Annotated in this window: 49 protein-coding genes and 1 tRNA gene (1 of these 50 running past the window's edge); 29 read left to right on the top strand and 21 right to left on the bottom strand. The window is 34.8% G+C overall.

Annotated features, from left to right (window positions below; all coding sequences use genetic code 11):
- Window positions 1-28: 28 nt before the first annotated feature.
- The 3 genes from QMO11_RS04350 to QMO11_RS04340 form a co-directional block, all read right to left on the bottom strand.
- Window positions 29-817 (bottom strand): tyrosine-type recombinase/integrase, encoded by a 789-nt coding sequence (locus QMO11_RS04350; protein ID WP_282036188.1) that lies wholly within the window; start codon window positions 815-817, stop codon window positions 29-31.
- A gap of 27 nt (window positions 818-844) precedes the next feature.
- The gene (locus QMO11_RS04345) at window positions 845-1,300 is read right to left on the bottom strand and encodes a DUF6538 domain-containing protein (RefSeq protein WP_345741843.1); all 456 of its coding nucleotides are present in this window, start codon (window positions 1,298-1,300) and stop codon (window positions 845-847) included.
- A 311-nt stretch (window positions 1,301-1,611) separates the two neighbouring features.
- The gene (locus tag QMO11_RS04340; RefSeq protein ID WP_282036186.1) at window positions 1,612-1,809 is read right to left on the bottom strand and encodes a hypothetical protein; all 198 of its coding nucleotides are present in this window, start codon (window positions 1,807-1,809) and stop codon (window positions 1,612-1,614) included.
- Window positions 1,810-1,966: 157 nt separating this feature from the next.
- Here QMO11_RS04340 and QMO11_RS04335 point away from each other — a divergent pair, with 157 nt between their 5' ends.
- A complete protein-coding gene (locus tag QMO11_RS04335; RefSeq protein WP_282036185.1) occupies window positions 1,967-3,289 on the top strand; it encodes a Fic family protein in 1,323 nt (440 codons plus the stop codon).
- 725 nt (window positions 3,290-4,014) lie between these two features.
- Window positions 4,015-5,226, top strand: a complete 1,212-nt coding sequence (locus QMO11_RS04330) for a PIN domain-containing protein (protein WP_282036184.1) — start codon at window positions 4,015-4,017, stop codon at window positions 5,224-5,226.
- Between the two features lie 18 nt (window positions 5,227-5,244).
- Here QMO11_RS04330 and QMO11_RS04325 read toward each other — a convergent pair whose 3' ends face one another.
- Window positions 5,245-6,147, bottom strand: coding sequence for a tyrosine-type recombinase/integrase (locus QMO11_RS04325; protein WP_282036287.1), 903 nt, complete (start codon window positions 6,145-6,147; stop codon window positions 5,245-5,247).
- Between the two features lie 12 nt (window positions 6,148-6,159).
- Window positions 6,160-6,462 (bottom strand): Arm DNA-binding domain-containing protein, encoded by a 303-nt coding sequence (locus tag QMO11_RS04320; RefSeq protein ID WP_282036183.1) that lies wholly within the window; start codon window positions 6,460-6,462, stop codon window positions 6,160-6,162.
- Between the two features lie 385 nt (window positions 6,463-6,847).
- Between QMO11_RS04320 and QMO11_RS04315 the strand changes: the two genes are divergently transcribed.
- The 4 genes from QMO11_RS04315 to QMO11_RS04300 all read left to right on the top strand — a co-directional run bounded on the left by QMO11_RS04315 (window position 6,848) and on the right by QMO11_RS04300 (window position 17,201).
- Complete coding sequence (locus QMO11_RS04315; protein ID WP_075603206.1) at window positions 6,848-7,813, top strand: PLP-dependent cysteine synthase family protein; 966 nt, start codon at window positions 6,848-6,850, stop codon at window positions 7,811-7,813.
- A 196-nt stretch (window positions 7,814-8,009) separates the two neighbouring features.
- Window positions 8,010-13,472 carry an alpha-2-macroglobulin family protein gene (locus QMO11_RS04310; RefSeq protein ID WP_282036182.1) on the top strand — a complete coding sequence of 1,821 codons (5,463 nt, stop codon included), beginning with the start codon at window positions 8,010-8,012 and terminating at the stop codon, window positions 13,470-13,472.
- Window positions 13,453-15,780 carry a penicillin-binding protein 1C gene (pbpC, locus tag QMO11_RS04305; protein ID WP_282036181.1) on the top strand — a complete coding sequence of 776 codons (2,328 nt, stop codon included), beginning with the start codon at window positions 13,453-13,455 and terminating at the stop codon, window positions 15,778-15,780. The genes QMO11_RS04310 and pbpC overlap by 20 nt, the downstream gene beginning before the upstream one ends.
- 149 nt (window positions 15,781-15,929) lie before the next feature.
- A complete protein-coding gene (locus tag QMO11_RS04300; RefSeq protein WP_282036180.1) occupies window positions 15,930-17,201 on the top strand; it encodes an NAD(P)/FAD-dependent oxidoreductase in 1,272 nt (423 codons plus the stop codon).
- A gap of 53 nt (window positions 17,202-17,254) precedes the next feature.
- Here QMO11_RS04300 and clpX read toward each other — a convergent pair whose 3' ends face one another.
- The 6 genes from clpX to tatC form a co-directional block, all read right to left on the bottom strand.
- On the bottom strand, window positions 17,255-18,469 hold the full coding sequence (gene clpX, locus QMO11_RS04295) for an ATP-dependent Clp protease ATP-binding subunit ClpX (protein ID WP_282036179.1): 1,215 nt from the start codon (window positions 18,467-18,469) through the stop codon (window positions 17,255-17,257).
- 72 nt (window positions 18,470-18,541) lie between these two features.
- Complete coding sequence (gene clpP, locus QMO11_RS04290; protein ID WP_075603210.1) at window positions 18,542-19,219, bottom strand: ATP-dependent Clp endopeptidase proteolytic subunit ClpP; 678 nt, start codon at window positions 19,217-19,219, stop codon at window positions 18,542-18,544.
- 150 nt (window positions 19,220-19,369) lie between these two features.
- Window positions 19,370-20,728 (bottom strand): trigger factor, encoded by a 1,359-nt coding sequence (gene tig / locus QMO11_RS04285; RefSeq protein WP_075603211.1) that lies wholly within the window; start codon window positions 20,726-20,728, stop codon window positions 19,370-19,372.
- 177 nt (window positions 20,729-20,905) lie between these two features.
- A tRNA-Leu gene (locus tag QMO11_RS04280) sits at window positions 20,906-20,987 on the bottom strand.
- A gap of 91 nt (window positions 20,988-21,078) precedes the next feature.
- A complete protein-coding gene (gene lptB, locus QMO11_RS04275; RefSeq protein WP_075603212.1) occupies window positions 21,079-21,840 on the bottom strand; it encodes an LPS export ABC transporter ATP-binding protein in 762 nt (253 codons plus the stop codon).
- Between the two features lie 24 nt (window positions 21,841-21,864).
- Window positions 21,865-22,689, bottom strand: coding sequence for a twin-arginine translocase subunit TatC (gene tatC, locus QMO11_RS04270; protein WP_282036178.1), 825 nt, complete (start codon window positions 22,687-22,689; stop codon window positions 21,865-21,867).
- Window positions 22,690-23,018: 329 nt separating this feature from the next.
- On the opposite strand from tatC, the gene recQ reads away from it, so the two are divergent.
- Window positions 23,019-25,199: a DNA helicase RecQ gene (gene recQ, locus QMO11_RS04265; RefSeq protein WP_075603214.1), complete on the top strand. Its 2,181-nt coding sequence runs from the start codon at window positions 23,019-23,021 to the stop codon at window positions 25,197-25,199.
- Here recQ and QMO11_RS04260 read toward each other — a convergent pair.
- From QMO11_RS04260 to purE, 3 genes are all read right to left on the bottom strand, one after another.
- Window positions 25,196-27,226 carry a ComEA family DNA-binding protein gene (locus QMO11_RS04260; protein WP_282036177.1) on the bottom strand — a complete coding sequence of 677 codons (2,031 nt, stop codon included), beginning with the start codon at window positions 27,224-27,226 and terminating at the stop codon, window positions 25,196-25,198. The two genes, recQ and QMO11_RS04260, sit on opposite strands and share 4 nt — an antisense overlap.
- Window positions 27,219-28,043 carry a PorV/PorQ family protein gene (locus QMO11_RS04255; RefSeq protein ID WP_282036176.1) on the bottom strand — a complete coding sequence of 275 codons (825 nt, stop codon included), beginning with the start codon at window positions 28,041-28,043 and terminating at the stop codon, window positions 27,219-27,221. Before QMO11_RS04255 ends, QMO11_RS04260 begins: the two co-directional genes overlap by 8 nt.
- A gap of 109 nt (window positions 28,044-28,152) precedes the next feature.
- Entirely contained in the window at window positions 28,153-28,659 is a 507-nt protein-coding gene (gene purE, locus QMO11_RS04250; protein ID WP_075603217.1) for a 5-(carboxyamino)imidazole ribonucleotide mutase, read from the bottom strand.
- Between the two features lie 120 nt (window positions 28,660-28,779).
- Here purE and hpt point away from each other — a divergent pair, with 120 nt between their 5' ends.
- The 4 genes from hpt to QMO11_RS04230 all read left to right on the top strand — a co-directional run bounded on the left by hpt (window position 28,780) and on the right by QMO11_RS04230 (window position 32,818).
- Window positions 28,780-29,316 (top strand): hypoxanthine phosphoribosyltransferase, encoded by a 537-nt coding sequence (gene hpt, locus QMO11_RS04245; RefSeq protein WP_075603218.1) that lies wholly within the window; start codon window positions 28,780-28,782, stop codon window positions 29,314-29,316.
- Between the two features lie 19 nt (window positions 29,317-29,335).
- The gene (locus QMO11_RS04240; RefSeq protein WP_282036175.1) at window positions 29,336-29,908 is read left to right on the top strand and encodes an adenylate kinase; all 573 of its coding nucleotides are present in this window, start codon (window positions 29,336-29,338) and stop codon (window positions 29,906-29,908) included.
- A gap of 112 nt (window positions 29,909-30,020) precedes the next feature.
- The gene (gene obgE / locus QMO11_RS04235; RefSeq protein WP_075603220.1) at window positions 30,021-31,034 is read left to right on the top strand and encodes a GTPase ObgE; all 1,014 of its coding nucleotides are present in this window, start codon (window positions 30,021-30,023) and stop codon (window positions 31,032-31,034) included.
- Window positions 30,989-32,818, top strand: a complete 1,830-nt coding sequence (locus QMO11_RS04230) for a MutS-related protein (protein ID WP_282036174.1) — start codon at window positions 30,989-30,991, stop codon at window positions 32,816-32,818. Before obgE ends, QMO11_RS04230 begins: the two co-directional genes overlap by 46 nt.
- A 175-nt stretch (window positions 32,819-32,993) precedes the next feature.
- On the opposite strand, the gene QMO11_RS04225 is transcribed toward QMO11_RS04230, so the two are convergent.
- The 4 genes from QMO11_RS04225 to QMO11_RS04210 all read right to left on the bottom strand — a co-directional run bounded on the left by QMO11_RS04225 (window position 32,994) and on the right by QMO11_RS04210 (window position 37,284).
- A complete protein-coding gene (locus tag QMO11_RS04225) occupies window positions 32,994-34,112 on the bottom strand; it encodes a glycosyltransferase (protein WP_282036173.1) in 1,119 nt (372 codons plus the stop codon).
- Between the two features lie 69 nt (window positions 34,113-34,181).
- Complete coding sequence (locus QMO11_RS04220) at window positions 34,182-35,288, bottom strand: SPOR domain-containing protein (protein WP_282036172.1); 1,107 nt, start codon at window positions 35,286-35,288, stop codon at window positions 34,182-34,184.
- A gap of 84 nt (window positions 35,289-35,372) precedes the next feature.
- Window positions 35,373-36,302: a lysylphosphatidylglycerol synthase domain-containing protein gene (locus QMO11_RS04215; protein ID WP_282036171.1), complete on the bottom strand. Its 930-nt coding sequence runs from the start codon at window positions 36,300-36,302 to the stop codon at window positions 35,373-35,375.
- Entirely contained in the window at window positions 36,289-37,284 is a 996-nt protein-coding gene (locus QMO11_RS04210; protein ID WP_075603226.1) for a lysylphosphatidylglycerol synthase transmembrane domain-containing protein, read from the bottom strand. The genes QMO11_RS04215 and QMO11_RS04210 overlap by 14 nt, the downstream gene beginning before the upstream one ends.
- A gap of 155 nt (window positions 37,285-37,439) precedes the next feature.
- Here QMO11_RS04210 and rsmA point away from each other — a divergent pair, with 155 nt between their 5' ends.
- The 7 genes from rsmA to QMO11_RS04175 all read left to right on the top strand — a co-directional run bounded on the left by rsmA (window position 37,440) and on the right by QMO11_RS04175 (window position 44,513).
- On the top strand, window positions 37,440-38,219 hold the full coding sequence (gene rsmA, locus QMO11_RS04205; RefSeq protein ID WP_075603227.1) for a 16S rRNA (adenine(1518)-N(6)/adenine(1519)-N(6))-dimethyltransferase RsmA: 780 nt from the start codon (window positions 37,440-37,442) through the stop codon (window positions 38,217-38,219).
- Window positions 38,220-38,261: 42 nt separating this feature from the next.
- Complete coding sequence (mgtE, locus tag QMO11_RS04200; RefSeq protein WP_282036170.1) at window positions 38,262-39,626, top strand: magnesium transporter; 1,365 nt, start codon at window positions 38,262-38,264, stop codon at window positions 39,624-39,626.
- A 119-nt stretch (window positions 39,627-39,745) separates the two neighbouring features.
- Window positions 39,746-40,531 carry a DUF4382 domain-containing protein gene (locus QMO11_RS04195; RefSeq protein WP_282036169.1) on the top strand — a complete coding sequence of 262 codons (786 nt, stop codon included), beginning with the start codon at window positions 39,746-39,748 and terminating at the stop codon, window positions 40,529-40,531.
- Window positions 40,532-40,846: 315 nt separating this feature from the next.
- A complete protein-coding gene (locus QMO11_RS04190; RefSeq protein ID WP_282036168.1) occupies window positions 40,847-41,590 on the top strand; it encodes a L,D-transpeptidase family protein in 744 nt (247 codons plus the stop codon).
- A gap of 144 nt (window positions 41,591-41,734) precedes the next feature.
- Window positions 41,735-42,301, top strand: coding sequence for an REP-associated tyrosine transposase (locus tag QMO11_RS04185; protein WP_282036167.1), 567 nt, complete (start codon window positions 41,735-41,737; stop codon window positions 42,299-42,301).
- A 162-nt stretch (window positions 42,302-42,463) separates the two neighbouring features.
- A complete protein-coding gene (locus QMO11_RS04180) occupies window positions 42,464-42,814 on the top strand; it encodes a hypothetical protein (RefSeq protein WP_282036166.1) in 351 nt (116 codons plus the stop codon).
- A gap of 985 nt (window positions 42,815-43,799) precedes the next feature.
- On the top strand, window positions 43,800-44,513 hold the full coding sequence (locus QMO11_RS04175) for a DUF6261 family protein (protein ID WP_282036165.1): 714 nt from the start codon (window positions 43,800-43,802) through the stop codon (window positions 44,511-44,513).
- A gap of 57 nt (window positions 44,514-44,570) precedes the next feature.
- On the opposite strand, the gene QMO11_RS04170 is transcribed toward QMO11_RS04175, so the two are convergent.
- Window positions 44,571-46,262 (bottom strand): Na/Pi cotransporter family protein, encoded by a 1,692-nt coding sequence (locus QMO11_RS04170; protein ID WP_282036164.1) that lies wholly within the window; start codon window positions 46,260-46,262, stop codon window positions 44,571-44,573.
- Window positions 46,263-46,586: 324 nt separating this feature from the next.
- Window positions 46,587-46,745, bottom strand: a complete 159-nt coding sequence (locus QMO11_RS04165; RefSeq protein WP_171973215.1) for a hypothetical protein — start codon at window positions 46,743-46,745, stop codon at window positions 46,587-46,589.
- A 77-nt stretch (window positions 46,746-46,822) separates the two neighbouring features.
- Between QMO11_RS04165 and QMO11_RS04160 the strand changes: the two genes are divergently transcribed.
- From QMO11_RS04160 to QMO11_RS04125, 8 genes are all read left to right on the top strand, one after another.
- On the top strand, window positions 46,823-47,422 hold the full coding sequence (locus QMO11_RS04160; RefSeq protein ID WP_075603234.1) for an HD domain-containing protein: 600 nt from the start codon (window positions 46,823-46,825) through the stop codon (window positions 47,420-47,422).
- A 5-nt stretch (window positions 47,423-47,427) separates the two neighbouring features.
- Window positions 47,428-47,760, top strand: coding sequence for a hypothetical protein (locus QMO11_RS04155; protein ID WP_282036163.1), 333 nt, complete (start codon window positions 47,428-47,430; stop codon window positions 47,758-47,760).
- Window position 47,761: 1 nt separating this feature from the next.
- Complete coding sequence (locus QMO11_RS04150) at window positions 47,762-48,673, top strand: NAD(P)-dependent oxidoreductase (RefSeq protein ID WP_282036162.1); 912 nt, start codon at window positions 47,762-47,764, stop codon at window positions 48,671-48,673.
- Window positions 48,674-48,687: 14 nt separating this feature from the next.
- Entirely contained in the window at window positions 48,688-49,554 is an 867-nt protein-coding gene (locus QMO11_RS04145) for a peptidylprolyl isomerase (RefSeq protein WP_282036161.1), read from the top strand.
- Window positions 49,555-49,557: 3 nt separating this feature from the next.
- Complete coding sequence (locus QMO11_RS04140; RefSeq protein ID WP_282036160.1) at window positions 49,558-50,364, top strand: peptidylprolyl isomerase; 807 nt, start codon at window positions 49,558-49,560, stop codon at window positions 50,362-50,364.
- Between the two features lie 6 nt (window positions 50,365-50,370).
- On the top strand, window positions 50,371-51,678 hold the full coding sequence (locus tag QMO11_RS04135; protein ID WP_282036159.1) for a peptidylprolyl isomerase: 1,308 nt from the start codon (window positions 50,371-50,373) through the stop codon (window positions 51,676-51,678).
- 80 nt (window positions 51,679-51,758) lie between these two features.
- Window positions 51,759-52,778: a phenylalanine--tRNA ligase subunit alpha gene (gene pheS, locus QMO11_RS04130; protein ID WP_075603239.1), complete on the top strand. Its 1,020-nt coding sequence runs from the start codon at window positions 51,759-51,761 to the stop codon at window positions 52,776-52,778.
- A 108-nt stretch (window positions 52,779-52,886) separates the two neighbouring features.
- A complete protein-coding gene (locus tag QMO11_RS04125; RefSeq protein ID WP_282036158.1) occupies window positions 52,887-54,488 on the top strand; it encodes a cation:proton antiporter family protein in 1,602 nt (533 codons plus the stop codon).
- Between the two features lie 114 nt (window positions 54,489-54,602).
- On the opposite strand, the gene QMO11_RS04120 is transcribed toward QMO11_RS04125, so the two are convergent.
- Window positions 54,603-55,016 (bottom strand): OsmC family protein, encoded by a 414-nt coding sequence (locus QMO11_RS04120; RefSeq protein WP_282036157.1) that lies wholly within the window; start codon window positions 55,014-55,016, stop codon window positions 54,603-54,605.
- Between the two features lie 236 nt (window positions 55,017-55,252).
- Between QMO11_RS04120 and QMO11_RS04115 the strand changes: the two genes are divergently transcribed.
- The 3 genes from QMO11_RS04115 to QMO11_RS04105 all read left to right on the top strand — a co-directional run.
- Window positions 55,253-55,960: a Crp/Fnr family transcriptional regulator gene (locus tag QMO11_RS04115; RefSeq protein ID WP_075603242.1), complete on the top strand. Its 708-nt coding sequence runs from the start codon at window positions 55,253-55,255 to the stop codon at window positions 55,958-55,960.
- Between the two features lie 126 nt (window positions 55,961-56,086).
- On the top strand, window positions 56,087-57,343 hold the full coding sequence (locus QMO11_RS04110) for a peptidase U32 family protein (protein WP_282036156.1): 1,257 nt from the start codon (window positions 56,087-56,089) through the stop codon (window positions 57,341-57,343).
- A 286-nt stretch (window positions 57,344-57,629) separates the two neighbouring features.
- Window positions 57,630-57,671, top strand: partial view of a DUF2797 domain-containing protein gene (locus tag QMO11_RS04105; RefSeq protein ID WP_282036155.1) — the 5' end (the start) only. Its footprint extends 753 nt past the window's final position; 42 of the gene's 795 nt are visible here — the first part of the coding sequence; the start codon lies at window positions 57,630-57,632; the stop codon falls past the right edge of the window.

The raw sequence follows: 57,671 nt of genomic DNA, 5'->3' as shown, positions 1-57,671 counted from the left end.
AATCTTCTAGCAATTTTTTATTTTATAGTTATAGAGGGGGAGTAAAAGCAATCTTCTGCAACCACATTTGTGCTGTCTCTAACTTATGCCCTCGTCCATATTTAGGTTTATTGGAGCTATGACCCATCATTTGATCAATCACCTCCTCAGGTGCGCCAATATCACGCAGTCTATCTTTAAATGTATGGCGTAACGAATATAATGTATGAAAGCTTGTTGGCTTCAAGTTATTATCCCTTATATGCTTATTCACGATATTAGAAATAGAATCAGCATGTTTATATCTAGTAAAACCATTTGGCATTTTTTGAAATGCATGTAATGCTGTGCCGACTAATGGAATCTTGCGCTCTGAATGTGGTGTTTTAAGCTCCCTCTTTTCCTTTGGTCTAATATAGATATATGGTATCGGCTCATCTAAGAATATATCCTCTGTCTCTAGTCCAACCAACTCTCCTTCTCGTGCCCCTGTATCTGCCATTGCGTATACTAAGTATTTTGCATCATCATTTAGCTTATCTAAACTTGGAATAATTTTATCTTGCACATATTCGGCTTCGAATGGAGGTCTTGAACGTTTGGTTAGTTTGAACCTTGTATCATTGAATAGCTCATTCTCATTAAATGGAATTTCTTTGGCTTTGGAAACGGTTTTGCAAATATCCTTCACATATCGCATTTTCTTATTTGCCGTATCAGCACTCATACCATCAGCAATAGCCTGCATTAAATGCTGATGAAATTTTAAGATATCCGCACGCTCAACTTCCTTTAATCCCTTATTACCGATAAGCTTGACAAATTCCTTATGAGCCAAGTTTCGTGGATTTTTATACTTTTTAATTTAGTGTTCAGACTTATTGGCAAATCTATCGCTGCATTGTGTCCAGAATAAATCAATTGATTTTTTTAATGATATTGATGAAGTCTTCGCAACACCAAGTAAAGCTTTACTAACCTCTGGTTTACCCAAATGTTTAAATGCTATATCAAGACGTTTTGTTAATTCTGTAATTGGTGATGATATAGAAAGCTCTTCACAGCTTTTATAAGAAAATCCATGATTGCGAGCTATAGCTGTTGCCTTAGAATGAAATTCTAGCATATTACCATGAGCTTTTTTAAACTGAGCCCATACTTGCAATAGCTCTTCTTCAATAGCTACAGCCTTTTTCATTGCTTCAAATTTATTTTTAGTTTTAAGAGAAAATCTAATAGCTTTTTTATTTTCGTATTTCTCCATATACGGAGGTACACGTTTGACAAAATAATAATAGCCTTTTCTAATAGTAAGTCCCATATGCTGTTACCCAATTTGTTGTACAAAATGTTGTACAAATTCTAGCAATATGAGGGCACCACGCATTACGCACATAAAAAAATAACCCACAAACACTTGAATTTGCTAGGCTTTATGATTTTGACTGTATAGATACACCATTAAAAAATGGTGCTCCGGGGCGGTCATATGGAAATAAAATAAACATCGTAAATAGTTGTAATTACAGTATTATTTTCAAATTGCCCATAAATAATGTTGTACATTTTTTGACCTTAGTCTGCTCATAAAGCTATAAATGAGACTAGCACAAATAGGTAAAAAAGTAAAGTTTATTGGTTAAGGATTTTGCTCAACAAATCTTCTTGTTTTTGACGTTGTGAAATTTCACGCTCAAGACGTTCATATATAGGCAGTAACTTTTTCTGATTATCATTACTGGCACGTTTAATAATTTCAGCACATTGCATCTTTGCTGTTTCCAGCTTTTCAACTTCAATAAAATTATCATTCTTAAATTCTCTGTACATATCAATACCTCGACTAATGACTTAATAGTACACTCAAGAATAATACATTTCTGATAAATAAATACGCACAGAATTAATGATAATCATACTTGCAGTATCACTGTAATATATATAATATTGCTACTATATATTTCCAGATAACAAAAAGCCAAATCATATGCAAGAATCAAATAGAGTTGAATTAAAAGAAAAACTAACCGATGGACTTGAAAAAGAAGTTGTTGCTTTCTTGAATTACCGTGAAGGAGGTATGATATATATTGGCATTGCTGATGATGGAACATCAGTTGGCGTTGACTCTGCCGATGGCGAGATGTTGAAAATTAAAGACCGCCTAAAGAATAATATTTCACCATCATGTATGGGGCTATTTGATATTGTTCGAGAAACTGTTGATGGTAAAGATGTCATTAAACTAATTATAGCTAGTGGTTCAGACAAGCCTTATTATCTAAAGAAAAATGGTATGAGTGAAAAAGGCTGCTTTATACGTATTGGAACAGCATCAGAACCAATGACTATCGCAATGATAGAAACTTTATTTTCATCTCGAACAAGACATTCTATCGGTAAGATGAAATCTAATAAGCAAAAGTTAGCATTTGAACAATTACGAATTTACTATGACTCTGTGGGTAAAACCCTGAATGATAAGTTTGCTGATAATTTAGAATTAAAACTTGAAGATGATAGTTATAACTATGTAGCTTACTTACTTTCTGATGAAAATGGCAACTCAATCAAAGTTGCTAAATATAAGGGAACTAATAAAGTCGAATTAATTGAGAGAAATGAATATGGGCATTGCTCTCTAATCAAAGCCACTAAAAGCGTATTAGATAAGCTTGAGCTTGAAAATAAAACAATCACCAAAATAACTTCAAAAGAACGTCAAGAACAGCGTTTGTGGAATCCTATCGCCCTACGTGAAGCGGTGATTAACGCAATTATTCACAATGACTATTCAAATGAAGCATCTCCTCAATTTGAAATATATGATGATAGGTTGGAAATAACTTCTGCTGGTGGCTTGGTATCAGGATTATCAAAGGATGAATTCTTTGAGGGCTACTCACTTCCAAGAAATAAGGAATTAATGCGAGTATTTAAAGACCTCGATATGGTTGAGCAATTGGGTTCAGGTATACCGAGGATATTAGAGACATATCCAAAGGATAACTTTAAATTTTCGGATAATTTCCTGCGCATGACATTCAAAAAATCACAAGTTGAAGAAAATACCCAGCAAGTGACCCAGCAAGTGACCCAGCAAGTGACCCAGCAAGTCCAAGATGTATTAAATATCATGGATGGAGAAATCTCTCGTGCTGAAATTCAAGAAAAACTAGGCCTAAAAGACAGAAATAATTTCACAAATAACTATCTAAAACCAGCACTTGAGGCAGGCGTTATTGAGATGACTATCCCTGATAAGCCAAACAGCCAAAACCAAAAGTATAGAGCTAAATCAAGCCAATAAAAAATACTATGCGAAGGTAGGCGCAGTTTTAACTAGTCAAGGTCGAGCCCTTTGGGTTTTGGTGAAAAATTTTTCTCTCTCACAAAAAAAAGGAGAGAAAATTTTTAACTCAAAAACCTATGACAAGCAAAAACAGCTTTGCCTAACAAAAAGCATCGTTCTTTTTTCTTTTTGTCCTTTTTCTTTCTTCTTTAAAAATATGAGAAAAAAATATTAAGGATATGACGCACAAATGTGTAAATTATTATTCTGCATAACCCAGAATATTTACCAGAATTATTTGATTAGTGTTAGTGAAGTTTACTCTTAAAATATTGATTTTTTAAATCCATTTTTGCTCTGTTGAAAGTTTGTCCTAAGCAGTGCTTTTGCAATCTGAAATCTTGTCCTAAGCAGTGCTTTTTAGAATTAATTTTTATCTACAGACATCTTCCCTAAGCAGTGCTTTTAGTCTTCGAAATCCTCAGACGCACATTTGTGCGAAACAATGTTTGCACAGCCCATTAATAATTGAGTAATTTTCGATGATTTTTTTATATTTGATACCCTTCATTAGTCAGAAATTATAACTTTACCCAAGAACAGCTTTTTATAGGAAAATTGTCGTTTTATTACATTTTATTATGAAGAAACACAGATCTTATTCTGATATAGTCAGTCTATAGAAGTTAAACAATGCTTTACCTGTCTTGAAGTAATATCAACTTCTACTTAAGGGGGAAAGCATGAAAAAAAGTTTTATAGAATATCATATTGGTGAACATGAAGAGAACATATATAATAACGCCTTAATAGTACTTGATACAAATTCATTACTAAACCTTTATAGGTATAGTAAAGATCCAAGAGCAAAATATCTAGAAATACTCTCTCATGTTAACGATCGATTGTTTTTAACCCATCAGATTGGGGCTGAGTTTTATAAAAATAGACATGCTCTGATTACCGATCGTTCTTCATTTAAATCTAATCTCAAAAAGTTCATAGACAAGCAACATGACTTTCTTTTGAATAGTATTGAAAGTTCAGCTGAATGTTCTTCTTTACGTATACTTAGGCATGAAGAAGATCTGAGGAAAGAGATAGAAAATGACATAATAGATGTTCGCACAAAAATATCTGCTCGTATAGATAAGTTTATGGACGATGTTGATATCAATTATATTTATAGAGATGATCCAATTCTAAAGGAAATTACTGATCTGTATAGTGATAAAATCACTGCTGAACTGTCCTTAGATGATAAAAAAGCAATTTTTAAGGAAGGAGATGAACGTTTTTTAAATAAAATCCCACCAGGGTATAAAGACGAAAAGAAACCAAGTCCGTTTAAATATGGTGACTTAATTATATGGAAAGAACTCATGCGTTTAGCAAGTGAAAAGAAAACAGACATATTGTTCATATCTGATGATCGAAAAGAAGATTGGGTTATAGAGTTAAATGGAAAAGATCTTGGCGCACGCAAAGAGTTAATTAAAGAGTTTTATAGTGAAACAGGACAGTTGTTTAGTTCAATAACAACTAAAAGCTTTATTCAAATGATGTCAGATAAGTTTCATGTAGATGCAACTGATGATCTTAAAAATGAAACAGATCAAATAAAAATAGATTTAATTAATAAAGAAAGAAGTGAGCCATATCATACAACAAAATATAAAAATCGATTGTCAAATTTCTTATTAGATAACAAATACAAGAACTCCCTAGGTGATCTTGGGAGAGCGCTTAATATTAACGATAGTACTTTTAATGAAAGCCAAGAAGTTATCAGTCAATTAAAAAACAGTCTGAGTGAAGTTCTTAAGTATAGAAGCCTCAAGGATTTACAGTTAAATAATGAATTAAAAGACAGCCTAAATGATGCTTTTGAATACAAGAAACTTAGAGATGTATTATTAGAGAATGAATTAAAAATAAGTGAGGATAGAAAATAGTGATGAATAATAAAAACATCACCCTCCAATAATCTTAGCATTGTAATCATCTATAATCTCTTTATTCAAACTGGCTAAATATGTTTGAGTAGTGGTTAATTTTTGATGACCTAGCATTTCAGATATTGCGGTGACTGGCACAGCCATATTGTTGGCTATGCTGGCAAATGAATGCCTAGACACATAACTGGTTAAATGTTCGTCTATTTCGGCATCCTTGGCAATTCTACGCAGTTGTTTATTATATAATCTACGTTGAGACATGATATCTCGATATTGCTCATCTAAACTATCTCGTTTGATAATTGGTAGTAAATAATCGTCCTTGTCCTTATTTGTTTTGTAATAATCAATTATCTCTGAGAGGTTTTCAGTGATCTTAATATCATAAAACTTGCCTGTCTTTTGTCGCTTATATTGCACGCGACCATCAATAATATTACTAACCTTTAAATGGGCTAAATCAGAATATGGTGCACCCATAAGATAGAAACTCATCAAGAAAATATTGCGAGTTCTAAATAACACATTCTCTGGCTCGTATTTTAATGCTACGATTTTTTGAATAGCATCCATTGAAATAGCGCGCTTTTTAGTTGGTTCTGACTTGATCGTATAATTAGCAAATGGATATGTCTCTAGTGATGCAATTGATTGTTTTATTGCCTTGTTATAAATCGCGCGAATGGTCCGCATATAAACCGCCAAACCATTAAGGCTATTGCCCTTTCTTAAATAGTAGGTTTCAAATTTTTCTAAAAAACTATAATTCAATTCATTGAAACTCAAATCACGTTTATTGCGGAATACTTTCATCTCACGCAGGCAATTCTCATAACTCCTAGCATTGCCAATTCGGTTTTGCTGTTTAAGTTCAACTATAATTTTAGCAGTATAATTAAAAACGCTCTGATCAGTAATTTTATGAGTTAGTCATTCTTTCAATTCAATGACAGATAGCTGATTGAGTTCATTTTTCTCAGCAAGCTGGGTAATATCATCAATATATTTTGCCTTAGTTTTCTCAAGTAAATTATTAGCACGCGTAGTGTTATCAATAGATTTATAGCTAGATTTAATTTTACGTTTTTTCTCATCCCACCCAATTTTATGTATGTGATAACCAGATGGAATTACAGTTGTGCGTCTATTATGACCTAGTCTAAAATCTATCTGCATAGTGCCATCTTTTTTCTGGCGACGCTTGTCGAGTGACAGAACAATATTAGTATTCATAACAAAGCACATATTTAAATTGTGCACACTATGTGCACATGGATTTAACATTTATATGCTATCAAAGTTAGTAATAAAATACATAACTACTTAAGTATCAATACATATCAAACCGAATGAAACCATATTAAACCAAAATTTTCATGTCTCATAATCAGGTGGGCCCTGGTTCGAGCCCAGGTGGGCCCACTGGAAATAAAGCACTTACAATTAGTTTTGTAAGTGCTTTTTTATTTTGTTCATATTTTCTTACACTCCTTTTGTTTACTTGTCACAACAACATGTTGTTCCTCATGGCTTTAAGTATAACCCAAGTAAATGTCATAAGTTCTAATTTATATTATTGTACTTTTGCGGACTATTATAAAAAAGAGAATGAATTGTTATGTCAAAAATTGAAGCATTAGGCCTGATCGGGAAAACGAATATGGTGCATTTAAAAACACTTGATCCAAAACCAGGTGTGGAGATATATGCAAAATTGGAGTATATGAATCCTACGGGCAGTACTAAAGATCGTATTATTGCTTACATGGTTCAAAAAGGGATTGAAGAAGGCAAAATTAATAAAAATACTACGCTTGTTGAGGGAAGTTCAGGCAATACAGGTGCTTCTGTAGCAATGATTGCCTCTAGTATGGGATTGAAATCAATTATTTTTGTTCCGGATAAATGTAGTGAAGAAAAGATTGCAATAATAAGATCATATGGTGCCGAAGTTATTGTTAAGCCTGAATTGACATACGGAAAATTCCCAGCTCTTAAGGCGGCTGAAAGTCCAGACTACTATCACGTCGATCAATATAACAACATTAATAACCCAGAGGCCCATTACATGAGCTTAGGAAAGGAAATATGGGATGATATGGATGGGAATATTGATGCTTTCGTAGCTTCTGCTTCAACGGGTGGAACCATATCAGGAGTTGCAAAACGATTAAAAGAAAACAATCCGAATATAAACGTTGTTTTGGCCGATCCGGAAGGCTCTGTTTACAAACCATACTTTGAGGGTAAAGAGGATTACTTGTCGTATATAACTCCATTTCATGTTGAAGGAGCTGGTAAAACTAAAATCTGTGCAACCATGGATTTTAACTTGGTAGACGAAGCCATTGCTTTTAATGATGAGAAAGCCATTTCTATGGTACAGCGACTTGCTCGTGAAGAAGGCCTGATGGTAGGAGGATCAAGCGGCGGTAATGTATGGGCGGCTCTAGAAGTTGCCAAAAGAATGGAAGGCCCTGCTAAAATTGTAACTGTACTGCCCGATAGTGGTTTTAAATACCTGAGTAAAATCTTTAATCCAACGTGGTTGAAGGAAAAAGGTTTTGGACATTTGGTTAATTAATTTAGCATAACTAAATTTTATACTACCTGATGTATCAATGTAGACTCACAGGATAAAAGCACTTACAATTAAGTTTGTAGGTGCTTTTTTTATACCTATAATTTTCTTTCTATTCTAATTTCTTAATCATCATAATTATATAATAATATTAGTTATTTTTGTCAAATTATCTCAAACAAATATTCCCATAACAGTTATGATTAAGAATTCATTAAGAAGTTGGAGTTTATTATTATTAATAAGCCTTATAGTATCAGCATGTAACCACAAAAAAGGAACAAAAGATAAGCCTGATGTTGCAGTAACATACTCAGAAGAACAAGCCAAAGAAGTAAGCTTTGTAACTAGTGGAGATATTCATTTTGACGAAAGTATTATGGTTATTTTTAATAATGCAATTGTTGATGATAGCCAGGTTGGTAAGGCAGTAAAGGAAGCCATTAGTTTTTCCCCTTCAATTCAAGGGCAAGCCATTTGGAAAAGCAACTCTGTTCTTCAGTTTGTTCCAGAGAAACCTTTGGCATTGCTTACCAATTATCTCGGTACATTGCATTTTAAAAAGTTATCAGAAAAGTATAAAACAAAAGAAGTAGATGACTTAGACTTTGCATTTAATATTTTGGGAAGAGATATTAGTTCTTTCAATGGATCTTTAGAATTGAAAAATAATAATAGTCCTAAGGAGTTAGTATATAGAGGGAAAATAGTATTCTCTGAGAAAACGAAACTAGAAGCTATTGAAAAAGCTGCTAAAATAAAAGGAGGTAAGGCAACAATTGTATGGAGCCAAGTTGATGATTATAACTTTCAGTTTACTACTAGTGAGATTATACGTTCCGATAAAAGTCAGGATTTTAAATTTGAAATACGCAAAGAAGCGCTAGAGCTAGAGCACGATTATACTGAATCATTTGTAGTTTCTCCCTTAAAAAGTATGGAAGCAAATAGCTTCAAGGTTGATGAAGACGGTCGCAACCCAAGAGTAAGGGTTGTATTTTCTGATGACTTAAATATGGAGCAAAACATTGAAGGTTTAATTTCAGTTAAGCCATCACTTGAGTTTAGTGTTAAAAAGCTTGGGAAGACTGCTATTTTAGATGGTAACTTTAAGTTCGGAACAAAGTATACCATTACCATAAATAAAGGAATTAGTAGCAGGTGGGGCACTAAAACACAAGATAAAGTAGTAAAAGAAGTAGCTTTTAAAGATATTCCACCTCAACTTGAATTTGCTTCAAACGGAATTATCCTTCCAAGCTCTAATAATAAGAAAATACAGTTCTACACTAGTAATATTAGCCGCGTTCACCTTCAGGTAAAAAAAGTATTTACCGATAGGGTTTCTGACTTTGCAAGGTCGCAACAATTACAAAGTTCACGTACTCGTAATAATGGTTTTACAAATAATTACGAGAGTAATGTAGGGGTAATTGTTAAAAGTAAAACCATTGAAATAGGCGCAACGCAAAACGAATGGCTATTAAATGAGTTTGATTTAACAGAGCTGTTTGAGAAGTATGATGACGGATTATTTCTAATCCGAATTAATTATACACCCGAAGATATGATGAAAACCCCTGAAGAGGATTTGTTGCATTATGTTTCGCAAAAAGGTCAGATTTATAAACCAGTTTTCTTAAGTGATTTGGGTATGACAGTTAAACATACCGAAAACGGAGCCAAGGTGTTTGTAACTGATATTATCACGGGTAAACCTTTATCGGGTGTGCGTGTATCACTGCTTAATTGGAGCGGAAGGGTTGAAACAAGTGCTACCACGAATAGCTCAGGAGTGGCTTCTTTTAGCAATAATAATTACTATTATTATGTAAAAGCTGAATACAAGAATCAATTAACCTTTTTGAATAAAAGCGAAATGGCTTGGAGTAACTCTGGCTTTAATATCGGAGGCGTGCATTCAAGCAGAAATAATACCAAAGGTTTCATTTATATGGAGCGCGGTGTTTACCGACCTGGTGATTCAATTAATATATCTTTTATCGCTAAAAATAACGATTTCACTTTCCCACGTAATCATCCCGTTAGCATTACAATTCGTGACCCACAATACAATACTGTTTTTGAACATACCGAAATAAATGGAGTGGATGGTATGTATGTTTTTAATTTTAAAACCGAAGATAATGCACCAACAGGGTCGTACAATGTTAGGATTAATGCTGGCGGTTCAAATTTTCATAAAGAACTAAAGATTGAAACTGTAGTTGCTGAGCAGCTAAAGGTTTCTGTTGAGCCTAGTAAGCGACAGTTTATATGGACTGATAAACTGATTGATTTTGATATACGAGCCAAATACCTTTTTGGTGCGCCTGCCTCTAATTTAAAAGCAGAGGCAACAATTGAAGTATTGCCTTACGAAATGAAATTTCCTAAGTATAAAGAGTTTTCGTTTACACGTGAAGATGCAGATTTTAATGCCAGTACACATAGCGTATTAAAATCAGAATTAGATGCTGAAGGAAACCTGAATACTTCATGGTTTGTGCCACCACTAGGGCAAGTTCCATCAGCTTTAAAGCTAAAAATATCTGCAAAAGTATTAGAGAAAGGCGGGCAACCTAACGAAGGGTGGAATTTTGCCAAAATGCATGTATATCCCAATTATGTTGGGATAAAAGATCCTAGCGGTTACGGTTATTATAAAACCGGAGCAACGGTAAAATTTCCAGTTGTTTTGCTTAATATAAAAGGGGAACCTGTTGAAGGAAAAGCCCTCCAATACAAAGTTTATCGAAACGATAAGCGTTGGTGGTATCAGTATGATAGTCGTAACAGTTATCGATTAAAATATAAAGAGGATAACCAAACTTACCTTGAAACAGAGGGTGCAGTTACATCTGAGGATGGAGTGGCTTACATTAATTTTGAGCCTTCAGAAAATGGTGAGTATTTAATTGAGGTGAGCGATGGTGGTAACGGACATTCAGCAGCGATGTTCTTTAGTGCTTATCGATATGGAAGTTCGGGTAGCAGCGATAGTAACGAAGGTTCCTTAGCTTTAAAAGCTGATAAGGATAAATACAGCCCCAACGAAACGGCCAAAATTAAACTGCCTAATCCAAAGCGAGGTAACATATTAGTTACCTTAGAACAGGGCAATAAAATGTTAGATTGGTTTTGGGTTGATCCTTCAAAAACGAGCGATGATAATTTGATTATTGATATACCGCTTAACAATAATATGCTGCCAAATGTATATGTAACAGTTTCTGTTCTGCAGCCGCATGATCAAACCATTAATGATAGACCAATACGTATGTTTGGTATAATCCCCTTGTATGTTGAGGATGAGAATACCAAGTTAAATTATTTGATTAAAACAAAGGAAAACCTAGTGCCAAATGAGGATTTCACAATTGATATAAGTACAGAAAACGGAAAGCAATCGCAGTTTACAATTGCCGTTGTTGATGAGGGATTATTGAGTTTAACCCAATTCCGAACGCCGAGTCCTTGGCGAGAGTTTTATAAAAAGATTGGTCTTTTTGTGCAGAGTTACGATATCTTCTCGCAAGTAATCAGTGCTAATAAAGCCGATGTATTCCAAACTTTTTCAATTGGTGGTGCCGAAGAATTGGATTACCGCGAGTCGCAGGTTGACCCGATTGATGGTAAAAAACGTTTTGAACCAGTTAGTATGTTCAAGGGGCCAATAAAGACTGATAGTAATGGTAAGGCAAGAGTTTCTTTTCATATGCCAAATTATAACGGAGCGGTTCGTGTAATGGTTGTGGGTTCGCAGAATAGTAGTTTTGGTAGTGCCGATAAAACCATTCCGGTTCGATCTGATATTATTATGCAGCCAAGTATTCCACGAGTTCTTAATCCGGGCGATGAATTTATTTTGCCGGTGGCCTTATTCAATATGAATAAGAAAATAACTCAAGCTGATTTTACAATTACAACAGAAGGACCGCTAGAAATAATCGGTAGTAATAAATATACTACTGATTTCTCGCAAGCTTCAGAAGCTGATATTGAGTTTAAAGTACGTGTAAAAAAGGCTGTTGGTCAAGCTAAAATTTTAATTAAAGGTCAATCCGGAACAATTCAGGTTGAGAGTGAAACTAATATTAAGGTTGTACCAAGTGCCACTCGCATCTACGATAAGGAAACACATAAAATTACCAAGGGCAGTCAGGTTGAATTTAACGTACCTAAAGTTGGTATGGAAGGAACTAATAATGCCTCATTAGACTTAAGCGTTTTTCCTAATATGGATTTTAACCATCGATTGAAGTGGCTAATTCGTTATCCTTACGGATGTGTAGAACAAACAACTTCTGCCGTATTCCCGCAGCTAATGCTAAAGTCGATGGGATATTTCAATGCAGATGAGATGAAAGATATAGACACCAACATAAATGAAGGTATCAATCGTCTTCAAAGCTTTAGTCTTTCTAACGGAGGATTTTCGTATTGGCCAGGAGGAACATCGATTTCATTTTGGGGAACCAATTATGTTACTCACTTTTTGGTAGAGGCCAAGAAGATGGGTTATGCAGTACCGAACCATTTATATAATAGTGGAGTAGAGAGTCTGCAAAAATATGCTAAACGCCATACCGGTAATTTAATGACTCGTGTTAATCGCGTATTCATCTTGGCTTTAGCCGATAAAACGGTGATGTCTGAAATGAATCTTCTTATGGAAAATGAGCTCAGCAAAATGACTCGAACTCAAAAGTGGATGTTAGCTACGGCATATCATTTATATGGAAATAAGGATATTCCTCAGCAAATTTTAGCTAGTGCAGATGATGTATTAGAAGTTTATAAACCGAACTCATATAGTTATGGATCACAGCATCGTGATGACGCCATTATTTTGTATTGTGCTACACTGATGAATAAAATGAATGATGCCGAATTGGTAGCTAAAACTATCACGAAAAAGTTATCAACATTAGATTATTTGAGCACGCAAAGTTCGGGTTACATGTTACTGTCTTTAGGTAAGTATTTTAAGGCTGTAGGTATCGATGCAGGTAATGGGCAGATATTAAAAGGAAGTATTACATTGGCAAATGGAAAGGAGATGAGCTTTAGTAAAGCTGGAAGTTACTCTGTAAAAATACCTGATAACTTCGGGAAACCTTTGAAAGTGGAGTTAGCCGATGGTTCCGAACTTGATCAGGCTTATGCTTCCTTATCATGGAATGGAGTTCCGTTTGAGGACGAAATAATTGCCAGTGCAAAGAACCTTAAACTTGAGGTGAAATGGTATAATGAAAATGGTGCTGAAATCAATCCTCAAAAACTAAAACAAGGAGCTGTGTTTTATGGCCGTTTTAGTGTTCAAAATACCAGTGCTGTTAGCTCGGTAAATGAGTTGGCCTTAGTGCAATTAATTCCTTCGGGATGGGCTATTGAAAATAACCGATTGAATGGTACTTTATTACCATCTTGGGTTCGTAATTGGAATATAAATAAAGAAGATTACTTGGACATAAGAGACGATAGAGTGATGTGGTTTTTCGATTTAAAAGATAAAAAGACGCTCGATTTTGTGGTTAAGTTAAATTGTATTCATGCAGGTGAGTTTGCATTGCCGGCCACATTAACAGAAGCGATGTATAATAATGATTTTAAAGCAACAACTGAAGGTGTTAAAGTGCATGTTGAATCATTTAAATAGACGATTAATAATAAGGTGGTTGGGTGTTTTATGCCCAACTATCTTTTTTTTATACCTATTGATACCATTCTCTTCATCCATATTTAAAGAGGAGTATAGTACCGCTGTTAAAGCGGAAGATGGTAGCCTTTTACATGTTTTTATTAATGATAATGAGCAGTGGTATTTTCCGCCGGATACCATGCTTGTTCCTGAAAAATTAAAAGCAGCTGTTATTGCTTTTGAGGATGAGGATTTCTACACGCATTGGGGAATTAATGTTGGTGCTATTTTACGGGCCACCTGGCAAAACATAAAAAGCGGAAGAGTTATTAGTGGAGCTAGTACTATACCAATGCAAATAGCTCGTATGTCGAGGCCAAAGAAGCGGACATACCTTAATAAAGTGTATGAAATATTATTTGCCATAAAGCTTAATCTACACTTTTCAAAACAAGAACTTTTAAAGATGTACCTTGATCATGCGCCCTATGGTGGCAATGTTATTGGGTACCGAACTGCAGCATTTAAGTTTTATGATAAAGATGCTGATATGCTAACATGGGGACAGGCAGCTACATTGGCAGTGCTGCCCAATGCACCCGGTATTATTTATCCTTCAAGTACTGACCAATCCTTACGCAATAAGCGCAATCGCCTATTAAAAAAGATGTTTGATAAGGAATACATTACCGAGCAAAACTATAATTTGGCACTCTTAGAGGAGGTGCCAGATCGTTTTATTCCTTTTCAATCTCACGCTCCTCACCTAGCCCGTCAATTAAAATCCGACCATCCTAATAAATGGATTTTAAGTACTACTATTGATGCAAAAATTCAAAAGCAATGCAATCAGTTGGCCACAAGGTATAAGCAGATTTATGCTTCTTACGATGTAAATAACCTTTCTATTTTAGTTGCCGATACCAAAACTGGTGCAATAAAAGCTTATGTTGGTTCACCTGATTTTTTCGATTACCAACACAATGGTCAGGTAGATGGAGTTATTGCACCACGATCTTCAGGATCAATATTAAAGCCTTTTTTGTATGCGCTTAGTATTGATGAGGGAATTATATTACCGCAAAGCTATATACGCGATTTGCCCACTTATTTCGATGGCTTCTCTCCCAGAAATGCCAATCGCGAATATCAAGGTGTGGCAACAGCGCATGAATCACTTGTAAAGTCCTTAAATATTCCTGCCGTACGCTTACTCAATTATTATGGGGTATATCAATTTTATAGCTTCCTTAAGTTGGCGGGTGTAAGTACTTTATTTCGTTCTTCTGATGAATATGGCTTGCCTATTATTCTTGGAGGAGCTGAAGTTAAAATGTGGGATATGGTTGCCTTATATCGTGGTTTAGCAAATAATGGTGTGTTTACTGAGAATTATATGTTGCAAGGTCAGCAAGCAGAACAATCCAGTGCGCAACTCATTAGTAATGGTAGTTGCAGCTTAACGTTAGATATGCTTAAGGATTTAAAACGTCCTGGAAGTGAGTATTTCTGGAAACGCTTTAATAGTTCTCGACCAATTGCTTGGAAAACAGGGACTAGTTTTGGTCATAAAGATGCTTGGGCAGTTGGTCTTACACCAGATTATACTATTGCAGTTTGGTGCGGTAATTTTAATGGCGATGGAAATAAGAATATCGGTGGAGCCCAAACAGCCGGACCTATTCTATTTGATGTTTTACAAGCTTTACCATACAAATCGTCAGAAAAATGGTTTGAGAAAAATGAGATGGATTACAAGCTTATGCGTGTTTGTGCCTTATCAGGTTTCCGTGCCACAGAGGCATGCACAGAGGTGGATACGCTCTTTGTTCCTGAAGAAATGAAACCTTTAAGAACCTGCGATTATCACCAGTTTAAATATTTTTCAGAGGATAAAAAGTATCAATGTTGTTCTCATTGCTGGGATAAAGTAGGTAGTTTGCGAGTAGCCACAACTAATTACCCTCCAGATATTGCTTATTATCTGCGAAAAAAGGGAAAATATATTCCGCCTCACGTAAGTCATTATCCAAAATGTTCAGCCTACTCTACAGAACAGTCATTAAAGTTTATTTATCCAAACCTTAATGCGAAGCTATTTTTACCAAGAGACTTTAATGGTGAAATGCAATCAGTGGTCTGTAAAGCCGTGCATAGTAATCAGAATGTAAAAATATATTGGTATTTGAACGAGCACTATTTAGGTGAAACCCATGGCGATCATAAAATGGCTGTTCGCTTTAACAATGGCTGGAATACAATTACCATTATTGACGAGTACGGTTCTAAAGAGAATCAGAAGGTATTTACCACACTAAAAAATTAATGTTAAGTGGGATGTTAATATCTGGTTTTTAGGGTCAATTACTTTAAAAATTCTTAAAATAAAGAGTTTGTAATTTAATTAACGAACAATTTCTTTAATTGGAGGTTTTATTGTTTTTATCGGGAATTATTGACCTATTATTACTAAGGATGGAGAACACATTTAACTTACCAAAAAATGGTAAAGAACGTATCATTATTATTGGAGCAGGGTTTGCTGGATTAAAATTAGCCAGAAAATTATCAGCCTCTAAATATCAAGTTGTTGTTATTGATAAACGAAATTTTCATCAGTTTCAACCATTGTTTTACCAAGTTGCTACTTCAGGCCTTGAGCCGAGTAACATTTCCTTTCCCGTTCGAAAAGTATTTCAAGACCACTCTAATCTTCACTTTAGATCAACGGAACTTTTAGAGATTAAGCACGAAGAAAAAGTAATAGTTACAAAATCGGGCGTTTTAAGCTATGATAGATTAGTAATTGCAACGGGAGTTGATACCAATTATTTTGGCAATAAAAATATTGAGGAGCATAGTATTTCAATGAAAACTACAGCTCAAGCCATTAATCTTAGAAATAGGATTCTCGAAAGTTTTGAGGCCGCTATTTTAACGGATGATAAAAAAGAGCAATCGAAATTACTTTCTGTAGTTGTAGTTGGTGGCGGCCCCACTGGCGTAGAGTTATCAGGTGCCATTGCTGAGATCAAAAATTTTGTTTTACAAAAAGATTATCCTGAATTAGATTTCAGTAGAATGAAAATCCGTTTGTACGAAGCGGCCCCTCGCCTATTGCATGTAATGAGTGAAAAGGCTTCTGCAGATGCTTTAAGATTCCTTGAAAAGATGGGTGTAGAGGTCCATTTAAATACCATGATAAAAGATTATGATGGTGATGATATGACCTTGGCTGATGGGACTACTTTTAAAGTTCAAAATTTAGTGTGGACTGCTGGTGTTGGTGGTAAAAAATTAGTGGGTTTGCCTGAAGAAGTTTATGTAAGAGGTACACGACTTAAAGTAGATCGTAATAATCAGATAATTGGTCTTAAGGATATATATGCCGTTGGGGATATCTGTTCTATGGAAACAGAAAAATGGCCTAATGGACATCCTCAGGTCGCACAAGTAGCTATACAGCAGGCTATGTTATTAGCAAAAAATCTTATAAAAGAACAAGATACTCCTTTCGAATATAAGGATAAAGGATCAATGGCTACAATTGGACGAAATATGGCCGTTGTTGATTTGCCTGGTTTCAGCTTTTCAGGAACTATCGCTTGGTTTCTGTGGTTGGTAGTTCACCTTATGGCCATTGTTGGGGTGAAAAACCGATTGTTTATTTTTATTAATTGGGCACAGGGCTATTTTAGTCGAGATCAGTCTTTAAGAATATTAATTCGACCTTTTAAAAAGGGATAAATTATTAACAAAAAAGGGAGCCAATTGAGCTCCCTTTTTTTATTTTGGATGTTTTAGACCGCTTTTAAACGAGCTAAACTTTCTTTGTCAATTCTCTCTTTCGCATAATCTAGCGAAATTATAATTTCCTTATTGTCTTTCGATGGCGCTTCAAACATCATGTCCATCATAATAGTTTCGCAAATAGAGCGTAAACCACGAGCACCTAGCTTAAACTCAACGGCTTTATCAACAATGTAATCTAATGTTTCATCATCGAAATTTAATGTAATACCATCTATATCAAAAAGCTTCTCGTACTGTTTGATAATTGAGTTTTTAGGCTCTCTTAAAATTCTGCGAAGAATCTCTTTATTAAGAGGATTCAAATAAGTAAGAACAGGTAAACGACCAATAATTTCAGGTATTAAACCAAAAGATTTTAAATCTTGAGGAGCAACATATTGTAATAAATTAGTCTGATCTACTTTATCTTTAGCTTTACTTGCACCATAACCAACAACTTGAGTATTTAAGCGATGACCAATTTTACGTTCAATACCATCAAAAGCACCTCCACAAACAAAAAGGATATTCTTAGTGTCAACCGGAATCATTTTCTGATCAGGATGCTTTCTTCCTCCTTGAGGTGGAACATTAACTATAGAACCTTCTAATAGCTTTAAAAGCCCTTGCTGAACACCTTCTCCTGATACATCACGTGTGATACTTGGATTATCTCCTTTACGAGCAATTTTATCTATCTCATCAATAAATACAATTCCTTTTTCAGCAGCTTCAACATTGTAATCAGCAGCTTGTAAAAGGCGTGTTAAAATACTTTCAATATCTTCACCAACATAACCCGCTTCAGTTAAAACTGTTGCATCAACAATGGTAAACGGAACGTGTAACATACGAGCAATTGTTTTTGCCAATAATGTTTTTCCAGTACCAGTTTCTCCAACTAAAATGATATTTGATTTTTCAATTTCGATATCATCTTTGGTTGATCTTTGTTGTAATCGTTTATAGTGATTGTATACAGCAACCGAAAGAAACTTTTTAGCTTCATCCTGACCAATTATATATTGATCGAGAAACTTTTTAATTTCAATTGGTTTTAATAATGTAATTTCATCAACACTGAACTCTCCTTTTTTCTTGAGTTCTTCATCAAGTATACCTGTGGCTTGCTCAACGCAACTATCGCAAATATGACCAGAGATACCTGCAATTAATAAATTGGTATCTTTTCTCTCTCTACCACAAAATGAACACTTATCCATATTTCTAATCTTGCTAAAAAAGCAGAGTGAGAATAATCACACCCTGCTTTCTGTATTTTGTAGAAAACTAAATTATTTAGCTCCTCTTGTTAATACTTCATCAATCATGCCATACTCTTTAGCTTCAGCAGCTGTCATCCAGTAATCACGATCTGAATCTTTTTCAACCTTTTTAAGCGTAGTTCCCGAATGGCTTGAAATAATAGTATATAATTCTTTCTTCAATTTTTGAATTTCTCGAGCTGTAATTTCAATATCAGAAGCCTGACCTTGTGCTCCACCCATTGGTTGGTGAATCATTACACGCGAGTGTTTTAAGGCAGATCTTTTACCCTCAGCACCGGCAGTTAATAAAACTGCAGCCATTGAAGCAGCCATTCCTGTACACATTGTAGCAACATCTGAAGAGATGTACTGCATAGTATCGTAGATACCTAAACCAGCATAAACACTTCCGCCCGGAGAGTTAAGGTAAATTGAAATATCCTTTGAAGGATCTGCCGACTCAAGATATAATAACTGCGCCTGAATAATATTAGCTACATAATCATCGATAGGAAGACCTAAAAATATGATTCTATCCATCATTAAACGAGAGAATACATCCATTGATGCTACGTTTAACTGACGCTCTTCAATAATAGTTGGTGAAATGTAACTGCTCGAAATAGAAGTATATTTATCAAGTGCTAAACTGTTTATGCCCATGTGTTTTGTGGCATACTTCTGAAAATCTTTTGGGTCTATCATAATTTTATATTTTTTCAAATAATGTTCTGAAAAAGCTAAATTATAAAATATTACTCTTGAACGACACTTTTCTAAACATTTATTAATAAAAAAGAGCCTCAAATGTTATTTGAGACTCTCATTATCAAAAAGGTATATGTAGAATTTCTACTAGTTTTCGAAGAATTTGTTGAATTCTTCTCTGCTAACTTCTTTGTCTTCTGTTTTAACAGCTTCTTTAATAAAAGCCATCACTTTTTCTTGAACTGCAGTTTCAGTCATGTTTCTGCGTTGTTCTTCTTGCTTTAACATGTCTTTTGCATAGCTCTCAACGTGCTCATCAGGAATATTAGAAAGACCATATTGCATGAATTGCATTTTAGCTGATTTTTTAGCTACCTCAACAACGTCATCTTCTTCAATTTTGATTTCGTTAACTTTAACGATCTCATTTTTGATTAATTGCCATTTTAAATCTTCAAGATATTTTGGCATATCTTCGTCAATTGTTTCGGCTTTAAATTGGTCGTTGTCAGCGTTAATAGTTAAAATCCATCTTTTAAGGAATGCCTCAGGAAGAGAGATTTCAATTTTATCCATTAATTTATCTTTAGCATCGATAGAGAATTTGTAATCACTCTCGAAGCTTAATGATTTTTGTAAATCTTCTTTAATTTTAGCTTTAAACTCCTCTTCGTTAGTAGCTACATCTTTACCTAAAACTTGGTCGAATAACTCTTGGTTTAATTCTGGCTCTTGGTAATTTGTAATTTCTTTAACTGTGAATTGGAATTCACCTTTGATTTTCTCAGCTTCTGCTTTTTCTATTTTTAATAAGAAAGCAACATCATCAGCAGAGTTTAAAGATGTTTTTGGGTTGAATACTAAAACGTCATCAACTTTAGAACCAGTAAAGATTCCTTTCGCTTTTTTAGTTTTCAAGTTATCAACAGAAACGATTGTATCTTCAGCTTTAACACCTTCTTCAAGAACATTTCCATCAGCATCTAACTGAATGATATCTCCTTTAACTAATGATTTTTCATCAGCAGCATCAATTTGCTCACTTGTAGCAAAACGACCTGTTGCATTTTTTACTTGTGCTTCTAAAACTTCATCAGTTACAGCAATAGTGTAATATGGTAACTTTTCTTTTTTAGATAGTTTAACTTCAAACTCAGGAGCTAAAGCAACATCAAAAGCAAAAGTGAAAGCTTCTTGAGTAGCAAAATCAATAGTTTCTTGTGCTTCACTTGGAAGTGGCTCACCTAAAACGTTTAATTTGCTTTCGTATAAATATTTTGAAATCTCTTCTGAAACAATTTTATTTACCTGCTCAGCTAATACATGGTTACCATACATCTTTTTAACCATACCCATAGGTACTTTTCCTGGACGGAAACCTGGAACAGATGCTTTTTTACGGTAATCTTTAAGTACGTCGTTTACACGGTTCTCGTAATCTTCTTTCTCAACAGTAAGTTTTACTACTGCATTTAAATCGTCAATGTTTTCTTTTGAGATATTCATGTTTTCAATGATTTTTTAAACTACCAAAAGTAATTAAAAGCCTTAACTATTTGTATGGCTTTGTTTTAAACAATTATATTAAACTAATAGCAACAAATTACAAACTAGTTTAATTTAAAAAAACCGTCAAACTATCGAACGAATCGTAAGTAAGACGGTTTTTATATTTTGTTTGTGTGCGGATGAAGGGACTCGAACCCCCACGCCTCTCGGCACTAGATCCTAAGTCTAGCGCGGCTACCAATTACGCCACATCCGCGATAATTTTGCGATGCAAAGATAGCTCATTTTATTTTTAATTTCCAAACGTAAAACAAAAAAAAATGATATTTTTTTTAATATGCTTTTTATTAACCACTTACGTCAAAGGTTCTTCTTTTCAACTCAAAATCGTCACCTAAATACAGTCTTCTTACTTCCGGATCTTCGGCCAATTCATACGCTGTTCCAGATCTAAATAAGGCACCTTCAATTTGTAAATAAGCTCTATCTGTAATTGAAAGTGTTTCGTGTACGTTGTGATCAGTTATAAGAATTCCGATGTTTTTATACTTTAGCTTCGCAACAATTTCTTGTATATCGGCAACAGCAATTGGATCAACCCCAGCAAAGGGTTCATCTAAAAGAATAAACTTGGGATTAATGGCTAGAGCTCTTGCAATCTCTGTTCTTCTTCTTTCTCCACCTGATAGTTGTATACCTAATGATTTTCTAATTTTTTGTAAGCCAAATTCATTTAGGAGTTCCTCTAAACGCTCCTTTTGGTATTCTTTTTCAAACTTGGTCATTTCAAGAACGGCTTTAATGTTATCCTCAACACTAAGTTGTCGGAAAACCGAAGCTTCTTGAGCTAAGTAGCCTATACCGCGCTGTGCTCTTTTGTAAACGGGTTCTTTGGTTATATCTATATCATTTAAATATATATTTCCAGAGTTTGGAGTAACTAAGCCTACAACCATATAAAAACTAGTTGTCTTACCAGCACCATTGGGTCCCAATAAGCCCACAATCTCTCCCTGCTCAACTCTAATTGTAGTACCTTTAACTACTGTACGGTTTTTATATTTTTTAACCAGTTTATCGGTATGTAGAACTAACTTTTCTTCTGACATAAGTAACTAATTTGTGCTTAGTGTTTATTTATAAACTTCAAGTTCTGCTTTTGCGCGCTTTTTTTCAATACGTTTGGCAATTATTATGCCTGCTTCGTATAAAATGATTAAAGGCACACAAACTAATATCTGACTTATTACATCAGGCGGTGTTATTATCGCAGCTAAAAGTAAACTAGCAATAATTGAATGTTTACGGTATTTCTTTAGTGAGGTAGAAGTTACTATTCCTACTCTAGCTAAGAAATATATAAGTATAGGTAACTCAAATATAACTCCACCGGCTAAAACTATTGAACTGATGGTAGAGATGTAGGATCCTAAGTTTAGAATATTGTCTACCTTATCACTAACTTGATAATTAGATAGGAATTGAATGGATAGCGGACAAATAATATAGTATGCAAATAAAATACCCACCGAAAATAAAATTGAAGCAAAAAAGATAGCTCCCCTAGAGTGTTTTTGCTCTTCTTGTAAAAGAGCGGGTTTTATAAAACGCCAAAACTCCCAAAATACATATGGAAATGCCGCAACTAATCCTGCAATAAAGGATACTTTAATGTGAGTTGTAAACTGACCTGACATTAAAATATTCTGAAAAGAGATTTTACTCTGATTAATACAAAGTGCTGGTAAATTATATAAATCAGCAGCTTTGCATAATAATCGATTGGTAAAAAAGTCGGGATTACTTGGACCAAAAATGATGGTGTCAAATAGTATATCTTTGTATAAGAATGCAGCAACACCAACTACCGCAATTGCAATAAATGAACGTACAATATGCCATCTTAACTCTTCTAAATGTTCAAGAAAAGACATTTCATTAGTTTCTTGTTCTGCCATTTTAAAAAATCCTTAATGTAGTTTTTTGTTATTTGTTAATCTTTTTAGCGTATTTTTATGTTGTGCGAATATAGCACTGATATTTTATAATCCCAATAATTGGATTATTAGCGGTTTGATCGAATCAAATTTCTAAAAAAGTGTTTATTTATTGGAGCTTTATAGTTGACAAAAGTCCTTAATTAATCTACAAATACGCTTAATTTACTGATAAATCTTGCTTTGTAGGTAAAAAAAATTATTTTTGTTAGCCTTGATTATTTTGAGGGTTATTACGTAACGTTTTTCTTGTTATACGTAAAAATAAGAGAAGCCTTATAATTGAAGTTATGGGAAAGAAAATAGATCTTTCGGCTCACCTAAAAAGGTATTTTGGATTTGATACTTTTAAGGGGAACCAAGAAGAAGTTATAGAAAATGTGTTGAAGGGTAATGATACTTTTGTATTGATGCCAACTGGTGGAGGTAAATCTTTATGTTATCAATTGCCATCGTTAATATTGTCGGGAACAGCTATTATTATATCTCCCCTTATTGCCTTGATGAAGAATCAAGTAGATGCAATTAGAAATATTAGTGGTGATGATTCTGTTGCACACTACTTAAACTCGTCATTAACAAAAACGGCAATAACAAAAGTAAAGGAAGACATTGTAGATGGTAAAACAAAGCTGCTATATGTTGCACCTGAATCTTTAACAAAAGAAGAAAACATTGAGTTTCTAAAGAGTGTTGAGATTTCATTTTATGCTGTTGATGAAGCGCACTGTATTTCTGAATGGGGACACGATTTCAGACCAGAATATAGAAGAATAAGACCAATAATTGAAGAAATTGGTACAAAACCTCTAATGGCTTTAACGGCTACAGCAACGCCTAAAGTACAAAGTGATATTCAAAAGAGTCTTGGGATGGTAAAAAGTATGGTTTTTAAATCATCTTTTAATCGACCGAACTTATATTATGACGTAAGAGCGAAGAAAGATGCTACTAAGCAAATCATCAAGATATTAAAAGAGAATGTAGGTAAATCGGGTATTATTTACTGTTTGAGTAGGAAGAAGGTTGAGGAATTGGCCGAGGTTCTGCAGGTAAATGGTATTAAGGCGCGTCCTTACCATGCAGGAATGGATGCAGCTACAAGAGCAGGCAACCAGGACGCTTTTTTAATGGAAGATTGTGATGTTATTGTTGCAACAATTGCTTTTGGGATGGGAATTGATAAACCAGATGTTCGTTTGGTGATGCATTACGATATTCCCAAAAGTTTAGAGGGCTATTATCAAGAAACTGGTCGTGCTGGTAGAGATGGTGGTGAAGGCAGGTGTATAACTTTTTATAGTTATAAGGATATACAAAAGCTTGAAAAGTTCATGCAAGGGAAGCCTATTGCTGAGCAGGAAATTGGTAAGCAGTTGTTATTAGAAACGGTATCTTACGCAGAATCTTCAATTTGTAGAAGGAAAATACTACTTCATTATTTTGGAGAGAAACATGATGAAGATTGTTGTGACACGTGTGATAATTGTGTACATCCTAAAGAGCAGCACGAGGGACAAGATAATGTTGCATTGATGATAAAAACGATTCTTGAACTGAAAGAGCGTTTTAAAGCGGACTATATTTCTCCATTCTTAGCTGGTAAATCTAACTCTGTTATTAAAACTTATAAGCACGATGAGCATGAGCTTTTTGGAGCAGGAAAAGAAAAAGATGAGAAGTATTGGAATGCAGTAATTCGTCAATTACTAGTTCCAGGATTATTGGTTAAGGAAATAGAGAATTACGGAATTTTAAAAGTAAGTGATTTAGGAAAAGAGTTTTTAGCAAAACCGCGTTCTTTTTTCATTACGCAAGAGCATGATTTTGAATCAGTAGATATTGAGGAAAAATCGGGCGGAGGCACTGCATCTGTAGATCCTCAACTTTTAAGCATGTTAAAAGATTTACGTAAAAAAATATCAAAACGTAAGAATTTACCTCCATTTGTAATCTTTCAAGATCCATCACTTGAGGCAATGGCAATACATTATCCAATATCATTGGAGGAGCTTAATAATATACCAGGTGTAGGTTCAGGTAAAGCCAAACGTTTTGGGAAAGAGTTTGTTGATCTTATTAAGAAACATGTTGATGATAATGAGATTGAACGTCCTGTTGATTTGGTTGTTAAGTCGGTGGCTAATAAATCCAAGAATAAAATCTCAATTATTCAAAGTATAGATCGTCAAATCAACCTTACTGATATAGCCAGTTCTCAGGGTATTGATATGGAGGAGTTCATCACAGAATTGGAATCTATTGTTTATTCAGGAACCAGGGTTAATATTGATTATTATATCGATCAGGTAATGGATGAAGATACTAAAGATGATATTTTTGATTACTTTAAAGAAGATGCAGAATCTGATGATATAGGAAGTGCTCTGGAGGAGCTTGGCGAAGAATACTATTCGGAGGAGAATGTTAGATTAGTTAGAATTAAATTCCTATCAGAAGTAGGAAACTAAAATATATACTGTAATTGAATTTTTAAATTGGTTCTGGAATTGCCTTCAATGGTATTATCTCCAGAGCCAATTTCATTTTTATGGCTATACCATGTTTTGCTATATTTTAGCCAAATCCTTAATGGAGGGATTACTTTCCATCTTAATTGAGTATAAATACGAGTTCCTTCGTTTTGAAATGCGGGTGTATAGAAGTTATATAATAAGTCGTTTTCGTAGGTATATATTCTTGAGTAATAATCATCCGTATCAAAAACAGTATATCTTAGCCACAAACTTATTTTATCTTCAATCCACGAATGTTTATAATCGATATAGGATAAATAGCCTGAACTAACATCATTATTCTCATAAAATGAGTTCTCAAATCGAAACTGAATTCTCGATACCTTGGAACTATTGTAAGTCGCATGTAATCTTATCTTTTTTTGGTTGGTGTTGTGGATAGTGAAAGTTGGATTGTCATCTATTCTATTATTTTTAGCTTTCTCTTTTTCTTTATAGCGCACGTATATACTAAATTGCCTAGTAAATTGGTAATTTATATTTATCATATAGTCATACCCGTTTGAAGGGGCGCTAGTCTGATATTCAAGCCACTCACTCTTGAAAAAATCAAAATATCCTGATAGTTCAATGTTTTTAAACGGGTAAGTAACCATACCTAAATATATACCACTTTCTCCTGCAGGAGTGCTATATTCACTAAACGAATTTATATAAAGTGAATAATACTTCTTACTTATGTGCCGATGAAGTAGAGATAATGAGATATTATTTTGAGGTGAAAATATTAAGCCATTCGACAACGCTACATTATATTCAGAGGTACTAGCAACCTCACCAAATAGCAGCAGTTTATTCACACTATATTTATAGTTAAGCCAATAATTACTCATTTTAACTTTCGGCGTTGTAAAAAGTTTGTAAGCGTTGTTTTGTATGATTGTATCAGCATCAAACTCGTTGTAATAGCCACCTATACCAATATTCAAGGCCTTGTAATAATAGTTTACATTTGCTCCGATTGTTTTTTGGAGTAGGTTATTTCTTTTTGATAACTCACTATCCGTTCTGTGATAACCAGTTTCAGGCATTGAGTTAATTATTTTATTACCGTCAGGGTCTAACTCGATATTAGCATCTCTATTCTTGTAATTTGAGAAAATGGTAAGTTCAAAATCGCTAATAGAGAATGTAGCTGCCGCTCCTCTAAAAAAACTATATTCGTTTGCTGAAGTATATTTTGAAATGGTTTTACCTCTCTTATTAATATTTAAAGGTTCAGCACTTTTACCCATTGCAGTGCTTGTCCATAATGCTAAGCCTTGACCTATATTTGCACTGTAGTCGCCAACGATAAAAGTTTTTAGCCATTTCTTGCCTGAGTAAAGTAAATGCCCTGAATAAAAGTCAATATAATTAGGGTGTGATTTAAATATTCCTTCTCCAGGATCCTTATCTAAAGTTATACCAGCATACCAATTCGTACCATATTGTAACTGTAGGCGCGAGTATAAATGGTGTTTGTCACCCAAGTATTTACTTGCAATACTATCATTACCATATGCTGATGCATTATCTAAATCAAACATATCTCTCATGATGAGTTGTCCCTTAAGGTACTTTTGGGAGGAATATTGACTTTCATCTTCTTCAAACCGAATGAAATTTTGCAACACTTTTAAGGTTTCTATTGGCATATCCTTAACTCCCTGAAGTTGATATATACTTTTTATAGAGCCTTGATTCTGTGCGAAATCAAATAAGTTCTGAACTTGTAAGGGACTTAAAAAGATAAGTTGATCAAGATCTTCTTTGCTAGCACTGTTGATTTGAATAGGGTTGTGAATAATATCGAGCAAATCCTCGAACGCCTGATTGTTAGGCCCAATTAGTTCACTATTCTGTGATTTTGATTCAAGTAAATCTGAAACAATCTGCTCAGGATTTCTCTGAGATTGAGAGAAAGAATAGCTAACAAGTAGTATGTTAAATAGTAAGAGGCAAAATATTTTTTTACTCATCTTTATGCCAATTAAAAGTTAAGCCAATACTAGATGTCATTCCTAAAGCCTCATGAAAACTAGCCGCATAATCAACAATAAATTGTTTTAGTTTAAGCCCTAAGCCAAAACTGTATAAAATTGGTTTGCCTGATATTCCTCCTCTAAACCATAAAAAGTTTTGATAGTTATATTCTAATCCAAATTTCGATATTACCCTATAATCACTTTGTTTATCAAACTCATAACTTAATGAAAATTGGTCTGAGGCAAGCCAACTTATACCTAAAGCATAATAGGATGGAATATGAACTTCTTCAGTATTGATTGTTAGGCTTGCTTGTTCAGGATTTGTAATTGAGGCTCCTATTTTAAGTTGCTTTATTGGTTGGAATTGTAGTCCAATTGATGAGTAAAGCTGGCCGCCATTCCCTGATTGTGAACTGAGGTAGTTTGCATAATTCAATTGAAAACCTGCAGCTACTTTCTCGGTTATTAATTTCGAATAGCTTAAGCTTATATTTTGTTCTTTATATAAACTAAATCCAAACGATTGATAAGAGGCTCCAATGTTTCCAATTTTAGTAGGTAAAGTACTCGCAATTTTTTGCGAGCTTAATTCTTTAATCCCATAGGGCATAGAATAGGAAATACCTGAACTAACTTTGTTAAAGTTTGCATTTCCTGCTGGATTCTGAAATGCGCTCCATACATCAGAGCGTGTTGAATAAATGCCAGCTAGAGCATTTGATACAGGAGAATTATGTAAGCTATTTTGGCAAAATGTATTGCACGAGTATAGCAATACTATTATAATAGCAGCTAGGTTTTTGGACATAAAAAGAGGTATTCTTAAGGTTAATTACACCTTAAAATACCTCTTTTAAATCTATTTACAAAATATTCAGAGTAACTCTAAGTATTTTGGAACATCGTAAAATTACCGACTAGTTTGTTTTGAAGTCGTATTTAACAGTACTTAGCTCTTGGTTAGCTTTAACAATTTTTGTTTTAAGCTCTTCTTTAAAACCAGCTAATCTTTCAGCTAATTCACGATCAGCTAATGAAATCATTTGAGCAGCTAAAATACCTGCATTTTGAGCACCATTAATACCTACTGTTGCAACCGGAATTCCTGGAGGCATCTGTACAATTGCTAATAAGGCATCTAAACCATCTAAAGAAGCTTTTATTGGCACACCAATAATTGGAAGTTTAGTCATTGAAGCTATAACTCCAGGTAAGTGTGCTGCCATACCAGCTGCTGCAATAATTACTTTAATACCTCTCTCTTCTGCACCTTTTGCAAATGTTTCAACAGCTTCAGGTGTTCTGTGTGCTGAAAGCGCATTGATTTCAAAAGGAATTTTTAAATCATTTAGTACTTGTGCTGCCTTTTCCATAACTGGAAGATCAGAAGTACTTCCCATAATAATACTAACTACTGCTTGCATTCTTATAAAAAATTAAAAATTAGTTTAAACTGACGCAAAATTAACAAGTTATAGAACTAAATTGTTTTATCAGAGGTATTTTTTTGTACTTTTGCGCCACAATAATAAAATAGCCGTTTGATGGAGACTATTAAGATATTAGATAGGGAGTTTAAAAAGTCGATTCCGTTTGAGACGATTGATAAGGCAATTGATAAGATTGCCAAGGGGTTAAATGAAGATGTAGCGGATAAAGATCCATTGCTAATTTGCATATTAAATGGTTCATTTATGTTTGCAGCTGATGTGATGAAAAAGTTGAGTTTTCCTTGTCAGATTAGTTTTGTTAAAATGGCCTCGTATGAAGGTACTGGTTCTACAGGTAAAATTAAGGAGTTAATTGGTTTAACCGAAAATTTAGAAGGCCGCACGGTTGTAATACTTGAAGATATTATTGACACAGGTTTTACTATTGAAAAGGTGCAGAAGCAAATGCTTTCTCATGGTGTAGCCGATTTAAAAATAGCTACATTATTATATAAGCCAGAGGCATGTAAAGTTGATGTAAAAATTGATTATACAGGTCTTGAAATACCAAATGATTTTATCGTAGGTTATGGTTTAGATTATGATGGATATGGTAGAAACCTTGCTGATATTTATACTGTAGTAGAATAAAAAATAAATACTAACTAATATGTTGAATGTTGTAATTTTTGGCCCTCCAGGGTCAGGTAAAGGGACTCAGAGTGAGAATATTATTGAAAAGTTTAATTTAGCACACATCTCTACCGGAGATTTATTAAGAGCTGAAATAAGCGGTCATACACAACTTGGGACTATTGCAAAAAGTTTTATCGATAAAGGTGAGTTAGTACCTGATGAAACAATTATTGGAATGATTGATAATAAAATTGAATCTTTAGTGGGTGCTAAAGGTGTTATTTTCGACGGTTTTCCTCGTACAGTTGCTCAAGCAGAAGCTCTTGAAGAGTTATTAGCAGAGCACAATTCTAAGGTTTCAGTAATGGTTAACCTTGAGGTACCAAAAGAAGAATTGGTAGAGCGTTTATTAAAGCGTGGAGAAACTTCAGGTCGTTCTGATGATAATTTAGAGACTATTGAGAAGCGTATTTCAGTTTATGAATCACAAACTTCTCCAGTTATCGACTTTTATAAAGCTAAAAAAGTTTACAAAGCAATCCAAGGTGTTGGTTCTGTTGATGGAATATTTGAATCTATCTCAGTTGCAATCGAAGGAGCTAAGTAATAAAGATATTTTTGATTTTAAGCCACGGGTAGTGTAACTTACCGTGGCTTTTTGTATTTAATACTTCATGGTTATTTATATATTCACATAAGTAACCTATAAAATAATAATTATGGCCAGTAGTAATTTTGTTGATTACGTAAAAATCTTTTGTCGTTCAGGTAAAGGTGGTGCAGGATCTATGCACATGCGTCGCGAGAAGTTTGAACCTAAAGGTGGACCTGATGGTGGTGATGGTGGACGTGGTGGCCATGTTATTATCCGTGGAAGTAGAAACCATTGGACACTTCTTCACTTAAAATATAAACGACATGTATTTGCAGGACATGGTATGAGTGGCGGTGGCCAAGGAAGTTCTGGTTCGCAAGGAGAAGATAGGGTAATTTATGTTCCGTTTGGGACTATTGCCAAAGATGCTGAAACAGGCGAACAAATCTGCGAAATTACCAATGATGAGCAAGAATTTATTCTTGTAAAAGGTGGCTTAGGCGGAAGAGGAAATATGCATTTTAAAACCTCAACCAATCAAACACCTAGATATGCGCAACCGGGTCAGGATTTAACTGAAGTAGCAGTTGTTTTAGAGCTTAAGGTATTGGCCGATGTTGGTTTGGTAGGATTCCCAAATGCGGGTAAATCAACCTTATTGTCTGTTGTGTCAGCTGCTAAGCCCGAAATTGCAGATTATGCTTTTACCACTCTTGTGCCTAATTTAGGTATTGTTGGCTATCGCGATAATAAATCGTTTGCTATGGCCGATATCCCTGGTATTATTGAGGGAGCTAGTGAAGGAAAAGGATTAGGTTTAAGATTCTTACGTCATATTGAGCGAAATTCGATATTACTATTTATGGTTCCTGCGGATGCAGACGATATTCAAAAGGAATACCAGATTCTATTGAATGAATTAAAGTGCTATAATCCTGAATTGTTGGATAAAGAACGTTTGTTAGCTATTTCAAAGTGCGATATGCTTGATGATGAGCTAATGGAAGAAATTAAAACTGATTTACCTGACATTCCATATACTTTTATATCTTCGGTCGCCAATATTGGTATTACTGAACTAAAAGACATGGTATGGAAAGCACTAGAAGAGTCGAATCAAGATTTGATGAACTCATAGTCCTATACAAAAGTAAGGCACAAGAATACACAAATAAGCTGTCAAAAATAAAAACTAGCCTAGGCCAAATTGCATGGCTTAGGTTACTTACCTTCATTTTATTAATTGCAGCTCCTATCCTACTTTTTCCAATTTCAGCTTGGGCAGGAGGTTTATCAATAGTTATTTGTATTTCGTTATTCGTACTATTGATAAAGAAATTTAATGCTTTAAAAACTCGCAAAAGTGAGTGCGAAGCCATTAAAGAATTAAACGAGAATGAAATAAAAGCCCAACAATACAACTGGGATTGTTTTAATGATGGGAAACAATTCTTAGATCCAGAGCACAATTATTCCTATGATATTGATTTGTTTGGGAAGGGATCTTTTTTCCAATATATTAATAGAACCGTTACAATTGGCGGAGAAGAGTATTTAGCGAAACACATTTCCACTGAAGAATTAGATGCTTCAGAAATAAGCCAAAATCAGAATAACTTTAGCGAATTAGCAAAAAAGTTCGATTTCCGTCAGGCTTTCTACGGAAAGGGAAAAATTGTTGATGAGAAAGTAAAGGATGCTTCTGTCATAAAAGATTTAAAAGCTTATAAGAATCTATTTTTAGATAAATCGAGTTTATTTAAGTCTCTCATCTATATTCTACCGGCTTTATTATTTGCATCGATAATTGCCTCATTTTATGAGGCGAAGTTTGTATCACTTATAAGCATTTTGCTATTGGTTAATCTATCCATAGTAGGGTTTTACTTTAAAAAAGTGAATTACTTGCATAACAAGTTCTCTGTTTTATGTGTACAATTAAATAAGTATGGAATTTTAGCTCAATTAATCCAGAGTGAGAAATTTGAAACGGAGAGTTTGCTTAATATTCAAAATCAACTTTTTAAGGATGGTAAAAATGCAGCTGAAGTAATTCAGATTTTCACGAAAGATTTATCACAATTTGATCAACGATCTGGTATGATTGGTGGCTTCATTTTAAATGGATTGCTTTTATGGGATTTAAAATACGTACTTAAAATTGAGAAATGGATACAGCAATACCATTTGTCCTTAGATGAATGGTTAGAGGTAATATATAAAATTGATGCCTACAATTCTATGGCTGGTTTTGTGTATAATCATCCTGGCTTTATATTTCCTGAAATGAGTTCGAGTAAAGTCTTTGAGGTTGAAGAACTAGGTCATCCGCTTATCGATAGAAAAGAGCGAGTAGATAATAATTATGCATTTAACAACTCTATTTTTGCACTTATCACTGGAGCAAATATGTCGGGCAAAAGTACTTTTTTAAGAACGGTGGCTTTAAATAGGGTAATTGCCCAATCGGGTATGACAGTTTGTGCTAAGAAAATGGTTTTTAAACCAATGCTCCTTATCACAAACATGCGAACTTCAGACAATCTCATGAAGCACGAATCGTACTTCTTTGCTGAGTTAAAACGTCTCAAGTTTATTATAGATGCCTTATATGCAGGCAATGAAATTTTTGTAATTCTAGATGAGATTTTAAAGGGAACCAACTCGAAGGATAAAACCTACGGATCGATGGAATTAATAAGACATCTATTGAAATTAAATGTGCATGGTATGATTGCCACTCACGATTTGGAATTAGGTATTTTAGAAGAGGAAAGTAAAGGAAAGGTTAACAATATTTGTTTTGAGGTTGAGAATACTAATAATAAATTAAAGTTCGATTATAAACTATACAAAGGGGTAACCCAAAATCATAATGCTACCTTTTTAATGAAACAAATGAAGATTATCGTAAATGACTGATAATTTGTAAAATAATAGACCCAAGAATTTGTTTTAATAATAATTTTCCTTTTTTTTGAGGATAGATAATTCTACATGCCCTACTATCAGTGGGTATTAGAACTATTTTACCGTTATTTATGTATTCACGGTTCACAAAATTTGCAGAAAGCGGATTCATTTCATGAGTTCGCTTTTATTTTACGCTTCTCCCTCGCCAATTTGTATGGCCAAAAGCTGCCCAAACAACTGTTGCCCCAATATATAGCGGATAAATTAGAAATGTTAAGAGGAAATACATACTCTTATTTTTCAGCTTAAAAAAACGCAGCCCTTTTGATACTATATTTGCATCTACCAATACTTTCAAGCCCCAAGCAAAAAGAATGCACTTAGAATAGGCTGGATAAACACTGATTAATAGTACTGAGCTTATTACTGCTAGGTTAGAAAGGAATACAAGCCACGCGGTTATTAGGGTAAAATAATCGGTGTATCCTTTACTTTTTGATGCCCAACGTACTCTTTGGTTTAAAAACGATAGTGTGTTTTTTTCAGGCTCAGTTTGTACCACTGCCTTATCATCTTTTAGGAAAGTTACTTTCCCTCCTTCACCCTTTATTGCGTGTAGTAGAAATACATCGTCACCAGATAAAAATTCTTCTTTTAGTTTATCCTTTACTTTAAGATATGCTTCCTTTTTGTATGCTAAATTAGCTCCGTTACACATGATTGGCCGGTTTATCCCAATCGCACCAGCTGTACTCGTTATTAGGCTAATAAAATCTACACTTTGAAAGTAAGAGAGCAATGAACTTTGGTCTTTGATAAAGACAGGGGCGACAATCATATCTGGTTTCTCTGTAAAAAAGCATGATCCTATGCTTAATAACCAGTTTTCATGCGGTGTACAGTCGGCGTCAGTGAGTACAATGTTCTCATATTTAGCCAAAGAAATACCTTTAGCAATGGCAGCTTTTTTGCCTCTTCCCTCATTAGAAGTGAGCGATAGGTTGTAATTGAAATCCTTTTTTAAATTTTGTATTTCGTTATATGTGTTATCCGTAGAGTGATCATCTATTAAAATGAATTCGATTTTATTTTGCGGGTAATCTAATTGGTTCAGGTTTATGAACAATTTATTTACATTGTTTTCCTCGTTTCTTAAGGCTATAATACACGTTAAATTAGGTAGATCTTGCCTATTACAAACAGGCGTTGCTGTGCACTTATTCCAGCCTCTTGTAAATGCAAGTATAAGTGAGCAATAGAATATAATTACTATTAAGCCTATTATAGTGAGTATAAATTCCATTAAAAATGCGTTAACATAAAAAATCCCAAACTAATTAGCTTGGGATTGGAAATATTATTTTAGTAATCTTTATTTCATTTTAAAAATCCAGCAACTCATTTGTTCCTTATCCATCACAGTTTGTTGCGTTTTTTCCATCGCTCCATACTTCTTACTGTTGTCGATACTTACAAAATATTTGCCCTTGTAATCAAAATATTGTGCATTATCATAACCCTTGTTATGCAGAGATATTACCATATTTTCAGCATTTTTTTCAACTTTAAAACTACCAACAATCAGGTGGTATTTATTTGAAATTGAAAGCTTCTCTTCTTCAACTCGTCTAAGGGAATCAGCAACAAAAGCTTCCCGCTCCTTTTGCAATCGTATAGCCTCTTGTTGTTTAATTTTTGCCGAATCTACTTTTTGTACTATTGGTTTTTTAGTAGGTTCTATGGTTTGTTTTGGTTTTGATTGAAATAAGAAAAAGGCAATAACTGCTAATGCCACTACTCCTGCTATTATTAAAAAGGTCTTTCTTTCCTTACGTTTCTTTTCTTTCATCGCTAATATAACCGATGAATTAGCACTGCTTTCTTTTTTCGGACTAGCCTTTTGTGTTGCCTTAATGGGTGGTGTTGTAACAACTTTGCTTTCTTTCTTAACAGGAGGTTTTTCTTCTTTTATTTCTTCTTCAGAATCATCAATAGTGAGAACCGGCTCTTTAACCACCACTTCTTCTTTTACTTCTTCCTCTATTTTGCTAGAAACTTCTGTATTCTCGTTTTCAACAGGTTCATTGTCCTTTTGAATATCTAACAAGTTCGTATTATCGTTATCAACAGAAGTTTCGTCCTTAATTTCATTATTTAGCGAAGCATTTGTTTCTTGTTGAAAACGCAATATTCCAGAATCATCCTTTTTAAAGGTACCCAACTTATCAAAAGTAAATACCCCTTTATCGTCAAGTTCTTTTTTTACTTTATTTACGTAATCATAAACCTGATCAGTGGCTGTAATTGTATCAATTCCCTTTTTTTCAGCAATAAAATTAACAAGGAGTCCATCGTTGAAGCTTAGGAAATTGTTGAACAAAATATTAACACCATTATCTCTGGATATAATAAAAGCACCAAAATTAGGAATGATAACTCTGTTGTTGTCTTCGATTAAATCTAAAATGTAATTTTCCATTTTATATGAAAAGGATTTGAGAATATTAAAAGTGGCAATAAATATAAGTAGTTTTCTATTAACATTTTAATTCTGTTCAGAATATTACATTGATTGGGTTCTTTTGTGGATGTTTATATAATATCTTCTTACTAGTGTGGCAGTTCCTATTAGTGTTGGTAGTGCCTGATTTATAATCCATACTAGAAACACAGCCATTAAAATATCAGGATTGAAAATATTATTGCTAAATACAAATATTGCCACAGAACCTCTAATACCCATATCAACCAATAAGTGCGATGGGAATAATGTTATTAGTAGATAGTAAATGAATATTTGGCTAAAGTTAATATCAGTGCATCCGAATAAATACAAACACATGTAAAGCTGAAAACAAAATGTAAAATACCTGAGGCATCCATACCCAAAGGCCTTTAAAGTATTTGATACCGATAGCTTTGTAATGCTTTGTTTTATTTGAAATAAAAAGTCTTTAAACCTACTACTTTTTGAGAGTGCTTTGGTGAGAATGTAAATCACCAATAAGGTAATAGGTATTAATGTGTATACCCATTTATTCTGGATGCCTAGATTTAGAAGTTTAGAGTGTGAAAGTAATCCTATAATGCCACATAAAAGAATGGTAATGTTCTGCAGCAAACTGCCAAAGTAGCTCATTATAATGGCATCCTTACGATAAGGTTTATCAAGGAAGGCAATTTTACCAAACGGTTCGCCTGCCTTAAAGGGAGTTACTATACCTGAGGTGAACCCGGCAAAAACCATTTTTAAGGCATCACCATGTTTTACAAGCGTGATGGGTTTTAGAAGCGTTTGCCATTTCTTTGCTTCAAAAAATAGGTTAAGCACTAATAGCAGCAGAAGAATGCTGATATTTAAGATTAACTGATTTGAATTTATTGTAACTGAATGCCAGTTATCAAACACATAAAGTTTGTAGGCTATGTACGAATAAGAGCTTATTAATAATAAAATGAGTGCTAATCTCTTGAGCCAATTAGGCACTTGCATTTTCTCTTTTACGATTAATTATCGGAAGTACAATTAACGAAACAATACCAAGTATCACAATCATAGCATTAAGCGAGCTCCAAACAATTAGTGCAAATGCTCCGCCTTCAACCTTGGCAACGCCATACATTTGCAGACTAGCAATTACCATAAAATGCCACGGACCCATACCACCCTGAACAGGTGCTACCATGCCCAAACTGCCTAAAACAAAAACGGATAATCCGGCAAGTGGTGTTAAATGAGAAGTGAAATCGAAGGCATAAAAGTTTAAGTAAATCATAAAGAAATACATAACCCATATAAAAACAGAGTGGGCAATAAAACGACCTTTATTCTTAATGTTTTTAATAGCCATGAAACCTTCTGCAAATTTACTCCAAAGGCCTTTTAATTTCTGATAAGGACTAGTTTGTGCAAACCATTTTCTGAATACTCTGAATAAAAGAACTATGGTTAAAAGGATAACATAGGTCCATATTGAAGCAAATATATTTGCAAAGCCAGATAAATCGGTATTTCTAGATAGAAAGTCAGTAACAATATTAAACTGAAGCGCTAACACCAATACCAAACAAACCAAAAGTGATATTACATCAATCAGTCTTTCTACCACAACAGTACCAACTAATTTACTCATCGATATTTTCTCGTAACGGGCTAATACCCCACATCGAGATATCTCTCCCATTCTTGGTATCAGTAGGTTGGCAAAGTAGCCAATCATTACAGCAATAAATGTATTGGTAGTATCTGTTCGTTTGGCAATGGGTTCAATAATCATTTGCCAACGTATTGTACGACTAATGTGACTAAGTAAACCTGCAAAAAGAGCTATTACCAACCACCATACTTTTATGCCGCCGCTTAGTGCATCTTTAATCTCTTGCATATCGTAACTGCGATATACAAACCACATTAAAAAACCACCAATGGCAAAATAAATGGCAAACTTTAAAATATTTATAAGAGTCTTCTTCAATTTTCTATTATCTTAAAAAGGTCAACTTCGCATCTAGTATAAAGGTAAATGTGAATTTAATATTTACCTTTGCGCTGAATTTGCGGGTGCAATGTTACAAAGATATTAGCGTTTGTGCAAAATCAATTGAAGTTGTATAGGTTAAAGCGGGTTAAATGAAGAATGTAAAGGCAAAAAAGCATCTTGGACAGCACTTTTTGAATGATGAAAAAATTGCACTCAACATTGTTGAAGGATTAAATTCATCTGTTAAAAAGGTAGTGGAGATTGGCCCAGGCATGGGGGTTTTAACCAAGTATCTTATTCAAAACAAGGATATTGATCTTAGTGTTATTGAAATTGATACCGAATCGGTAGCCTACTTAAACGAAAATTACCCTCAATTAGCCGGAAAAATTATTTCAGGAGATTTTCTTAAAATGGACTTCTCAGAGTTTAATGGAGAAGCATTCAATATCATTGGTAATTTCCCCTATAATATATCTAGCCAAATCTTTTTTAAGGTACTCGAACACCGCGATCAGGTTCCACAAATAGTCGGAATGTTACAAAAAGAGGTTGCTGAGCGTTTGGCATCTCCTCCGGGAAGTAAAGTGTACGGAATTTTAAGCGTATTTTTGCAAGCCTATTACGATGTAGAATACCTTTTCACAGTTAACGAGGATGTATTTACGCCTCCCCCTAAAGTAAAATCTGGTGTAATCCGTGTAACTCGCAATAATGTTGACAAGCTTAATTGCGATGAAAAATTGTTTTTTAAAGTGGTAAAGGCTTCCTTTAACCAACGCCGAAAAACAATTAGCAACTCTCTTAAAGCTATTCCTTTTAATCGCGATCATATTAAAGAATTAGATTTGTTTACAAAAAGGCCTGAACAATTGTCGGTAGAACAATTTGTTGAGTTAACTAATTTTGTAGAGAAATATAGAGTATAAAACCATCAGAAACCATTGGGTTTCGCTCCAAAAGAGTAAAACATGGCTAAGTTTGAATTAACCAGAGAGTATGTTACTAACATACGTAAGCTTATTGAAAATAAAGACGAGAAAGAAACCTTTGAGTTAATTCAAGATCTTTACCCCGTTGATATAGCAGAACTATTTGATGAGCTAAGCATTGAAGAAGCAAAGTTTATCTATCTCTTGGTTGATGATGAAACAGCAGCCGATGTTCTTACCGAACTTGAAGAAGACGACCGTCGTCGCTTCTTAGCAGCTTTGCCCAGTGAGGTTATTGCCAAGCGATTCATTGAAAAAATGGACTCCGATGATGCAGCCGATGTCATTGGTGAAATGGATGACGATCGCCAGCAAGAAGTACTATCGCACATTGCCGATGTAAAATCAGCCGGTGATATTGTTGACCTGCTGAACTACGACGAAGATAGTGCCGGTGGTTTAATGGCCAAGGAGTACATTAAGGTAAAAGAAAGCTGGAGCCTTTCAACATGCCTGCGTAGTATGCGCCGCCAAGGCGAAGAAATTGATGAAGTATATTATGTATACGTAGTTGATAACGATGGCGTTTTAAAAGGAACACTCTCCTTAAAACGACTTTTATTAAGTCCTGTTGATAAACTAGTAAAAGACATTTATAACCACGATGCCATATCTGTGAAAACAGAAGTACCTGCCGAAGAGGTGAGTCAGATAATGGAAAAGTATGATTTGGTGGCACTACCTGTTGTTGATAGTATCGATAGGCTTGTGGGTCGCATCACCATCGATGATGTTGTAGACCGAATTAGAGACGAGGCCGAAAAAGATTACCAATTAGCATCCGGTATTACCGACGATGTTGAATCATCCGATAGCGTTTGGATGCACACCCGTGCACGTATGCCTTGGTTATTAATTGGTATGTTTGGTGGTATATTAGGTTCGCGCGTTGTAGGTGGCTTCGTGGGCATTCTCGACGAACATCCACAGTTATCCTTCTTTATGGGATTAATTGCCGCAATGGGTGGTAATATAGGTATGCAATCATCAGCAATTATTGTACAATCCTTGGCAAGTGGTAACATGGGCCTCGAAACTACCTGGGGCAAACTACTTAAAGAATTGGCCATTGCCTTTTTAAATGCCTCGGTATTAGCAGCCCTAATATTCACATATAATTATCTAATAGGAGCCCACATAGCACTTACTTACACTGTTTCAATTGCCATGTTCTCAGTAGTTATATTTGCATCGCTCTTTGGAACCTTTATTCCATTGGCCATGAACCGCATAAAAATTGATCCGGCCGTTGCCACAGGACCCTTTGTAACAACACTCAACGATATTATTGGCATGTTCCTATACCTTACTATAGGTACCCTATGTTTTTCAATATTTGGTTAAATAATTCCTATATTAATTTTTATGTATTGATGTTACTAATATGTTTTTGTAACTTTTAATATACCCTTTGCTAATATATGTTTTGGGATTATAATTTTAATATTAAATACATAATAGTTATGAAAATTAGATTTGGAGTATTTGCTTTAGTGCTTGGTTTACTAGTAACTTGCTGGTCGTGTAAAGACGATGATAAAGGAGAAGGAACTCTTTCCGTTCGATTAACAGATTCACCAGCCGATTATGAAGAAGTCCTTATTGATATTCAGGAAATTAGGATTAATGCCTCAAGTAGTGATGAAGGTGGTTGGACTTCACTTGAAGATATTAACACAGGTGTATATAACCTACTTGAGTTTACAAATGGAGTTGATACTTTATTAGCCGATAATACTTTACCAACGGGTAAAATATCGCAAATGAGATTGATTTTAGGGGATAACAATCAAGTTAAAATTGGGGGCGTATATTATAATTTAGATACACCATCTTCTCAACAATCGGGATTAAAGTTTCAGATAAATGCTACAATTGAAGATGGAATAACCTATAAAATTTGGATTGATTTTGATGCGGCACGTTCAATTGTTGAAAAAGGTAATGGAGGTTATTCACTAAAACCAGTTATTCGTACATTCACAGAAGCTACAAGTGGTGCTATTGAAGGTAATATAACTCCAATAGAAGCAAGTCCTTTAATCTACGCAATAACATCAGATATGGATACCTTCTCTACCTATGCTGATAAAGAAGATGGGTATTTTATGATTAGGGCTTTACCTAGTAATCAATATGATGTTAAGATTATTCCTCAAGACGGTTATCTTGAGAAAATTATAACAGATATTGATGTTACTAACGGCAGTGTGGAGTCATTGGGTGAAATTCAAATACAAAGTAATTAAGCTACTGGCGAATATTTATTACATGATAGTTTAAAAGAGAATATACATAGCTCTAAATATAATAAGGCCAATATCAATTACGGATATTGGCCTTATTATATTTAGAGGAAGCACCTCAGAGGCAATAATGGCTAAATCGTCATCCTTCTCACGTATCGATTATTAATGCTGATCACTCATAAATTGTATTTTGGTTCTGTAAACGGTTTCTAAAGGTTTATTTTTTTAGGTGGTTGTGGGTCTATATATATTGTTTTTATATTTGGCTTAGAGTCGTATGCGATATATATGATATAATAAGTTAGAAACCATTTTATGAATAAGTTAGCACTAATCTTAACAGCCTTACTTTTCTTGTCTTTGATGCCAGGAAAGTTTAAAGAAAATCAAAAGCGATATTCTAGGGTAAGAACTGCTTATGCAGAAAAGGAGGCTGGAGTAATTAAGCTTCTTACAGAAAAGTTAGTTGAAATAGAAAAGCTAGAGATTTATTTGCGAGCGTTTAAGTATGAGAAGAAGATAGAGTTATGGGCAAGAAATAAAGGAGAAAAGAAGTTTAAACTAATTAAGATCTATGATGTATGTAGAACTTCCGGGAGGCTTGGCCCTAAGCGCAAGGAAGGAGATTTTCAAATTCCAGAGGGTTTCTACCATATAGACGCATTTAATCCAGCCAGTTCATATTATCTTTCAATGCGAATTAATTATCCAAACAAATCAGATCGTATACTTGGTTATAAACAGAAATTAGGAGGAAATATTTGTATTCATGGAGATTGTGTAACTATAGGATGTTTGCCGATAACTGATAATGAAATAAAGGAATTGTATTTGTTTTGTATAGAAGCGAAAGATTGTGGCCAGAGTAAAATTCCAGTTACAGTGTATCCAGCTAGACTGACAGATAATAATTATAAAAATTTAGTTGAGAAGTATAATTCTGAGAAAGATAAAGTAAATCTATGGACAGATTTAAAAGCGGCATATGACAAGTTTAACGAATCAAAAAGTTTACCAACTGTGACTTTTTTACAGAGTGGAAGACATGAAATAAAATAAGAATGGTTTGTAAGCAATTGGAATAATCAATCATGCTATCCTCCCCGCTCAGCGTAGCACCAAAGTAACAATATTCACGTTCGGCATAGCGTCTCGCTATGTCGTATGCCACAAGGCTTATAGCCTGTATAATAAATATTAAGAATGAGTACAGGATATCAAATTAAAGAACAGGATGGACTTTATTATTTAACCATACAAATAGTAGGGTGGGTAGATTTATTTAGTCGGCAAGATTATAGAGATATAGTAATTGATAATTTAAAGTATTGTCAGCAACACAAAGGTTTAGTAGTATATGCTTATGTAATAATGAGTAACCACATTCATATAATTGCACAAGCTGAGGATAATAATTTAAGTGCCGTACTGCGCGACTTTAAAAGCTACACAAGCAAGTGTATTTTGAACCGCATAACAGAAGGAGCAGAAAGTAGGCGCGAATGGTTACTATACTTATTTAAACAAGCTGCAATAAAGCACAAGCGTAATAGTCAATATCAAGTATTTACGCATGAGAATCACGCCATTCATTTGTATTCCGATAAGTTCATAGATCAGAAGTTAGAATATATCCATGATAATCCTGTAAGAGCTGGCATAGTAAAAGAGCCCGAAGATTATTTATATAGCAGTGCAAGTAATTATGCATTAGAACAACCAATTCTATTAGATGTATCAATAATTACTACCACATGGAAGACTATATAGTAAATCGGCCAGAGGCCTGAGAAGAACAACGAAGCGAGACGCTTCGCTGAGCGTGGTGTTCATAGTACTTGGTATGTTGGTTTTGTAATCTTTTCTAAATGCATCACAATAGTTTTATATTTGGAGCATAGAAGTGTTGACAACATAAAAACAACTAAAAATATGGCTAATAGGTGGGGAATACCAAAAGAAGTAGAAGAGTATGTTGTAAATAGAGATTTGATATGTGTTTATTGTGGTGTTGATTTTTCTAAAAATCACGACTCAAGAAAGACAAAACCATCATGGGAACATATCGTTAATGATATTCGTATTTCAACCATAGATAATATTGCATTGTGTTGTATCTCATGTAATGCTAGTAAGGGGGCAAAGTTGCTTGTGGATTGGCTCGACGGAAAATATTGTAAAACAAAAGGTATAAATAAAGAGACGGTAGCACAAGTGGTAAAAGATGCACTTAAGAAGCCGCCTACCCATGCTAGTCCCCCGCTCAGCGTAGCACCAAAGTAACAATATTCATGTTCGGCATAGCGTTTCGCTATGTCTTATGCCACAAGGCTTCTATCCTTTGTTTTGTACAAAACTTATATTTTAGCATTTTTATTTAGTTGGCCAGAGGCCTGCGAAGAACAACGAAGCGAGACACTTCGCTGAGCACGCATTTAAAACCGTGCAATAAGCAAGCAGTAAAGTTTAGCCTTGCATAAGACGGTTTGTAACCAGCTATTTAAAAGTTAAAACAACAGAGTATTGGCACCTTTCCATAAAGTATCTACAATAAAAGTCCTATTACTCTTATTGCATCATGGCAACAATGTAAAATATTCCTTTAAACAACTTCAATAATAAACACCTATCAACAAGTGTATTAAACAAAAATTATTATATTAGATGTAGTAAAACTTTAACAAATCCCTTATGAAACGTATCCAAGGCCCAATGCCCAAACTAAGCCCCCAAAACCCAAAATCCATTGTTATATTCTGTAGCAATACCATCATCAAACAAAAAACATAGTTGTATAAACTATCCTGCACAGTGCACTTATCACCATAGTACTTTATACGAATCGGATTATTGAATTTTAGGCTTATCGCATATGGGCGAAAGTCCAATGTATTGCCCGAAGCCATAATCTAAATAGATTATTGGCCAAATTCTCGCCGGAAGTGCTTTGCGTATATAGATTATAGGCAAAATTCTTTCCTGAAGCGCTTTGCGTATATACGATAATGCTAAAAGTTGTGCTGGAAGCCAATATCCCATATGGGCGAAGGCTATTTGCTTCGCCGGTAGCCATAATCTATATGGGATATGCCCAAAACTGTAGAAGGTTAAAATGTATTTAGGAGTTGGTTCATTATCAGTAACTTACCGTGTGGGGTTGTTTTTTGTAAAATCATAATTCCTTAACAAAGAGCCATTTTACCGATGCTATTACCCATTGAATGATAGAAATAATAATCCTCTTAATAAATAATCTAAATTAAAATTTATGGAAAAAATTCAGAAGATAAGAACAGATATTCGGGTTGCCGAACTAGCTGGTTTAGGTCAAATTTGCTTAGGCGAGTTTAGTGCAGAACTTATTGAAAGTGATGCCAACTTAGCTAATATAGTATCAAAGGCATCGCCCATAGTGGATGCCATAGTTGATGCCATGAATAAGGATGAGGTGTCCTTAAGTTTACAGGATAAAGACTCTGGTAGAGACAGTACCTACAAGTCTATTGTTTACCTAGTGCGCGGTTATTTGCATCATCCTGATGCCAATGTAGCTGCGGCGGCCCAAAAGGTGGATGCCGTTATTAAGAAATATGGTTTTGAGCTTATTGAGGTAGGTTATGTTCCGCAGTCGGCATTAATAAAGTCGTTTTTAGCGGATATGAATGCGGCTCAACTGAAGGCTGCAATAGATATATTAGTGGGTGTTGGTGCCTTGCTTATCACGCTAGATACGCAGGAAACGGAGTTTCTAGCCTTTCAGAAAGAGAATGCGACTCAACTAAACGCCAAGCTTGAGAGTGCCAATGCATCGGAGCTAAAGCAAGAATTAATAAAACTGTTGAACGGAAAGCTAATTGTTTACCTACGCGGTATGCAAGCCATTCAGTTAGCAAATTACAAAGTACCCTGTGCAAATATTGCCAAGTACATTAACGATGCCAACGAAGTGGTGCGTCAGCGCCGATTAAGTAAAGTAGCTTAAAACTGTACAAAGAGGATTACTGAGCCAGTTCGTTTTTACGTACTGGCTTTCTTATTTCTACTTATTCATGTTGTTTAGTGCTTCAGATACATTAATGGCGTAATCACCAATTTTTTCACACTCCGTAATTAAATCGGTAAAAATTGTGCCAGCCTCATAGGTGTATTCTTTTTCATTCAAATACTCAAGGTGTTCCGTTTTAAGCTGGTAGTAGTACTGATTTATTTCAGTTTCAATCTTTTCAGCTTTCTCTATTCTTACTTTTTTCTCATCAATGCTCAAGTTATGCTGCATCACTAAAAGTGCTTCTTCAGCTTTGTGCAACATCTGATCAACACGTTCCATAATAAGAGGCGAGAAATGTATTTTATTCTTGTGCATTCGGTTAATGATGCGCGCTATATTAAAGCTGCTATCTCCAATACTTTCTAGGTCGCTTACTAATTTAAGCATTGAGCGGATGCGTTTTCGGCTTAATTCACTCAGTTTACCCTGCGATACTTTAGCTAAATAATTGGCAATTTCAACTTCAACATCATCACTAATCGATTCGTATTTGGCAATACTATTAAACAGTTTGCTATGTTTCTTTTCGTTCTCTTCAGCAAATAAGCGTCGGTTAAAGCCCAACATTTTATTGGTATGTTTTGCATAAAACTGAAGCTCTTTTTTAGCCTGCAATATCGATAGTTCCGAAGTAGAGAGCATTCCGGTGGTAATATATCTTAGCTTAAACTCCTCTCCTTCTTCACCCTTGTGCTGCACAATATCAATTACCAAGCGCGATACCAAGGGCACAAAACCAATAAATAAAATAAGATTGATCAGGTTAAAGGTTGTATGAAAAAGTGCCAAGCTAAAAGGAATTAAAGCTTGCGGATTTTTAGTTTCAATGCGACTGTTATTGGCTATAATACCTTCAATAAACTCTGTAAACGGTGTAAATATGCAAAGCATCCATGCCACCCCAACTAAGTTAAATAATAAGTGAAATCGGGCTGTTCTTTTTGCCGATACATTGGCAATGGTTGCGGCAATATTTGGTGTGATGGTGGTTCCAATGTTTTCGCCTAAAATCATGGCAGCACCCAACTCGTAGCTAATCCAACCCTGATTACACATTACAAAAGTAATGGCCATGGTAACACCCGATGACTGAATAATTACAGTAATAATACAGCCTATGAGTAAAAACACCAAAACAGAACCAAAACCTAAATTGGTATAATCTGATAAAAACTGAAGTATACTCGGGTTTTCATTAATATCGGGTACCGAATTCTGAATAAAGCTTAAACTCACAAATAATATTGAGAACCCAATAATGGCTTCTCCCCATGAGCGATGACGAGGTCTTTTAGAAAAAACCAAAGGGAATCCTACCGCCATTAACGGCAAGGCATACTCGGCAAAATTAAACCTGAAGCCCACCAGCGAAATTAACCAACCCGTTACTGTGGTACCTACATTGGCACCCATAACCACTCCAATAGATTCAACCAGTGAAACCAAGCCAGCGTTTACAAAGCTTACTACCATTAAAACGGTAGCACTAGATGATTGAATGGTTGCTGAAACAACAAAACCCGTTAATACACCTAAAAAACGATTGGATGTCATTGCAGCAAAAATGCTTCGCATCTTTGATCCAGCTACTTTTTGAACTGCTTCACTCATTAACTTCATTCCGTAAAGGAATAAACCAATGGCTCCAATAAACTTCAGTAAATCTAATAAAGAATACTCCATGAGGGTTTCAATAGTGTTTTTTAAAACTTATTCAATCGTATTGAAACACAAAAATAGAAACATTTTTTATCCTTAAGCTAGGCAATGTGTTAATATTCCTATTTTATTCTTTAAAAGCACCTAAAGCAATGATGCACGATTAAATTAAAGCAATTAGAATGCTTTCTGAATGCGAATTATTATTCTGCTACACTGTTGAATATACGGAAGTATCGTTGGCTTAAAATGAGGAGTGCTATTCTGGGGCGAAGAAGAAAGTCAGCAGAGCTTGGGGTGCTTGCAAAGGGCTAACTTATTCGAGCTTTGTTTGTTGGGGGTGTGATATTAGTTTTTGCCTATTAGCAAGTCAGTAGCAAGTGGATGCATCGATCGGGTAATATCTGACCACATAATCGCAACATACAATTCATCCATAGAAAATATGGGATGCCATTGTAATTCCGGACTTAATGAGTCTTCTAGTATTTTTGCTAAGCTATCCATTTCAATCAAATTTAGTTTCAATTTGTATTTCACAGAGTTATAACCAATATTTGTGCCAAAGGATAAATATTTTGAGCATGGAAGATTCAACATCAGTTCGTTTAATGAAGCAACTACAATTTATTGCTGAAATTGATAAGGTAAAGCAAATAATAAGGCAAACATTATTATTAGATAAAAGCAGGCAAGAGAATGATGCTGAGCACTCTTGGCATATGGCTATGGCCGTATTTATTTTACATGAACATGCCAATGAAACGGACATTGATTTAGTGAAGTCAGTTAAGATGGCGTTGATACACGATATTGTTGAGATTGATGCTGGCGATGTTTTTGCTTATGATACTGCCGGGCATCACAATAAGTTTGAAAACGAGTTAAAAGCTTCGGAACGTATTTTTGGCTTATTGCCCGATGATCAGGCTGCAGAATACAAACAATTATGGCTCGAGTTTGAGAAAGGTGAAACAAACGAGGCTAAATTTGTAGGTGCAATTGATAAGTTTATGCCTATTTATCACAATTATTTAACCGAAGGACAACAATGGCATAAGCATGGTGTTACTTCTGAAATGGTTCTTAAAAGAAATCAACCCTTGCAGCAAGGGTCAGATATATTATGGGCCAGGGTAAATGAGTTTATTGAAGAGTGTAAAGAAAAAGGAATTTTAGAATAAAAATCATGAGCGATAAAAGTAACGAGTGGGAAGAACTTCTTATAAAAGTAAGTAAGCGTTTTAATGTATTGGCCGATTTTGATTTTCTGCTATTTATAATTGGTATTCAGGAGCGTGGACAAGGGTTTCAGAAATATGAGAAGCAAGACAAAATGGATATGATTAATTTGGCGCGCTGTGTACTTTTTGAACAATGTGGTTATTACAAACAAAAAGGGGTTGACGAAGAAGGTTGGCCTGAGTTTGAGGTATTGAAAAAGGTAGAAGATATTGCCCCATCAGAAAGAGAGGCAATGTTGAAAAAGGCTATGATCGATTATTTAAACGATAAATTATAAGATGTTTAATAAAATTGTAGTAGTTGATAAGGCAGGTCTTCACCAATGGGCAATAGATGAGCTGCAGGAGCTAAGCGTAAATCCGATTGTACAGTTTGAGGATGATCCGGGTAAGGATGAAATCACTTTAGAGAGAATTAAAGATGCCGACTGCGTTTTTGTATCGTGGCGAACACCCATAAGAGAAAATGTACTTAAACAGTGTAGCAACATCAAGTATATTGGGATGTGTTGCAGCTTATACGATAGTAAATCGGCCAATGTCGATGTGCATTATGCCAATCAGAATAACATTGTAGTTAAGGGAATTCGTGATTATGGCGATGAGGGCGTTATTGAATTTATAATATCAGAAACCATTCAGCTCATTAAAGGTCTTGGTAAAAACATGTGGCGTAATGAGCCTGTGGAATTAACACGCCGTAAAATTGGCATTATCGGAATGGGCACAACCGGCCTGATGCTTGCCAATCGCTTTGCTGCCTTTGGTGCTGAAATATTCTATTATTCGCGCCGAAGAAATAGGGAAGCTGATAGCTTAGGTTATCAATTTCTGCCTTTAAACGAGTTGCTGCATACAGCAGAGATTGTATCTACCCATCTTCCTAAAAAAACATCTCTTATGGGAGAGCAAGAGTTTAAGCACTTTGGGAATGGAAAGATTTTAATAAACACATCATTAGGTTTAACTTTTGAGAAGAATGCTTTTGAACAGTGGATTGAGAAAGAAGGTAATTTTGCTATTTTTGACGGCGAAGGAATAAAGCCGCATGCCAATTCTTTCTCTAAATATGATAATATTATTGCATCAAGCTTAACAACCGGATTCACTAAGGAAGCCAAAGTTAGGTTAACCAAGAAGGTATTAGAAAACGTAAAATCTTATATTTCAGCCTTCGAAACAGTTTCTTAAAAGATTAAAATATTATGAAAAAATTATTATCCATCTTACTACTAATTAGTGCTATATCTCTTGTGGGTTGCGCTGAAAAAGGTAATGAGCCAATTGTGCTGATAAAAACTAAATTTGGTAACATGAAGGTGCGCCTTTTTAATGGTACCCCAGCACACCGCGATAATTTTTTAAAGTTGGTAGATGAGGGAATTATTGATAGCACACTTTTTCATAGAGTTATTGATGGATTTATGATTCAAGGTGGAGACCCTGATTCAAAAAATGCAAAACAAGGAGCCCCTCTTGGGAAAGGTGGTCCGGGTTATACCATTCCTGCGGAGATTGATTATCCAAAGCATTTTCATAAAAAGGGGGCTTTGTCAGCAGCACGACAAGGTGATAGAGTAAATCCAGAGAAACGTTCTTCAGGTTCGCAGTTTTACATTGTGCAAGGTGAAATTATTGAAGATGATGAGTTGGTACAAATTGAAAATAGAGGAAAAGATCAACAACGCAGAAAAATATTTAACGAGTTGTTAGAACAGTATAACGATAGTTTAGATGCTTTACAGCGTGCAAACAAGCAGGCTGAGGTAATGCAATTGCAGCAAAAAATTATGGCTGAGGTAAATGTTATTTACGAGCAACAAACTCCTTATGAAATGCCAAGCGAGGTGAAGGAAGCTTATAAAACCATTGGTGGTACGCCTCGTTTAGACGACAGTTATACTGTATTTGGCCAGCTTATTGAAGATAAAACGCTTTTTGAAAAGGTACAATCTCTGTTTGGTAAGAAATTCGGTTTCGAAGTATTGGATGCTATTGCCGCTCAAGAATGCGATGGTCGCGATAGGCCAATAGAAGATATTCAAATGCGCGTAAAAGTTTTAAAAAGATAGTTTATGCAGTCCTCTTATCTCAAGGTATTTCTTTTTTGTGCTTCATTATTTATTATTTCAAAGCTTGAGGCACAAAGTAAGTCCGTTGTAATTTCAACCAATTTGGGCGAAATTAAAATTATGCTTTACGACGATACGCCTAAGCATCGCAATAGCTTTATTCAGCTTGCCAAAGAGGGGCACTACGATGGAACTTTATTCTACAGAGTAGTTAAAAACTTTGTGATTCAAGGCGGTTCTTCCGATTCTAAAAATGCGCCAGCTGGCAAACACATTGGGTATGGAAGTTCTAAATTAACCATTGATTCAGAGTTTCAAGAAAATAGAATACATAAAAAGGGAGCGATTTGTGCACCGCGTCAACCTGAAGATATCAACCATTTTAAGATGTCGGATATCAGTCAGTTTTACATTGTGCAAGGAAAAGTATACAGCAATGAGGAGTTAGATTTATTGGAGAAGGCAACCAATAATCCAATAAAAATTGCACTCAAGAAAAAGTACTATCTACCTGTTAAAGATTCCTTGGCAGTTCTTAAAAAGACCGATCCAAAAGCCTTTAATGCGCTGTTGCGCGATGTGAAAGAGAAAATTGCTTTTGATTACGCTGTCTCTAACAAGCTTGAATTTACCGATGAGCAACGAAAAAATTATACAAGTATAGGTGGTTTACCTGAGTTAGATGGTGATTATACTGTTTTTGGCGAAGTAGTTTCGGGTATGTCTGTCATCAATAAAATTGCGGCTCTTAAAGTGGATAAAAACAACCGACCTTTGCAAGATGTTAAATTGGTAATTCTTACAAATTAAATGCTGATGCGAAATCTCCTTGTTGTATTAATCATTCTTCTTTGTGGATTGTCATCTTGTAAACAATCTTCAAATAACTCAAGTACCATATCAAAAGACGAGAGAAGTATTCCGAAGGGTTCCTTCCAAAAGAATATAAAAGGAGTAGTTGAGGTAGAAACCTACGATCATTATGGGAGACTGCTGAAGCAAGGATATGGTTTTTATATAAGCTCAAAAACTTTGGTTACCAATCTTAGCCTAGTAAAAGGGAGTTTTAATGTAAAGGTTGCCATATCCGGATCGGATGAGTTGGTTCCCGTAGCGGGATATTTAGCTTATGATATCAATGCTGATTTGGTCATTCTAAAAACACATACCGAGAATCTTCGCTATCTAAAATTAAATAAGGCTATTAAAGATATACCCGATAGCATAAAAGGTTTATATCGACAAAATAAAAAGATTTATGCTCCGAAGCTTGCTGTAAAAGAGCGTGTGGTAACGGATTCATTAAGCTATCTAAATCTCGACAGGGCCTTAAAAGATGGCATACCTGCATTTACTTATTTACACCATGTTGTTGGTATAACGCAGTACATTAAATCAAAAGAGGGTGATTATTCACGCTTAATTCCGATATCTGAGGTTCTAAAATTGCAGAAAAAACAGGCGAAGCAACCAACTTCGGTTTACGAATTAAGAGCTAAAACCAATAAAATATATCCATCCTATAAAAAGATTAAAGGTTTTAATATAGAAACTACCATGGGTAATATTGGTATTAAACTGTATAACGAAACACCTATTTTCAGAGATAATTTTATAAAATTGGTTTCCGATAATTTTTACGATAGTCTATTAATACATCGAGTATTAAAGAATTTTTTAATTCAAACGGGAGCTGCAGATAGTAAATATGCTAGTAAGGATGATTTAGTTGGCTGGCAAGGTCCGGGTTATAATTTGCCTACTAAAATTGCTAAAACCCGATTTCATAAAAGGGGTGCCATAGCAGCTTCAAAGATGCCTGCAGAGCGCAATAAACATAACCGAAGCGATGGTTCGCAGTTTTATATAATAGGCGGTAGAACCTTTACTGATGATGAACTGAACGATATTGAAAAAGAAAAGGGTTTTAAGTTTTCATCGGAGCAAAGGCATATTTATAAAACACAAGGAGGCGCTCCTTATTTAGATGGCGATTATGTGGTTTTTGCCGAGGTAACCTCCGGTATGCATGTGGTTGATAAAATTGCATCAGTTGAAACTGATGCGGTGGATAGACCTTATAATGATATTAGAATAAAAACCATTCATATAGTACTTCAATAATCATGAATCAATTATGGATTGTTAATTGATAATTAATGATTAAATTTGCACCTCAAATTCACGAATAAAATTCAGCAATAATGCTCGATAAGATAAAAGCGCTACAAGACGAAATAAAGAAAATCACGGTTCAGTCTGCTGACGAAGCAGAACACCTTAGAATTAAATACCTAAGTAAAAAAGGAAAGATTTCTGAATTGGTTAACGAATTCAGAACAATTCCGAATGAACAAAAACGTGAAGTAGGTCAGGTATTAAATAAAATGAAGGCTGAAGCTACTGACTTTATAAATAACCTTAAAGCTGAATTTGCCAACACAAAAACTGATGAGAAAAGTGAAGATTTTACGCTTCCTGGATCATTAATGAAGTTAGGTAGTCGTCATCCATTGTCGATTGTTCGTAACGAGATTGTTGATATTTTCGCACGCTTAGGGTTTAATGTTGCTGAAGGTCCTGAAATTGAAGATGATTTTCATGTATTTACCGCATTAAATTTTCCAGAGGAGCATCCTGCACGTGATATGCAAGATACTTTCTTCATTGAAAAAGATCCGGATGTACTATTGCGTACGCATACTTCATCGGTTCAGGTTCGTGTAATGGAGAAGCAACGTCCGCCAATCCGTAGCATCTTCCCAGGTCGTGTATTTCGTAACGAAGCTATTTCAGCTCGTGCACACTGTATTTTTCACCAAGTGGAAGGTTTATACATTGATGAGAATGTATCCTTTGCCGATTTAAAGCAAACCTTATTATATTTTGCCAAAGAAATGTTTGGTGAAAAAACTGAGATTCGTTTACGCCCATCTTATTTCCCGTTTACTGAGCCATCTGCAGAGATGGATATTTCATGTACACTTTGTGGTGGTAAAGGATGTAATGTTTGTAAATACACTGGTTGGGTAGAAATTTTAGGTTGTGGTATGGTAGATCCGCATGTACTTGAATACTCAAATATTGATAGTGAAAAGTATACAGGTTTTGCCTTTGGTATGGGTATTGAGCGTATTACAATGCTAAAATATCAAATTAAAGATATTCGTTTATTCTTTGAGAATGACGTTAGGTTTGTAGAGCAGTTTAAATCTGCTTTATAAATCAATTATAAGCGTATTAGTAAGCCGGTAACATGTATTTGTTGTCGGCTTTTTTATTGGATACAGTTAAGCGCTGTTGTATATTTGACATAACAATAAATAAAAAGTATGGCATTAGATTCAATTTGGTTAGGTATTGCGTTTGCGTTAGGTTATGTTTTTAAAAGAATAAACCTCCCCCCTATGCTTGGTTTCTTGTTATCAGGTTTTGTATTAAACGCCACCAATGCTGAGCATAGTGAGTTGCTAGAGGGCATTGCCGATATTGGTGTTTTGTTATTGCTTTATACCATTGGATTAAAAATAAATATAAAAACGCTAGCTGAGAAAGCCATTTTCGGAGGAACATTGCTTTCTACAAGCATATCGGTAGTGGTAAGTTTTGGTTTTATTTGGCTTATATCCCTGGTAGGGTTACCATTGTTTACCGATCTTACTTTAGCTCAAATTTCAATTATTGCATTTGCTCTTAGTTTCTCAAGTACTGTATTTGTAATTAAAATACTAGAAGAACGAGGTAACCTAAACTCCTCCGAAGGGAAAGCGGCAGTAGGCATATTGGTGATTCAAGATATATTGGCCGTTCTGTTTATTACCATTGCTTCTAAAAAGGTTCCTTCGCCTTATGCATTATTGCTCTTGTTACTGCCATTTCTACGCCCTTTATTATTGCGTATACTAAAAAAGAGTGGGCATGGTGAAATGCTTACATTGTTTGGTTTTTTAATGGCTCTTGTTGGTGCTGAGCTATTCGAATTAGTCGGCTTAAAGCCTGATTTAGGAGCGCTTATATTTGGGATAATCATCTCCAACAATGAAAAATCAAATGAGCTAGCGAAGAATTTGCTCCACTTCAAAGATTTCTTCTTGATTGCATTTTTCTTAGGAATTGGTTTTAACGGAATTCCAACTATTGATACTGTAGTGGCAGCAGTAATAATTAGTGTATTGTTGTGGGCAAAACCTTTAATATATCATTTCTCATTTACACGGTTTTCATTTCCATCTCACTCCTCATTTTTTGCATCCGTAAGTTTAACCAACTATTCTGAGTTTGCTTTAATTGTAGCAGCATTTGCCACTAAAGCGGGTTTAATAACCAGTGATTGGGTTCTGGTTATTGCATTAATAATTAGTATCTCTTTTATCGTATCCTCGTTATTAAACGGAAGGGCACACTTGCTATTCGAAAAGTACAAAGAGCATATTAATAAGTGGGGATCGTCGAAGGAAGAAAATGAAGAGATCATTCGTGTGGATATTTCAAAACGTGAGGTGTTAATTATTGGGATGGGAACCGTTGGTACCAATATTTACGACCAACTAAATAAAGTATACCCCAACAAAATTGTGGGTCTTGATTCTGATCCAAAAAGAATTCAATTGCATGAAAAGGCCATTAGAAATGTAGCCCTTCACGATGCAACCGATATTAAGTTTTGGGATTCAATACCACCCAATCAGATCCATACAGTTGTTTTGGCTTTACCCGATTTCCAAAATAATATATTTGCCATCAAACGATTGATTAGTTTGGATAGATCCATTGATATATATGCAACCGCACGTTACTCTGATGAGGTTGAAATGCTAAGAGATGCCGGAGCACAGCATGTATTTACATTGTTTGAAGAGGTAGGTAAAGGTATGGCTAACGAAATTCTTCGAAAATCTAACAATACGCTAGAATTTGAAATAGGAGCCAATTAATTTCTCATTAATGTGTTAGAGATATAGTCAGAAGTCAGCATGCACAATTTTCTATTAGTAATTATAAGTACAATATTCTGCCCTTCAGACTCCTCACTCCTGACTGAAAACTGCTTAATTTACCTTAATTTTAAAATGAACAGGAATGGCCAATTGGTATAGAGCAGAAACCCCACAATATTGTTCTTCCGATAATTTTACTGCACGTTCTAACTTTGCCATTGGTAAGTCCTCACCTATAAAGTGGTAAATAACTGTCATCTCCTTGTAGTATTTAGGATCTTCATCTGTTAGTTCACCTTCTACAGATATGGTTAAATCATCGAACTTAACGCGCATTTTTTTAAGCATCGATGTAATATCCATACCAGTACAACCTGCCAAAGCCAAAAGCATTAAAGGCTTAGGTCTGTGGCCTGAATTATCACCGCCATGTTCTTCGCCTGCATCTATCCTAATTGAATGACCACCAACGTTTGATTCGAAGGCCATATTCTTAATCCATTTTAAATCTACTGTTGTTTTCATAGTTATTATGTATTGTTTTAGTTAATTTCACACCAAGTGCATGAAATAGATTTAAGATAATATTGCGGTTTAATAAATAATTCTTTTATAGAATATGACAAAAGCTAGACTATATTATCTTTATTTATATCTTTGTCACTTTAAAAGTGATTATTTTTAATTCGAAATAGCATTATAGTCTAATTTTGAATAATTTATAAACAATCCATTTCGGATATTAACAATAAGAGCAGGGAATGAAGAATGTTCAAAGTGTTCCTTACAATGAGCCTATAAGCATACAAGAGTTCGAAATTTTTAAAGGACTTACTGAATCACAAATTGAAAGTGTGAGTCAGAGTATGGTTGCAACTCTTCATAAAAGAGGCGGAACAATTTACCATGAGGGAAGTAGAATTAACGGTACCTTTTTAGTTGTTCAGGGAATTCTAAAGATATTTAAGACGGGGTTTGACGGTAAAGAACAAATTATCCGTTTTGCTAAGAAAGGAGATCTTATAGGATACCGATCTGTTATCAGTGATGAATTAGCTTGTAGTACTTCAAAGGTGATACAAGATGTTGTTTTAATATACTTGCCAGGCGAAGTTCTGGAGAACTTATTAAACGACAATGCTAAATTCTCAATGACTTTAATGAAGCTTACTTGTAAAGAGTTAGCCGAATCCAATAAGTTTTTAACTGATATTGCACAAAAAACAGTAAGAGAGCGATTAGCTGAAGTATTACTATTGTTAATGGATACTTTTGAATTGGATGATGAGAATACCTTACAAATTTCGTTAACTCGCGAAGAGTTGGCAAATATGGTGGGTACAGCAACAGAGTCAGTTATCCGACTTTTATCTGAGTTTAAATCTGATAAGCTGATTGAACTGAATGGAAGGAAAATTAAACTTTTAAACATACCTAAACTTATTAAGATTGGTAATGTTTACGTATAGTAGAAGATTAAAAAATTAAATATAAATAGGGTTTTCTTTTAAAGGAGACCCTTTTTTTATGTCATTTAGAATTTAAATAGCTAGTTAATAGCTAATTTTGTGGCATATAAAAAGCGATAACATATAATGAAGAGGGAAGATTTTGAAATAATGGCACCTGTAGGATCGTACGAATCTTTACAAGCAGCCATTCAGGGGGGAGCAAATTCAGTATATTTTGGAATTGAAGGCTTAAATATGCGCTCGCGCTCCTCAAATAATTTTACAGTTGACGATTTGCGCGAGATTGCTAAAATTGCGCATGCTGAGAATGTAAAAACCTACCTTACTGTTAATACGGTTCTTTATGATCAAGATTTAGACTTGATGCGCAAGATTATTCTTGCTGCAAAAGAAGCCAATTTATCTGCAATTATTGCATCTGATGTATCTGCTATTTCCTTTGCCAGAGAAATTGATATTGAAGTACACCTTAGTACGCAGCTTAATATTTCTAATGTTGAGGCATTGAAGTTTTATGCTCAATTTGCCGATGTTGTTGTATTGGCTCGTGAATTAAATATGGACCAGGTGGCGCATATTTACAGAGAAATTCAGGTGCAGCAAATAAAAGGCCCTAATGGCGAATTGGTGCGCATAGAAATGTTTAGTCATGGTGCTTTATGTATGGCTGTATCAGGTAAATGTTATTTAAGCTTACACAATACCGACTCCTCAGCCAATAGAGGGGCTTGCCTACAAACTTGCCGTAGAAGCTATATTGTAACCGACAAAGAAACGGGTCAGGAACTTGAGGTGGATAACGAATATATTATGTCGCCAAAGGATCTTAAAACCATTCATTTTTTAAACAAGATGGTTGACTCGGGCGTGCGTGTATTTAAAATTGAAGGTAGAGCCAGAGGTCCTGAGTATGTGCATACTGTTTGTAATGCTTATAACGAAGCCCTTGATGCTATTTTAGAAGGCACTTTCACACAAGATAAAATTGACGCCTGGGATAATGAACTTAAAACAGTTTTCAATAGAGGTTTTTGGGATGGTTATTACCTGGGACAAAAGTTAGGCGAATGGAGCCATAATTATGGCAATAGAGCTACTAAGCGAAAAATGATCATTGGAAAGGGAACCAACTACTTCCCAAAAATTAATGTAGCTGAGTTTTTAATGGAGAGCCAAGAGCTTGAAGTTGGCGACGATATATTAATTACCGGGCCTACCACTGGTGTGATAAAAATGAAGGTTGAAGAGATTAGAGTTGACCTAAAACCTGTTCTGAAAACGGTTAAAGGCGAACGCTTTTCAATAGTGGTACCAGAAAAAGTACGACGTTCGGATAAGTTGTATAAATTAGTAGATGCGCACGCAGGATTAAACCAATAATATTATAATTGGAAGCTTGCGCTGAGCGCCTGGGAAATGGCCTCTTTACAAAAAGCTTTTGTTTTGGTTAAAGCTTTAGTAAAACCAAGAAGTTGAGAGCTTCGCTCGAAAATCACTTGGCTGCACTTAAGCTTTAAATAGATAAAAAAGTTATTTGTAAAGCAGCCTTGATTTTGCTTACTTTCTTTCATCAAGTAAAGAAAAGTAAGTAGGGCCTACCTGCCGGTAGGCAGGTTTGGGTTGAAGACCCAATGTGTAATATTATTTACGACAACATTATTAGAATATGTTATATAAAGGAAACTTAGAAAAGATGATCTCTGAAAAT

The organism is Saccharicrinis aurantiacus (genome assembly GCF_947489045.1).
GTDB lineage: Bacteria > Bacteroidota > Bacteroidia > Bacteroidales > Marinilabiliaceae > Saccharicrinis > Saccharicrinis aurantiacus.
The sequence above is the reverse complement of the archived record's forward strand: the minus strand, read 5'-3'. Positions and strand labels throughout refer to the sequence as shown.

Coding starts and splice junctions, on each gene's coding strand:
- QMO11_RS04240 (WP_282036175.1), top strand. CDS start 29,336: ATGTTGAATGTTGTAATTTTTGGCCCTCCAGGGTCAGGTAAAGGGACT.
- QMO11_RS04330 (WP_282036184.1), top strand. CDS start 4,015: ATGAAAAAAAGTTTTATAGAATATCATATTGGTGAACATGAAGAGAAC.
- obgE (WP_075603220.1), top strand. CDS start 30,021: ATGGCCAGTAGTAATTTTGTTGATTACGTAAAAATCTTTTGTCGTTCA.
- QMO11_RS04175 (WP_282036165.1), top strand. CDS start 43,800: ATGGAAAAAATTCAGAAGATAAGAACAGATATTCGGGTTGCCGAACTA.
- QMO11_RS04300 (WP_282036180.1), top strand. CDS start 15,930: ATGGAGAACACATTTAACTTACCAAAAAATGGTAAAGAACGTATCATT.
- rsmA (WP_075603227.1), top strand. CDS start 37,440: ATGAAGAATGTAAAGGCAAAAAAGCATCTTGGACAGCACTTTTTGAAT.
- QMO11_RS04145 (WP_282036161.1), top strand. CDS start 48,688: ATGAAAAAATTATTATCCATCTTACTACTAATTAGTGCTATATCTCTT.
- mgtE (WP_282036170.1), top strand. CDS start 38,262: ATGGCTAAGTTTGAATTAACCAGAGAGTATGTTACTAACATACGTAAG.
- QMO11_RS04345 (WP_345741843.1), bottom strand. CDS start 1,300: ATGGGACTTACTATTAGAAAAGGCTATTATTATTTTGTCAAACGTGTA.
- QMO11_RS04220 (WP_282036172.1), bottom strand. CDS start 35,288: ATGGAAAATTACATTTTAGATTTAATCGAAGACAACAACAGAGTTATC.
- QMO11_RS04320 (WP_282036183.1), bottom strand. CDS start 6,462: ATGAATACTAATATTGTTCTGTCACTCGACAAGCGTCGCCAGAAAAAA.
- QMO11_RS04340 (WP_282036186.1), bottom strand. CDS start 1,809: ATGTACAGAGAATTTAAGAATGATAATTTTATTGAAGTTGAAAAGCTG.
- tig (WP_075603211.1), bottom strand. CDS start 20,728: ATGAATATCTCAAAAGAAAACATTGACGATTTAAATGCAGTAGTAAAA.
- hpt (WP_075603218.1), top strand. CDS start 28,780: ATGGAGACTATTAAGATATTAGATAGGGAGTTTAAAAAGTCGATTCCG.
- QMO11_RS04115 (WP_075603242.1), top strand. CDS start 55,253: ATGAAGAATGTTCAAAGTGTTCCTTACAATGAGCCTATAAGCATACAA.
- QMO11_RS04125 (WP_282036158.1), top strand. CDS start 52,887: ATGGCATTAGATTCAATTTGGTTAGGTATTGCGTTTGCGTTAGGTTAT.
- QMO11_RS04190 (WP_282036168.1), top strand. CDS start 40,847: ATGAATAAGTTAGCACTAATCTTAACAGCCTTACTTTTCTTGTCTTTG.
- clpP (WP_075603210.1), bottom strand. CDS start 19,219: ATGATAGACCCAAAAGATTTTCAGAAGTATGCCACAAAACACATGGGC.
- QMO11_RS04195 (WP_282036169.1), top strand. CDS start 39,746: ATGAAAATTAGATTTGGAGTATTTGCTTTAGTGCTTGGTTTACTAGTA.
- QMO11_RS04230 (WP_282036174.1), top strand. CDS start 30,989: ATGGAAAGCACTAGAAGAGTCGAATCAAGATTTGATGAACTCATAGTC.
- purE (WP_075603217.1), bottom strand. CDS start 28,659: ATGCAAGCAGTAGTTAGTATTATTATGGGAAGTACTTCTGATCTTCCA.
- QMO11_RS04170 (WP_282036164.1), bottom strand. CDS start 46,262: ATGGAGTATTCTTTATTAGATTTACTGAAGTTTATTGGAGCCATTGGT.
- QMO11_RS04135 (WP_282036159.1), top strand. CDS start 50,371: ATGCGAAATCTCCTTGTTGTATTAATCATTCTTCTTTGTGGATTGTCA.
- QMO11_RS04150 (WP_282036162.1), top strand. CDS start 47,762: ATGTTTAATAAAATTGTAGTAGTTGATAAGGCAGGTCTTCACCAATGG.
- pbpC (WP_282036181.1), top strand. CDS start 13,453: ATGTTGAATCATTTAAATAGACGATTAATAATAAGGTGGTTGGGTGTT.
- QMO11_RS04215 (WP_282036171.1), bottom strand. CDS start 36,302: ATGCAAGTGCCTAATTGGCTCAAGAGATTAGCACTCATTTTATTATTA.
- QMO11_RS04225 (WP_282036173.1), bottom strand. CDS start 34,112: ATGGAATTTATACTCACTATAATAGGCTTAATAGTAATTATATTCTAT.
- QMO11_RS04160 (WP_075603234.1), top strand. CDS start 46,823: ATGGAAGATTCAACATCAGTTCGTTTAATGAAGCAACTACAATTTATT.
- QMO11_RS04185 (WP_282036167.1), top strand. CDS start 41,735: ATGAGTACAGGATATCAAATTAAAGAACAGGATGGACTTTATTATTTA.
- QMO11_RS04335 (WP_282036185.1), top strand. CDS start 1,967: ATGCAAGAATCAAATAGAGTTGAATTAAAAGAAAAACTAACCGATGGA.
- QMO11_RS04310 (WP_282036182.1), top strand. CDS start 8,010: ATGATTAAGAATTCATTAAGAAGTTGGAGTTTATTATTATTAATAAGC.
- QMO11_RS04120 (WP_282036157.1), bottom strand. CDS start 55,016: ATGAAAACAACAGTAGATTTAAAATGGATTAAGAATATGGCCTTCGAA.
- QMO11_RS04140 (WP_282036160.1), top strand. CDS start 49,558: ATGCAGTCCTCTTATCTCAAGGTATTTCTTTTTTGTGCTTCATTATTT.
- QMO11_RS04315 (WP_075603206.1), top strand. CDS start 6,848: ATGTCAAAAATTGAAGCATTAGGCCTGATCGGGAAAACGAATATGGTG.
- QMO11_RS04260 (WP_282036177.1), bottom strand. CDS start 27,226: ATGAGTAAAAAAATATTTTGCCTCTTACTATTTAACATACTACTTGTT.
- lptB (WP_075603212.1), bottom strand. CDS start 21,840: ATGTCAGAAGAAAAGTTAGTTCTACATACCGATAAACTGGTTAAAAAA.
- QMO11_RS04180 (WP_282036166.1), top strand. CDS start 42,464: ATGGCTAATAGGTGGGGAATACCAAAAGAAGTAGAAGAGTATGTTGTA.
- recQ (WP_075603214.1), top strand. CDS start 23,019: ATGGGAAAGAAAATAGATCTTTCGGCTCACCTAAAAAGGTATTTTGGA.
- QMO11_RS04110 (WP_282036156.1), top strand. CDS start 56,087: ATGAAGAGGGAAGATTTTGAAATAATGGCACCTGTAGGATCGTACGAA.
- pheS (WP_075603239.1), top strand. CDS start 51,759: ATGCTCGATAAGATAAAAGCGCTACAAGACGAAATAAAGAAAATCACG.
- tatC (WP_282036178.1), bottom strand. CDS start 22,689: ATGGCAGAACAAGAAACTAATGAAATGTCTTTTCTTGAACATTTAGAA.
- clpX (WP_282036179.1), bottom strand. CDS start 18,469: ATGGATAAGTGTTCATTTTGTGGTAGAGAGAGAAAAGATACCAATTTA.
- QMO11_RS04155 (WP_282036163.1), top strand. CDS start 47,428: ATGAGCGATAAAAGTAACGAGTGGGAAGAACTTCTTATAAAAGTAAGT.
- QMO11_RS04255 (WP_282036176.1), bottom strand. CDS start 28,043: ATGTCCAAAAACCTAGCTGCTATTATAATAGTATTGCTATACTCGTGC.
- QMO11_RS04165 (WP_171973215.1), bottom strand. CDS start 46,745: ATGGATAGCTTAGCAAAAATACTAGAAGACTCATTAAGTCCGGAATTA.